This is a genomic window from Nonomuraea sp. NPDC002799 (assembly GCF_053592075.1).
Genome location: NZ_JBSFVA010000026.1, coordinates 55403 through 111006 on the forward strand (window position 1 = coordinate 55403; position 55604 = coordinate 111006).

A 55604-nucleotide genomic window follows, 5' to 3' on the forward strand; every position below is an offset into this window, starting at 1 on the left:
GATCGTGGTGAGCGCGCACGCGCTGCTGATCGCCCCCAGAATGGCGCCGGGAATCCCGGCGTTCCTGGTCGCGCTGGCCGTGATCGTGCCCATGGCGCTGGTGCTCGCGCGGTTGTTCGCGGCGGTGTTCGAGCTGCCGTTCACCAATAACAGGACGTTCGGCGCACTGCGTGCGGCGGCGGCCGGGAAATACGCCGCCATTCGCCGCGCTCGGCCGCCGGACGGACAGCCGAAATAGCGCGAAGGCGTTTCAGGAACAGTTTCGAATATCCACGGCGGCGCGGCCGGGCAGGCCCCGTGACCACCCGCCCAGCTCGGCTGACACACCGCCATGTTTGTGTAACAAATGGGGTCGGGTTTTGCGATTACCACTATGGGCCACACAAGCAGATGGAGTCGAAAATGCAGGAAGTTCAGCAGTTCACGTTCCGCCGTGACGAACTGTTCCCGCTCGCCGACAGCCTGGCGCCGAAGTTTCTGACCGCGTCGCCGTTCCGGCACGTGGTAATCGATGACTTCCTGCCGGAAAACGTTCTCGAACCCGTGCTCGGGGAGTTTCCGGAGCCGAAGGACGCGAGCTGGCAGCAGTTCGACAGCGCCAAAGAAGTGAAACTCGCCCTGCAGGACACCGAGCAGATGGGCCCGGCGACGCGGCACCTGCTGGCGGAGTTCAACGGGCAGGTCTTCATCGAGTTCCTGGAGCGGCTGACCGGCATCGAGCGGCTCGTGGCCGACCCGCATCTGGAGGGCGGCGGGCTGCACCAGATCAGGTCCGGCGGGTTCCTGAAGGTGCACGCCGACTTCAACCGGCACCGCCGGTTAGAGCTCGACCGCCGGCTCAACGGCCTGCTCTACCTCAACAAGGACTGGGACGAGAGCTACGGCGGCCACCTGCAACTGTGGAACCAGGACATGAGCACGTGCGAGCACGCGGTGCTGCCGGTGTTCAACCGCTTCGTGCTCTTCGCCACCACCGACGACGCCAACCACGGGCATCCCGACCCGCTGACCTGCCCGCCCGAGCGGGCCCGCCGGTCGATGGCGCTCTACTACTACTCCAACGGCCGGCCCGACGAGGAGATCGGCGACGAGCACACGACGCTGTTCAAGCAGCGTCCGGGGGAACGGTACAAGAGCAACCTGCGCCAGGTGCTCAAGCGGTGGACGCCGCCGGCGCTGGTCGAGCTGGCCGGGCGGCGCGGCAGATAGGCTCAGCGGCTCAGGCCGGCCAGGCGGGCGAGCTTTCGCCCGCCTCTGGCGGCCAGGCGGGTCTGGCGCGTGCGGTAGAGCTTGAAGACCGCCGCGCGGGCCCGGCGCCGCTGGCCGGCGGTGAGGTCGCTCTCGTCGAGGATGCCGAGCAGCGCGCGGGCCTGGATGAGCGTGGCGAAGTAGCCGCGCCAGGCGGGCAGCTCCAGCCGGCCGCTCATCTTCACCGGGCTCGCGTCGACCCAGGTGCGGTGCGAGAGCACCTCGGGCACGTGGGCCCAGGGTCCCGACAGGGCGTGCCGGGCGGCGGCGATCTCGTCCTCGCGCACCATGACCGGGCGGGGCACGCCGCGCGCGGCGGCCGTGCGGTGCACGCCGTACAGGGGATCCATGAGGATGTAGCTCTCGGTGAGCAGGCGTAACATCTCGGCGAAGCGCTCGGCGGGGTCGTCGGAGTTCAGCGCGGTGCCCTCGTAGTGGCCGGTCCTGGTGACGCCTTCGGCGGTGTACGAGGTCTGCGCGGTGACCAGCACGAGCCTGTCGTCCTTGGCGAACTCCACCAGGGAGCGGGAGACGCAGTGCGGCGCGAGCGTGTCGTCGTCGCCGATCCACCGGAAGAACTCCCCCCTGGCCAGCCGGAGCGCGGTGGTGAAGTTGGCGATGGGCCCGATGTTCTCCGGCTGCCGGTGGTAGATGATCTGGTCGTAGGTGGCCGCGAGGTCGCGGCAGACCTCCTCGGTGTCGTCCGTGGAGGCGTTGTCGCAGATGATCAGCTCCAGGTTCCCGTGGTCCTGGGCCAGCACCGACAGGACGGTCTTGGCCACGTGGCCGCCGCCGTTGTAGGTGGGCAGGCCGATCGAGACCAGCGCATCGGGGTTCAACGGGCTTCCTTTCTCCGCAGGAGGAGCTGCCTGGCCTGCGCACGCGGCACGACCAGCAGCAGATAGACGATCAGGCCGGCGCTGCCCGCGGCGAACAGCTGGAGCAGGGGCGGACCGGTCACCCCCTGGGCGGCCAGCTCCGTCACGAAGGCCGCGACGAGCGCGGCCAGCAGCGGCCGGACGAGGGTGGGCAGCACCGGGGCCAGCCGCACGCCGGCCCGGTGCAGGAAGTACGCCGCCACCGGCAGCGCCACGAGCAGGCCGGCCGCCATCTGGCCGATCGCGGCCCCGCGGATGCCCTGCAGGTGCGTGCCGACGATCAGCGCGGGGATGAGGGCGGCGCCGTAGCAGAGGTTCATCCACATGGTGGCCCTGGTGTCGCCCTTGCCGGACAGGATGTCGAGTGCCAGCGAGAGCAACATCCTGGTCACCATGACGAGTGCCAGCCAGCGCAGCACGCCGGCGGCCTGGTCCCACTTCTCGCCGTACAGGAACGACACGAGCGGGTGCGCCAGCACGGACATGACGACCGCGATCGGCAGGATGGCCGTCAGCAGCATGGGCGCCGCGCGGCGCACGCCCTCCGACAGCGCGTCGGAGGTGTGCTCGGCCAGCCGCGAGAAGCCGGGGATGGTGACGTTGCGCACGGCCTGGCCGATCAGGCCGGGCACCCAGCTCGACATGTTGAACGCCAGCAGGTAGAACCCCAGCCAGACATGTCCGAGGATGTCGCCCACCACGATGTAGCCGGCGTTGAGCAGGACCGTCTCCAGCCCGATCCCGGCCGCCGACGGCAACCCGAACTTCAGCAACTTGACGGCGATCGGCCGGTCCAGGCCGAGCCGCACCGGCAGCTTGGCGGCGAAGAAGATGAGCACGCCGGTCACCACGGACTGCGCGACCTGACCGAAGGCGAAGCTGAACGCGCCGGCGCCGTTCGCGGCCAGCAGGATCGCGACCACCGCGTTGACCGCGAAGCCGGCCCCGATGGCCATGGTCAGCTTGCCCTGCTCGAACCGGCGGATCAGGGTCGCCGCCCGCACCGCGGTGAAGCCCTCGACGAGGATCACCGCGGTCAGCAGCCGCACCACGGGCGCGGCCTGGGGCGTGCCGGCCAACTCGGCGAAGGCCGGCGCGCCCCACCAGAACACCAGGTACAGGCCCATGGCCGACAGGAACGAGAGCACCGTGGCCGTCGGCGCCATCTCCTCCAGCTTGCCGCGCCACTGGATGGTGGCGACCATGATGCCCAGATCCTTGACCGACATGACGAACGCCGTGGCCGCCAGCGCGACCGCGTAGACGCCGAAGTCGCCCGGCGCGAGCAACCGGGCCAGGATCAGCCCCATCGCGAACGAGCCGGCCTTCGTGACGAGGTTGCCCAGCAACCCCCAGCGCAACCCGCGCTCGGCTAACTTGCCGAGGGAGCCGATCTGCTGCTCGGCGTCGTGCACACGGTCCATTCCGTACCTTTCCTTAGGAGACGGACTCCTCGACGGAGCCGGGCTCCTCGACGCGCTCCAGCCAGATCTCCCGCCAGAACGGGACGAACTCGCGGGGGCAGTTGACGCTGTACGCCCCCTCGCAGAACACCGACTCCAGAGCGATACAGGGGTTCTTCATCTGCAGCAGCTCGCCTGTGCGCTCGTCCACGCAGCGCTCGACGCGGGCCACCACTCTGGCGGTCCTGCCGCAGTGCCGGGCCATCTCCTCCTCGAAGCCCAACCCTCTGTTGAGCCGGTCGTGGTTGAGGGTCGCGACGATCTCCTGCCGCGACTTGATCCGCACCAGCTCGCCGGGTTGCAAATCGAGCGTGCCCGTCGGGGTCTTGCCCGGCTTTCCGGCCGGCACCCAGCCCCACTTCAGCCCGTCCCTGATCCGCAACCATCGGGGCAGCACCCGTCGGCTGATCGACTGGTACCGGTTGAAGACGGCGAAGAGCAGGCCGCGCAGCGTCTTCAGCACGCCCGCGTTGCCGGTCCGCACGTCGGTGACGTACTGCCGGACGTCCTTCAGCGGCACGCAGGTCGGCGTCGCCCGGTGCAGCTCGGTGGCCTGGCAGGCGAAGCGCTCCTCGCCCTCGGGCCCCGGCGGCTTGCGGGCGTTGACCCGCAGCAGCGGCAGCAGCTCGCGGGCCGGCCCCGGCGGCGCCGGCACCTCGGTGATCTTCCTGAGCCAGGCGGTCTTCCAGTAGAGCGAGCAGGCCGTCTGGCATCCGCCGTGGGCGGAGCCGTCGCAGCGGGCCCCGGTCAGGTGCACCGCACGCTCCATGCGGCGCATGCGGCCGTGGCTGATCGTGTCGCACGCCTTGTGCGCCACCTTGTGCACCGTCATCCGCCGCCCGCAGAAGGACAACATCTCCGGCATGAACGGAAGCCCGTCAAGCTCGCCACGCTCGTCCAGCGTGGCCAGGATCTCGGCTTCTTCGCGCACTTCCACGACGTCTCCGACCCTGAGGTCCATCACGTCTTCTCCTTAACCAGTCCGGCGGACAGCAGTGCCTCCGCCGCCCCTCTCACAGCGGCGAAAGGCAGCTCGGATCGTCTGGCGATGTCAAGCAGGCTGTGCTCCCCGTCGGACAGGTTCAACACCCATAACATCGCCATCTGGGCCTCTTTCGTGTCACTCCTTCCGCCAAGAGATTCGTAGAGTCCGCGCCGGCCGAGCTGCGGCTCCCCGTACGGGCTGAGGTTGAGATAGGTGCGATTGCCGTCCAGCACGCCGACGACCTGGTGGAGGACGTCGAGCGTGTCCTCCAGGGCGGCCGGCGTGACGAATCCCGGGTTATCCCCCGACGTGTGATATTCCGGGTATCCCGCGTACGGCGTCCTCGTCAGGCTGCCGAACGGGAGGTTGAAGCCCGGCGAGCAGAACTGCCGCTCGTCGTAGCCGTAGGGCGAGAAATCCAGCACGCTGTGCGGCCGGTCGCGCAGCACGTACGTGACGGCGCGGTCGATCTCGGCGTCACCGCGCCTGCTCCGCTTGTATGTCATCGCGCCCGGATCCCCCGCGCACGCCAGCGTGAGCCCGGCCGCGACCAGGTGCACCCGCTCCCGGTTGAGCGCCAGCCAGGTGATCGCCCCGATCGTGCCCGGCATGAACAGGAACCGGTAGGTGTAGCGCGGCTCCCGCAACCGCCGCGCCAGCGCCACCGCCACCGCGACGCCCGCGAGGTTGTCGTTGGCCAGCGACGGATGGCACACGTGACACGAGATGACCACCTCGTCGGGCAGCCTGCCCGGCACGACGTGCTCGGCGATGGTCAGCGAACCGTCCGCCAGCGTGGCGTCGATCAGCACCTCGTACGGGCCCTCGCCGAGCCCGTCGAGGGTGTGCTGACTGAGGCAGAAGCCCCAGGTCCGCTCGTAGTAGCTGGTCCGGTAGGGGACGAGGTCCGGCTGATCGGGCAGCGTGTGCAGGTGCGGCCGCAACTCCTCCAGCGTGTACGTCCCCGACACCGGCACGCTGTAGCCCACCACGTGCAGGTTCGACGCCTGAAAGTCGATCACCCGCCGCCCGGAGGCGTCCTTGACGTAGGCGTCGCGGACGTTCCACTCCATCGGCACGTTCCAGTCGAGCGCCTCGGTCCCGGTCGGCACCTCGGTGACCGTCAGCGGCACGTGCTCGCCGACGATCTCCAGCGTCCGCCGCACACCGTCTCCGGTGATGCTCCGGCAGATCGGATAGAGCCGCTCGACGAGCGCGTGCATCTCAGCACCCCTCATGCGCGCAGATCGCCGCCGATCGTGCCGGCCTGCTGACGGTCGGCCAGCCGGGCCAGCCGGGTGAAGCGCCGCTCGAAGTCGTGCTTGGTCAGCCCATACGTGCGGTAGGCCGCGACCAGCTCGTCCGCGCCGGCCTTGACCGTCCACGCGGCGTCGTAGCCGGGCAGCGCCGCCCTGATCCGGGAGAAGTCCACCCGGTAGGAGCGCGGATCGCTGCCGGCCTCACCGGTGATCAGCAGCTCGGCCCCCGGCACCGCCGTGACGACCTCGTTCGCGATCTCGGCCACCGTCACGTTGTTGCGCTCGGCGCCCACGTTGAACGCCTGGTTGTGCACCGCCTCGCGCGGCGCCTCGATGGCCCGCAGGAACGCCTCGGCGATGTCCTCGGCGTGCACCAGCGGACGCCAGGGGGTGCCGTCGGACAGCACGAGCACCTGGCCGGAGAGCACGGCGTGCCCCGCCAGGTTGTTCAGCACGATGTCGGCCCGTAAGCGCGGGGAGAACCCGAACGCGGTCGCGTTGCGCATGAACACCGGCGAGAAGTCCCCGTCGGCCAGGCCCACGAGATCGTCCTCCACCCTGACCTTCGACTCCGCGTACGGGGTCACGGGCTTCAGCGGCGCGTCCTCGTCCACCAGGTCGTCGCCGCCGGAGGCGCCGTACACCGAGCAGGTGGAGGCGTAGACGAACCTGCGCACGCCGGCGTCCCTGGCGAGCCTGGCCAGGCGCACCGAGGCGTGGTGGTTGATGTCGTAGGTCAGGTCGGGGGCGAGCGACCCGAGCGGGTCGTTCGACAGGGCGGCCAGATGCGCGACGGCGTCCACGCCGCGCAGCAGCTCGGCCGGCACGTCCCGCAGGTCTGCCCGCTCGCCGGGCGGATCGTCCGGCATAGGGCCGAGCACGCAGTCGGCGAACAGGCCCGAGTCGAGGCCGATCACCTCGTGCCCGGCCGCGGCCAGCACGGGGGCCATCACGCTGCCCAGATAGCCCTGGTGCCCGGTCAGAAGGATTCGCATGTCAGCCTCCTAGATCAATGGTCAGCTTGCTCACGTGGAAGGCCTCGGCGTACCTGGCGCCACACTCGATGCCGCGGATGCGCGCGAGGCCGAGGAAGGCTTCCCGGTCGTACCAGGGGCGGTGCCGCTGCGAGGGGTAGTGCTCCTGCAGCAGCGCCACCTTGGCCTCGGCCACCTCGCCGGCCAGCGGCTGGTAGACCGAGGGACGGCCGAGGTCGCCGTCCCACTTGACGATCTCGTAGCCGAGCGTCAGGTGGTCGCGCCAGACCGTGGGCACGAGCCTGGCCAGGCCGTGGTGGTCCTGGTGGGCGTCGCCGGTCCACGGGGCGAGGATCAGGTCGGGCCGCGTCCTGGCCCGCAGGTCCTCCAGGGCGTTCTTGGCCTCGTCCCAGTGCGCGGGCAGCCGCCCGTCGGGCAGCTTGAGCACGGTGAGGTCCAGGTCGGCGCCGGGGCAGAACGCCGCCAGCGCCGCCAGCTCCTCCGCCTCGCGCTCGGTCCCGCCGCCCGACAACACCAGCGCGTGCACCTTCAGCCCGGGACACGCGCGGCAGATCGTGAGCAGGCTCGCGCCGGCCCCGATCGCGATGTCGTCGCAGTGCGCGCCGAGCGCGACCACCGCGTCCCGCCTGCCAGGCCGCAGCCCGATCACGCCTCCCACAGCGCCCAGGGCCGCTCGCCTCTCGACCAGGAACGATCCAGCTCCAGGCGCTGGTTGACGGTGTCGCTCGGCCGCCAGTAGCCGCGGTGCGGATAGGCCAGCAGCCGGCCCTGCTTGGCCAGCTCGGCGCAGCCGTCCGCGACCAGGTCGCCGTTCTCGGGGATGTGGTCGAAGACCTCCTGGCGCAACACGAAGAAGCCGCCGTTGACCCAGAGCGGCATCTCGCTGACCGGGGTGATGCCGCCGACGAGCCCGCCCTCGCTGACGTCGACGACGTGGAAGGTGTTGGTCGGCGGGACCACCATCATCGAGGCGCCGGCGCCGGAGGCGGCGAAACGGTCGATGATGTCGGGCAGCGGCGCGTCGGTGAGCACGTCGGCGTAGTTGGCCAGGAACATCTCGTCGTCGCCCAGGTACGGCCGGGCCCTGCGTAACCGCTCACCGATCGGGGAGTCCAGCCCGGTGTCGATCAGCGACACCTGCCAGTCCGAGATGTCGGCGGACAGCAGCTCGACTTCCCCGTCGCGCAGGACGAAGTCGTTCGACGCCGTCTCCTGGTAGGTCAGGAAGAAATCCTTGATGTGCTGCGCGCCGTACCCCAGGCACAGAACGAACTCCTTGTGCCCGAAGTGCGCGTAGTAGCGCATGACATGCCAGACCAGCGGGCGCGGGCCGACGAGCTGCATCGGCTTGGGCATGTCCCCGCCGGGCGCCTCACTGCGCATCCTGGTGCCGCGCCCGCCGCAGAACAGGACGACCTTCATGCGACGACCTCCAGACTCGGGATGGGGACGACCAGCCGGCCGCCCCACTCACGGACGTACGAGAGCTGCTCGACCAGCTCGTCACGGAGATTCCACGGCAGCAGCAGCACGTAGTCGGGCCGGTCCTCGGCGATGCGCTCGGGCGCGAAGATCGGGATCCGCGAGCCGGGCGCGAACCTGCCGTGCTTGTACGGATTACGATCCACCGTGTACGCCAGCAGGTCGGGCCTGATCCCGCAGTGGTTCAGCAGGGTGTTCCCCTTGCCCGGGGCGCCGTACCCGACCACGCTCTTCCCGGCGTCGGCCGCGTCGATGAGAAACCTCAGCAGGTCCCGCCGCACCTTGGCCACCCGCGCCGCGAAGTCCTGGTAGCCCGACAACTCGTGCAGCCCGGCCGCCTTCTCCCTGGCCAGCACGTCGAGGGCGCGCTGCGACAGCGGCGCCTCGCCCGGCTGCGCCCACAACCGGATCGACCCGCCGTGCGTCGGCAGCAGCTCGACGTCGACGAGATGCAGGCCGCCGCTCGCCAGCGCGCGCTGCGCCGAGGCCACCGTGTAGTACTGGAAGTGCTCGTGGTAGATCGTGTCGAACTGGTTGAGCTCCATCAGCGTCAGCAGGTGCTGCACCTCGATGGAGACCCGCCCGTCGTCGGCCACCAGCGCCCGCAGGCCCTGGGTGAAGCCGACGACGTCCGGGATGTGCGCGTACACGTTGTTGGCCACCACCAGGTCGGCGGGCCCGTGCTCGGCCCGCACCCGCCGCCCGGTCTGCGGAGAGAGAAACTCCGTGAGCGTCGGCACGCCCTTGTCGATGGCGGCCTTGCCGACGTTGGCGGACGGCTCGATGCCCAGGCAGCGCACCCCGCGCTCGACCACGTGCTGGAGCAGGTAGCCGTCGTTGCTGGCCACCTCCACCACGAACGAGCCGGGATCCAGCCCCGCGCCGTCCACGAACCGCCGCGCGTGCTCGACCCAGGAGGTCGAGTAGGAGGAGAAGTAGGCGTATTCGGTGAACGTCTCCTCCGGCGTGATCAGCGGCGGGAGCTGGGCCAGCCAGCAGTTCACGCAGACCCGCAGGTGCAGCGGATAGGTGGGCTCGGGCTCGTCGAGCTGCGCCGCGGTCAGGAACAGCTCGCACGGCGGGGTCGCGCCGAGGTCGACGACCCCGGCGAGCCCGTCGCTACCGCACAGTCGGCAGATGGTCATTCAGCTCACTCCAGCCAGGGCCGCGGCCTCGTACGCCAGCGCGAGATCTTCGGGCATCGGGGCAAGATCGTTACAGCGCACGAAGTCGCGCAGCGTCGTGCCCCGGCAGGCGGCGTCCACGTTCGCGGCCCCGCGGCGGGCGCGCACGTCGCCGATGTGCACGGTGCGGAAGTCGATGCTGAACCTGGTCCGGCCCGAGGTGTTCGGCACGGTCGAATGGAGCTGCGCGCCGGAGAACATGAGCGTCCCGCCGGCCTCCGGCACCACCCGGACCTGCGGCTCCAGCTCGATCGGCTCCTCCGGCCTGGGCTGCACGCGGGTGTCGCTGCGCACGTGGGCGGCCGCGCTCTGCCGGCTCGTCCGGCTCCACTCGGCGTAGTCGTAGACCTCGCTGCTGTTGCGCACCGGCTGGTCGAAGTAACGCGGATGGAAGGCCATGACGTTCTCCGGGACCACCTGGAAGATCGGGATCCACCAGTTGACCTGGTTGAACGGCGCCGAGTACCAGCAGTCGCGGTGCGGGTGGAAGGCGTAGGAGATGCCGTTGACCAGGTAGTCGTTGGAGGTGGACGTCCGCAGCCTCGGCACGTCGAAGTAGGTCTCACCGAGGTCGCAGCCGCGCTCCTCGACGACGGCCGGCAGCAGCTCCTTGCACCTGGGGTGGTGGATGAACCGGGGCTTGAGGTCGGCGAGCAACGTGGCGAACTCGTCGACGGGCATCTCGTGCTGCGCGGTCTCCGGGTCCAGCCCGCCGAACGCCTCGGCGATCAGCTCCCTGGCGAAGCCGATCAGCTCCGTCGTGGCCGGCGAGGCCGAATAGACGAACACCTCACCCTGGAAGAGCAGGTCGCGGCGCGTTTCGTCATCGACGCCGCTGTTGGAGAAGACGGCGGTCATCATCAAACATTCCCTCTCGGTTGGCTATTTATCGGATAAGTTCTGGCATGCTGCGATCATGGATGCCCTCTCGATCGCAGGCTCGTGGTTGTGCACACCACGCGTGCACGCCGATCCCCGTGGCAGCTTCCTGGAGGCCTTCCGCGCGGCCGAGCTGCCGCACAGGGTGGACATCGCCCAGGTCAACTGCTCCGTCTCGCGGGCCGGCGTGCTGCGCGGCGTGCACTTCGCCGCCGTCCCGCCCGGCCAGGCGAAGTACGTGATGTGCGTGTCCGGCAGCGTCATGGACGTGATCGTGGACGTCCGGGTCGGCTCCCCCACCTTCGGCCGCTGGGAGGCGGTGACACTGGACGACGAGACGAGGGGCGCCGTCCTCATCGCCGAAGGTCTCGGCCACGGGTTCATGGCGCTGAGCGAGCAGGCCACGGTCGTCTACCTGTGCTCGCAGCCGTACAACCCGGGCGGCGAGCACGGGATCCACCCGCTGGACCCGGCGCTCTCGATCGGCTGGCCGTCCGGCGTCGCGCCCCTGCTGTCGGAGAAGGACGCCAAGGCGCCGACCCTGGAGGAGGCGCACCTGGCCGGGCTGCTGCCGGACTACCGGACCTGCCAGGAGTTCTACGCCACGCTGCATTGAGGGCCCGCCTTCGTGCTCGTGGCCGTGCTCGTGCCCGTGCTCATGCCCGTGCTCATGACCGTGCTCATGACCGGCCAGGCCGCGTGCAGGGCCTCCTGCCAGTGCCTGATCGGCTCCCAGCGGGTGTGCGCGAGCACGCTGTTGGCGGGCCGGACGGCCGGGCGGCGCAGGGTGCTGCCGGGCACGGGACGCACCCGGCCGGCGTCCATCCCCAGCAGCGTGAAGATCTCCTTGGCGAACCCGCACCACGTCGTCTCACCCGAGCTGGTGCCGTGGTAGACACCGGGCGGCTGGTCCGACTGCGCCAGCCGGACCAGGAAGTCGGCCAGGTCGGCCGTCCACGTCGGCTGCCCGCGCTGGTCGTCCACCACGTCGAGGGCGGGCCGCTCCCCGGCCAGCCTGATCATGGTGCGCACGAAGTTGGCGCCGGACGCGCCGTACAACCAGGCGGTGCGCACCGCGTAGTGCCCGTGCTCCAGCGCCGCGCGCTCCCCCGCCAGCTTGGTCCTGCCATACGCGTTGACCGGCCCCGTGGGCGCGTCCTCCGGGTAAGGCCCCGCGCCGGTCCCGTCGAAGACGTAGTCGGTGGAGACGTGCAGCAGCCGCGCCCCGGCCAGGTCGCAGGCCTCGGCCAGCCAGTGCACCGCGTGCCCGTTGATCGCCAGTGCCTCGGCCTCGTGCGCCTCGGCGGCGTCCACGGCGGTCCAGCCCGCGCAGTTGATCACCACGCGGGGCCGGTAGGCGGAGACGAAGTCGCGTACCGCGCGTTTGTCGCACAAGTCCAGCTCTGACCGGCCGAGCGCGAGCACGGGCTCGCCGGTCAGCGCCGTCCGGTCGAGAACGTCGGCGGCCAGCATGCCGCCCGCCCCCGTGATGAGCCACCTCATGACCCCTCCTGGCATAACGGACGTGGTGCGCGGCTCATCTCGCCCACCAGTCCCGGTGCTCGGCGTACCAGCGGACGGTGTCCTTCAGTCCCTGCTCGAACGGGATCTCCGGCCGGTAGCCGAGCGCCCGCAGCTTGGCGTCGTCCAGCGAGTACCTGCGGTCGTGGCCCTTGCGGTCCTCGACGTACTCGACGTGGTCCCAGTCCCGGCCGCAGGCTTCGAGCAGGCGCGTGGTGAGCTCCTTGTTGGTCAGCTCGGCCGTGCCCGCGATGTGGTAGACCTCGCCGGGCTCGCCCTTCTCCGCGACCAGCCGGATGCCCGCGCAGTGGTCCTCGACGTGGATCCAGTCCCGCACGTTGCCCCCGTCGCCGTACAGCGGGACCTTCCGGCCGAGGAGCAGGTTCGTGATGAAGAGCGGGATGACCTTCTCGGGGTACTGCCGGGGCCCGTAGTTGTTGCCGCACCGGGTGATCGACACGTTGAGGCCGTGGGTGATCGCGTACGCGCGGGCGATCAGGTCGCCGCCCGCCTTCGAGGCCGCGTACGGCGAACGGGGCCGCAGCGGCGCGGCCTCGTCCCACGAGCCGATGTCGATCGAGCCGTAGACCTCGTCGGTGGACACCTGGACCACCTTCGGGATCTCCGCCTCCAGGCACGCCTGCAACAACGTCTGGACGCCGAGCACATTGCTGCGCATGAACTCGGCCGCGCCCTCGATCGACCGGTCGACGTGCGACTCGGCGGCGAAGTTGACCACGAGGTCGTGGCCGGGCACGACCGTGCGCAGCAGCTCGGCGTCACAGATGTCGCCGTGCGTGAACTCGTGCCGGACCCCGTCGAGGTTGGCGCGGTCGCCGGCGTAGGTCAGCTTGTCCAGCACGGTGACGTACGCGTCGTGCAGACCACGGACGAAGTGCGAGCCGATGAAGCCGGCGCCACCCGTCACCAGGATTCTTGTCATGAACTGATCTGTACCTTGCTGTGATCGCCCAGCACGAGGCGGTGGGCTTTGGGCGTGTTGGGCGCCGGGGTGACCTCGACGTCGTGGCCGATCAGCGACGACTCGATGCGGCCCACTCCGGCGATGGAGGCCCTCGGCAGCACGATCGAATACTCGATCTCGCTGTCGGTGACGGCGCAGGCGGCGCCGATGGAGGTGAAGGGACCGACGTAGCTGTCCTGAATGCGGGCGCCCGCGCCGATGATGGCCGGGCCGACGATCCTGGAGCGCTCGACCACGGCGCCGCGCTCGACGACGACCCGGCCGACGAGCTCGCTGGCCTCGTCCACCAGGCCCCCCACCCGGGGCTCGACCGACTCCAGGACCAGCCGGTTGACCTCCAGCATGTCGGTGACGTTGCCGGTGTCCTTCCAGTAGCCGGAGATCACCGAGGACTCGACGCGCAACCCCTCCTCGATCAGCCACTGGATCGCGTCGGTGATCTCCAGCTCGCCCCGCCCCGACGGCTTGAGCTCCGCCACCGCCGCGTGGATGGCCGGGCTGAACAGGTAGACCCCGACCAGGGCCAGGTCGCTCTTGGGCCGGTCCGGTTTCTCCTCCAGGCCGACGACGCGCCCCTTCGCGTCAAGCTCGGCGACCCCGAACTGGCGTGGATCGCCGACCTTGGTGAGCATGATCTGGGCGGCCGGCCGATCGCGGGCGAACCGGTCCACCAGGCCGCTGATGCCGCCGACGACGAAGTTGTCGCCCAGGTACATGACGAAGTCGTCGTCGCCCAGGTATTCGCGGGCGATCAGCACGCCATGAGCGAGACCGAGCGGCGCCTCCTGCCGCAGGTAGGTCACCTGCAGCCCGAACGCCGAGCCGTCTCCCACGGCGGACTCGATCTCCGCCTGGGTGTCCCCCACGACCAGCCCCAGCTCCCGGATCCCGGCCGCCGCGATCGCCTCCAAACCGTAGAACAGGACCGGTTTGTTGGCGACCGGCACCAGTTGTTTGGCCGACGTGTGCGTGATCGGCCGGAGCCGTGTGCCCGACCCCCCGGCGAGCACGAGTGCTTTCACCGCTAGTACGCCCCTTCTCCACGGGTGACTACGGACCAGGTCTTCCAGAGAATCTGCAGGTCGAGAATGAGCGACCAGTTCTCCACGTAACGCAGGTCGAGGCGGATGGACTCCTCCCACGTCAGATCGGAGCGGCCGCTGACCTGCCAGAGGCCGGTCATGCCCGGTTTGACCACCAGGCGGCGGCGGACGTCGGCGCCGTACTTGCCGACCTCTTCGGGCAGCGGCGGGCGCGGGCCGACCAAGGACATCTCGCCACGGACGACGTTCAGGAGCTGAGGCAGCTCGTCGAGCGAGTATTTCCGCAGGAGCGCGCCCACGCGGGTGATCCTTGGATCGTTCCTAATTTTGAAGAGCACGCCGTCGAACTCGTTCGCATCGAGCAGCGCGCCCTTGAGCCGCTCCGCGTCCACCACCATCGTCCGAAATTTCACGACACGGAATGCTCTGCCGCTTCTGCCGACCCTGGTCTGGTAGAACAGCGCCGGCCCCCTGCTGGTGAGGCGGATCACCACGGAGATGGCCAGCAGCGGAAAAGCCAGGAGCAGCAGCGCGGCCGCCGCGACCAGGCGGTCGAACACCGTCTTCACGAGCTGCTTGGTCCCGTCGAACTCGGGATGCTCCACGTGCAGGAGCGGCATGCCCGCGACCGGCTTGATGCTGATGCGCGGCCCCGCCACGTCCATGAGCGCGGGGGCCACGAAAAGATCGGTACGGGCCGTCTCCAGACTCCAGGCCAGCCGCCGCAGCGCGGCCCCGTCCAGCTCGGGACAGGCCAGCACGGCCACGGCGTCGGCCGCCTGGCGCTTGACCACGGTGGCCACGTCGCCGAACGACCCCAGCACGGGAATCCCGTCGAGATCGACGTCCATCGCGCTCTCCGGAAGGCAGGCTCCCACCACCTGCATTCCGTGGTACGGCTGACGCCTGAACTGCACCACCAGGTTGAGGATCGACTCCCGATGCCCTACCGCGATCACCTGCCGCATGTAGTCGCCCACCGCTCTCCTTCGGTGCAGCCGTTTGCGCATCTTGTAGCGGTAGTAGAGCGTGGCCGCCAGCGCCAGCGGCAACATCGCCATCACGAAACTCCGGGCGATCGCCGTCTGTGTGGCATAGGCCATGATGGCGACCGTGGCCATCAGGCCGACGCCGCCGTTGAAGACCGCTTTGAACTCCTCCGTTCCTTCGCCGTTGGCGCGCTGACGGTACGCGCCGCCCATCATCAACGCGATGGGCCAGGCGATGACGAGGCCGAATCCGAGCACGAACTCGACCAGTGGAATGAACGCGCCGGCGATCAACCTGATCCCCAGCACGCAGACACACGCGAACAGTGCGCCCATCGTGTCCCCGCATAACAGAAGCCGTAAGTACGCCCTCGTCCAGATGCTGGACGCACGACGTGGCACGGCCTCAAGGAGCACGACAGCGGACTCCCCTGTCCCCACCCTCATAGCACCACCCTGACAACTCTGTGCACCGCGATAACTTGACGTTCCTTGTGCCACATGGGTTGACAAGTCCCACGAAGAATCAAGGGCGGCGGCCCCCACTAAAGACTAAAGATCCAGTCCAGCTCGGGGAATAACGTCAAATGTCCACAACTGGACGATTGTCGGGCGCTGATGGGGGTTGACGGAACGATCCACAAGTGCCGCGCCCCGGAGAGAAAATGTGAGGTTTACGGCGAAGTTTCGCCAGGTTGCCGGTTTATGACGTTGCTAGTCATACTCCAGGTCCGGCAATGCGGACGGCGGATCGGGGCTGCGCCAGACGACCACAACCCCGTCGTGGGTGGAGTCGGCGGCCAGCGTCAGTCGATCGAGGTCGAAATCCGGCAGATAGCGCAGGCGGGCGAGGAAGGTGGCGTCGGTGGCGGAACGCGGGACCACGCAATTTTCGCCGTCGCGGTCGAGCAGAATATAGAGGACGTCTTCCCCTGATTCGGTGACAACACGGACCTCCACCACGTCCTCCCAGGCGAGGGCCTCGACGCTACCGTCCGCATAGTGACGAGTGACGCCCTCTTCCGTGACATACACGTAGGAGTCCGGCATCGCATTGCCGTGCATGGGCGCGATTCTTGCGAGTTCCGGGGCTGTCCCGCAAGGGTTCGCACACAATGGTGCACATCACCAGCTCAGCTTCGCCTCCCGCCCACCTGTGGAGCAACCTTCCGCCACCTCAAGCCTGGGCGTCGCCGCCCCAGGTGTGGCCGAGATGCGCCGCCACCGCCGCCCGCGCCGCGTCCTCCGGCCCATCGGCGATCGCGTCCAGCAACTCCCGGTGCTCGCGCACCAGCACGTCCCGGTCCGTGTAGACCTCCCGCAGCCGTACCAGCCCGAGCCGGGTCTCGGCCGCCAGGGTGCCGTAGAGCCGTTCGAGCCGGGGGCTGCCGACCGCCTCGATCAGCGCCTGGTGCAGCGCCATGTGCTCACCCACGGCCTCCGACCACGGCGCGTCGGCGGGCACGGCGGCCATCCGGTCCAGCGCGGCGTCCGCCCCGGGGGCCCGCCGCCCGGTCATGGCCCGCGCCATCAGGTCCTCCAAGGGCCGCCGGACGTACATGAGATCGGCGAGATCGGCGAGCGTCACCTCAGGGACATAAGCGCTGCGGTTGCGCTCCCGCCTGAGCAGCCCCTCGTGCACCAGCATCGCCAGGGCCTCCCGCACGGTCGGCCGGGCGACGCCGTACGACGCGGCGATCTCCTGCTCGGGCAGCGAGGTGCCCGGCTCGATCTCGCCGGAGAGCACCCGGCCGCGCAGGGCGTCGGCGAGCGCGCCGACGGTGGAGACGGGTCTGAGCGGCAACGTCACGGCTGTGACTCTAGTGCGATTTCCGGTGTCCGTTCCGGTACGGCCACCGCGACGAGGCTCAACGCCAGCATCACCAGCCCCGCGATCGAGATCGGGGACAACCGCTCTCCCAGCACCACCAGGCCGAGCAGCGCCGCGACACCCGGTTCGGTCAGGGCGAGCGTGGCGGCCGTGGCGACGGGGGTGGTGCGCAGGCCCCGGCCGTACAGGAAGTAGGACAGGGCGGTGGTGCCGAGCCCGAGGTAGAGGACGGCGAGCAACCCGCGCGGCTCGGCCAGCCAGCCGACCCCGCCCGCCAGCAGGACGGGCAGCATGATCAGCGCCGCTCCGCCGAACAGCACCCCCATCACCGCCTCCGACCTGGCCCCCTTGCCGATCGCCTCGGCCGCGGTGACGGCGTAGAAGGCGTACAGCACCCCGCCGGCCAGGGCGAACAGGATCCCCGACACCATCTGCCCGCCCGCCTGCGCCCCACCTCCGACGATCAGCGCCGCGCAGCCGCAGATGGCCGCCGTGGTGCCTGCCGCCCACCGCCCGCTCGGCCGGCGGCGGTGCAGCGACCAGGACAGCAGCCCGGTGAAGACGGGCCCGCTGCCGATCGCGACCACGGTGCCGATGGCCACGCCGGTACGGCTGATCGCGGCGAAGAAGCAGAGCTGGTAGGCGGCCACGGCGACGGCGGCCAGCAGCAGCGACGGCCTGACCGCCGACCTGACGCCCGCACCGGCGAAGAGTGCGAGCGCGGCGCCGCCGAGGACCAGCCGGGCGGCGGCCAGGGCCACGGAGTCGGCGGAGACGAGCAGCCCCGCCGTGCCGGCCGTGCCCCAGAGCGCGGACGCGCCGACGACGGCGAGCGGACCATTTCTCATAATGGACATTGTCTGACAACTAGACCGTGTCTGACAACTAGGCAATCTCATCCAGGAGCTGGTCGATCATCCGCGCGGCCGGAGCGGCCACCTCTCCGGCGTAGTCGTCCAGCACGGCGAGGCCGTCCTCGATGCTCGAGACGGTCTTGCGGGGCAGCTCAAGGAGCGTGTCGTCCTCGGCGGTGATCGCTCCCGTCACGTGGAAGGCGCCGGCGGACGCCGTGATCGACACCTCGAAGCGCACTTCTCTGCCGTCGGGGAGCATGAAGATGGAGCCCGTGCGCGCGCCGGCGGGCGGGAGGAAATAGGAGAAGCGCTCGCTTCGTACGAAGGGGTGACGTAACTCCGCGAGGATCTCCGACGCCCGGCTCAGGGCTGCCAGCAACCCGGCCGCGGCCAGGCTCTCGCTGTCCACCCCGAAAGGGTAGATCAGTCACCGGCCCACAGACCAGCGAACGTCTCAGTCGGTGGCCAACCGGCCACACCGCCCGCCGTCCCAGCCGGCCGTGACCGAGCACAGCGCCTGCCGGCTCAGTCGGTGGCCAGGCGCGCGTGCCGCTCCACGTCGTAGCGGACGCCGCCGTAGGACAGCTTCCCGCGCTCGATCCCCTCGGCCAGGAACCCGGCCTTGGTCGCCACCTTGCACGAAGCCGCATTGTTCGTACGATGCCCCAGCTCCAGCCGGTGCAGCCCGCGCTCCTCGAACGCCCACCGGGTCAGGCTCTCCGTCGCCGCCACGGCGACGCCCCGGCCCCGGGCCTCGGGCACCACCCAGTAGGACACCCACCCGTTGCCGTGCCCGTCGATCCGGGCCACCGCGACGTTGCCCACGACGACCTCGTCGACGGTCACGGCGAAGGCATGGCCGACACCCGCCCACGAGGCGATCCACCCCTCGGCGTCCTTCAGGGACACGATGGGCCACGACGCCTGCGTCCGCAGGTCCGGCGACCGGAACGCGTGCAGCACCATGGGCGCGTCGTCCTCGCGCCACTCCCTCAAGCGAATCTCCCGCACCACCACGCTGCCCGAGATTACCCGGGGCGCACCTGTTGCCCGATCGGGTGGGTCGCCTCGAAGTCGGCCACCATCTGCTTGGGCGCCGTCAGGCACCACGCCTCGGCGACCAGCTCGAACAGCTCATCGGCGTCGATCTTGTCGAGGTGCACCACCACCCACCCGAACCGCCCGGCCGTGAACTGCACCTCGAACACCTCGGGCCGCTCGGCCACCAGCGCGAGCTGCTCCTCGATCGTGGCCTTGAGCCCGACGGTCTCGGTGGCCTCCCACAGGTAGGCGAACCCCTTGTCGCCCACCTTGACCCCGATCCACTCGCCGCCTTGGCTCATCCGGACCCCGGGCAGCTCGTCCAGCAACTCCAGGAACTCTTCGACGCTCACACCCATGCCGCCTGTGTACCAGATCCGGCCGACACTTCCGAAGCGCTCCCAGGAGACGGAGGCGGAGCAGGCGCTCGGCCGGGTGCCGCGCGCGGGCGGGATCAGTCGTAATAGCGGACCTCCATGACGTTGTCATCGAGGTCGGGAAAGTAAATCGTCTCGGGAGCGATGCCCCGCGCGCCGAAGGAATTGGTGCCGGTGCCCGTGATCTCGACGCCGTGCTCTTTCAGCCGGAGCTTCAGCGCGTCGAAATCCGTCCGGCCCACGGCCAGGCAGAAATGGTTGAGCGGATGGCCGGCGCTGCCTTTGACCCCGGTGCCCTCGTCCACTCCTCTCATCGCCTCATACGTCATCAGGTCGACAATGGTGTCAGGACCGATCCGCACGCTCGGAAACGCCGCCTTCCCGTCACGAAACTCCTCCGCCCGTACTCCCGGCAGGCCGATGACCTCTTCGTAGAATTCCAGGGATGCGAGCTGGTCGGATACCCAGCAGACGAGATGGTCGAGCCGTACGTCCATGTAAGACCTCCACTAGAGTCCAATATCTGTCGCCCGAATCTCCCTGTCCACCGCCTGGGCGGCTGCGCCGACGAAACCGCCGTACCCTGATAATGGAATGGTCGGATGACAACGACGTAAACACGCATGATCTAATCGTGGTAGAATATGATGTGTTACCCGGCCCTCCGTAGAGGCGGCCGGGATTTTGTTTTCATGACGCTCACTCAGCATCGCACCCTCTCCGCGGCCGCGATCCCGATCTTCCTGTCCTCGATCGTCACCCAGGTGGCCGGCCTGGTCGGCACCGCGTTACTCGGCCGTCAAGCCACCGCCACGCTGGCCGCCTACGCCGTCTCGATGGCCGTGACGAACCCGGCGTTCGCGGCGGTGACCGGCGCGCTCCGGGGAATGGCGCCGTTCATCGCCCCTCATCGTGAGAGCCCGGCGCAGGCCGTTCCGATCCTGCGGGACGCCCGCTGGCTGAGCCTCGGCATCGGCGCGGTCGCGGCGAGCGCGGTCGCGTGCGTCCCCTGGATCGCCGCGCTGGGCGGCGCACCGCAGGAGGTCCTCGACGAGCTGGGCCTCTTCCCGCTCCTGCTGGTGGTGTACGTGCTCGTCTACGCCTCAGGCGGCGGCGCGAACGCCGTGCTGATCGCGCTCGGGCACAGCCGCCAGGTGCTCTGGGCCAGTGTGTCCAGCACGATCGTCCTCGTCGTGGCGCTCGTCCCGGCACTCGGACTGGCGGGCACGGGCATCGCCCTGGTGACCGGCAGCGTGGTCTCGCTCACCATCTCCAACCTCCGCGTACGCCGGCTGGCCGGCACTCCCATAGGACGCGGCCGTCCCCGCGTGGCCGAGATCATGAAGCTGGCGCGGGTCGGGCTCCCGCTGTCCGGGACGATCCTGATCAAGTTCGCCGTGCTCGGGGTGGTCACGTACGCGGCCGTGCGGACCGGCGCGCGAGGTGCGGCCGCCCACACGATCCTCTACGCGCTCCTGGGGCCGCTGATGTTCGCCTCGCTGGCCGTGGCGCAGTCCTCGGTGCCCGAGGTGGCCCGCGCCACGACCCCGCGGGAGGCCCGGCGGGTCATCCGGACGGCACTCACGCTCGGCCTGGCCGCCGTCGTGATCGGCGGCGCGCTGCTGTTCGTCGTCCGCCACTGGGCCGCCGCCCTGTTCACCCAGGACGCGGGCGTCCGCGAGGCCGTGCCGGCGGCGGTGCCGCTGGTGATCGCCCTGGGCGCGGCCGACGGCGCGCAGGCCATCATGGGCTTCGGGCTGGCCGGGCTCAAACGGTCGACGTGGAGCCTGGGCTCCGTCGCCCTGGGATACGGCGCTCTCGCGCTGGCCGCCGTGCCGGTGGCGCAGGCATGGGGGTTGGCCGGCCTCTGGGGTGCGCTGATCGCCAACTCGACGGCCCTGCTCCTGCTCCAGAGCATCGGCTTTCACCGCCATGTCGGCCGCCCGGCCGTTCGATAGGTCGCTCCACCGGCACCAGCGCACGCACCCCGCGACTTCTACGCGGGTTTGCGGTCGCTCACCGCGCTACCCTGCCGAAACCAGATCAGTTGCCGCCACCCCAGCACCCCGTACCAGATCATGATCGGAAAGTGGAGGGCGTACCCGAGCTGTTCCAGCTGCTCCGACGCGCCCTGCACCCCGGTCGTCCACGGCAGCACGATCGAGACCAGCCCGGAGAACGCGACGACCACCCCGGTACGGCGCAGCCCGGCCGACATCGGCATACCGGCCACGGCGGCGACGGTCGCGGCCACCCACAGGAGCCCGGCCAGGTTCACCGTCCACTTGGCGACAAGCAGAACCGCCCACGCGAGGCCGGTGCTCGCGGGGCCTGTGGTCGCGCTGCCGGCGGCCAGTTGGGTCACCGCCAGGTTTCCGGCGTCGTGGAGCAGGCCCGCGAGCCCGGCGCCCGTCAGCAACCCGCCGGACAGCACCACCAGATGCGGCCTGAGCACCTCACGGCCGCCGGTAGTGATCAGCACCAGCCCGGCGGCGGTCAGCGCCAGCCAGCCCAGCACGTCGAAGGCGAGCTCGGTCAGGTGCAGGACGACGTGCCCGCGCACCGCCACGAGCACGGCGGCGGGGTCGGAAGGATTCAGGGTAAGCCCCGATGGCACCGCGACGGCCGCACCGGCGATCATGGCTGTCAGCGAGGTCAGCAGGAGCACACCGGCAAGCCGGCTCCGCGCGTTCGAGTCGGTCATGGCGGTGACGGTAGAACCCTGCCGCAGCGGCAAAGTCAACGGGAGGACCGGCATGTGGCGGATCGGGCAGCTGGCGCGCATGGCGGGCGTCTCCGAACGCACCCTGCGCCACTACGACCAGATCGGGCTGCTCACGCCCGCCGCGGTGGACCGCACCTCCCGCTACCGCTGGTACGGCGTCGCCGAGCTGTCCCGCCTCGAACGCATCCGCGGCATGCGCCGCCTCGGCCTGCCGCTACGTCAGATCGCCGACCTGCTGGACGCCCCCGAACCCCAGCTCCGCCAGGCCGTGGCCGACCTTCTCGCGATCATCCGGCGCGACCTCGCCACCCTGGCCGCGACCGCCACGCATGCCGAAGACCACCTCGGCACGCCGACGTCCATCCTGCCGCGGCAGACCACGCTCGCCCCACGCCGCCTGCGCGTACGCCACTTCCACCTCGACCGTCCAACCCAGCTGGCCACCCTCTGCCCGGCACCGCCCGCGACCCTGCTGACCTGGCTGAACAGCTCCCCGACCGGCCCGTTCACCGTGGCCGTGAGCACGACCGGCACGACGGGCTCGACCGGCACGACCCTGCCAGCCCGAACCGTCGTCCGCACCCTCGTCCCACCCGCCGCCGGCGTGGTCCACGCCGGGCAAGAGCTGTTCGGCTGGCTGGAACGCCACCACCTGGACATCACCGGCCCTACCGTGGAAGACCACCACACAGATGCCACCGGCACCCACGCCATCACCCTGGAGATCCCCGTCCGCCCGCGCGGCACGAACCTCGCGGATCCGAGCCGTCTGCCAGGCGGTGCGTGACCTCAGCCGTACTTCTTCTCCGCCTGCTCAAAGTCGTACAGGTCCGGCAGCTGAGTCCACAGCCAGGGCTTGACGTCAGCCGGGTCGGCGATCGTCCGGCGGAGCCGCTCGAGTTCAGCGTCGGTCACCATCAGGCCCGGGAGGTCCTCCTTGATCTCCTTGGGCATCATGTCGAAGGCCTCGAAAAACTTCTCGTTCGCGTCCTTGAGGAAGTCCCGAGCTCGGCTGTTCGGGGTTCCCCCGAAATCCCAGAACTCATGCCGGTCGCTCCGATGCGGGTCCGCCATCTGCTCGAAGTTCTGGCGACACCAGGCGACGACCTCCAGGAACCTGACTCTCGCGGCGCTCATGCTGCCGACGATGGCGGCCAGGGCGGTCACGTTCGCGTAGATCTGCCGCAGAGCACTCTGCGCGACGTCGGCGGCCGCGCCTCTCCAGGGAGCGTCGCGCAGGTCCTGCGCCCGCAGCCGCAGCGTGTTCGCCAGCTCGACCAGGGAGTCGGCCATCGTCTGGTACGTCGTCCCATCGCCACTACCGTTGTCGGGAATGGAGTCGATGTCCTTCTTCGCCTCCTCCGCAGTAATCTGGCCGATACCGTAGTCACTCGACACGTAGGGCTCTAACATTCTGTAGCCGCCGGGGTAGAGCGGGCTCGGACCCATGAAGTCGCCGTTGAGCCCACTTCCCGGCAACATGTCGACGATCCGCTGATCACGCTCGGCGTCCGAGAGGTCGCCGAGCCGGGGATCGTCGCCAAGCCGGTAGTTGGTGGCCGCTCGGTCGATCAGAAGCCCGGCCATGCCGACCTCGGAGTGCAGGTCTCTCCAGAAGTCGTGAATCAGCTGATCGGCGTCGCCCATGAGGCGGCAGAGATCACTGGGCAGCTCCCACGTGGCGGCCGGGAGGACGTAACTATCGACCCAGACGTCGTCGTACTTGACGGCGTCAAAAGCCAGATTGAGGAGCTGGCGGGCTACGACGTGAACGCCCGCGCGGTCGATCTCGAACCCGTCACCCTGATGCTCGAAACCCAGTCCAGGCCAGGAACCCGGGATCGTCGGCGTCGTCCCCCATCGGGACCACTGGTCGGCGGGCTTCGGTTCCGGCTCGCGCATCAAGACTCCGATCATTGCGGAAATGCCTCACCCTACGAAGATCACTCGCGCATGCGCAACCGCGCTACCAGCTCCGACGCGCCGGCAGCCGTCAGTGGCCTGGCGGCCGGGACATGACCGTAGGGCGGCGCGGTGAGGCCAACGCGGCTGGACGGCAGCACCGCCCGGAGGATGGACGGCGGTGCACGACCTCAGCCGTACGTCTCCTCCGCCCGCTCATAGCCTTGCAGGACCGGCAGGTTGTTCTCCTGCCAGGTCGCGACATATTCTTCGTCCCATTTCGAGTTCTGGGGCCAGGTCGCCACGTGTACGGCCGACAGGCGAAGCTCAACGAGCTTCGCGTCGGTCACCATCAGGCCCGGGAGGTCCTCCTTGATCTGCTTGGGCAGCATGTCGCCGACCTCCTTGAACTTCTTGTTCGCCTCCTCGAGAAAGCTTCGAGCCCGGCTGTCCGCGGTGCCCCCGCCGTCCCAGAACTCATCCCAGCCGCCCCGCTCCGGGTCCGCCATCTGCTCGAAGTTCCGGCGACACCAGTCGGTGATTTCCAAGAACCTGGCTCTCGCGTGGAACAGGCTGCCGACGATGGCGGCCAGGGCGGTCGCGTTCGCGTAGATGCGCCGCAGTGCGCTCTGCGCGTTTTCGGCGGCCACGCCTTGCCATGGAGCGTCACACAGGTCCTGCGCCCGATAGCGCAGCGTGTGGGCCAGCTCGACCAGGGAGTCGGCCATCGGCTCGTAGATCCCCTGATATTCACTGATGTTGTGGGGAAAGTCGCTGATGTCGTCCAGCGCCTGCGCCGCAGTCATCGGGCCGACACTCTCGGCCGACTCGGAGAGCTTCAACGTCCTGCCGCCGCTGGGATAGAGCATGCTCGGAACCAGGAAGCTGCCACGGAGATCATTGCCCGGCAGCATGTCGACGAGCCGCTTGTCACGCTGGCCCGAGGAGAGGTCGCCGAGCCGGGGATCGTCGCCAAGTTTGTAGTTGGTGGCCGCTCGGTCGATGAGGAGCCCGGCCATGCCGACCTCGGAGTGCAGATCCCTCCAGAAGGTGTGCACCAGCTCATCGGCTTCGTCCATGAGGCGGTGGAGCTCGACAGGCAGCGGCCACTGAGTGTTCGGGAGAAAGCCGTCGGCGACATAGATGTCGTCGTAGTCGACGGCGTCGGCAGCCGTATGGAGGAGCTGGCCGGCTACGACCTGCACGCCCTTGCGGTCGATCTCGAACCCGTCACCCCGATGCACGTTATCGAGCCCAGGCCAGGAATTCGGGAGTGTCGGCGTCCTCTCCCATCGGGACCACTGGTCGCCAGGTGTCGGCCCAGGATCGCGCATCGAGACTCCGATCATTGCGGAAATGCCTCACCCTACGAAGATCACTCGTACCTGCGCAACCGCGCGATCAGCTCCGGCGTGACAGCAGCCGCCGGCGACTTGACGACCGTAAGCGCGTCGGCGCCCACCTGGCCGGCCGACGTCATCATGCGACTGGACGGCATCACCGCCCGGGTGTGAACGGCGGTGCATGACCTCAGCCGTACGTCTCCTCCGCCTGCCCATAGGCTTTCAGGACCGGCAGGTATTCCCGCTGCCAGGCCGCGTCATATGCCTTGAGCCACGGCGTGTTCTTGGGCCTGGTCACTATGGTCTTGGCCGCCGCGTACAGCTTGATGAGATCCACTTCGGTCACCATCAGGCCCGGGAGGTTCTGGACGATTCGCTTGGGCATCAAGTCGTAGACGCCGTAGAACTTCTCGTTCGCCTCTTCGAGCAGGCTCCGGGCGCGGCCGTCCAGTGTGTCCCCGGTAGCCGCGAGCATCATCGCGCCACCCTGCACCAACTGCTGGAAGTTCCAGCGACACCAGTCGATGACCTCCACGAACCTGACTGCCGCGCGGAACAGGCTGCCGACGGTGGCGGCCAGGGCGTTCGCGTTCGCGTAGATCTGCCGCAGAGCGTTCTGCGCGACGTCGGCGGCCGCACCTCGCCATGGAGCGTCGCGCAGGTCCTGCGCCCGGAGCAGGAGCGTTCTCGCCAGCTCGACCAGGGACTCGAACATCGGCTCGTAGATGTCCCGCTCACCACGACCGCTGTCGGGAAAGTAGGAAACTTCGTGTATCGCCTGCATTGCTGTCATCTGGCCGACCCCGTAGTCGACCGACGCGGGGAGTTGTATCGTCTCGCTGTTGTTGGGGTAGAGCCTGCTCGGCCCTTCGAAGCCGCTCCTGTCGGCACCGTCCGGCATCAGGTCGAGGATGCGCTGATCAAGCTGGGCGAGGGGGAGGTCGCCGAGCCGGGGATCGTCGCCGAGCTTGTAGTTGGCGGCCGCTCGGTCGATCAGGAGCCCGGCCATGCCGACCTCGGCGTACAGATCTCCCCAGAAGGTTTTGACCACCTCATCGGCCTTGCCCATGAGGCGGCTGAGCTCACGCGGCAGCGCCCACTGGGAGATCGCCGAGACGTATTCCTGGCTCCGTGGGTGGCTGTACTTGCCGGTGTCAACAGCCAGGTCGACGAGCCGGCCGGCGACGACCTGCGCGCCCTTGCGGTCGATCTCGAACCCGTCACCCCGATACTCGAACTTGTCACCCCGATACTCGATACCGGATCCAGGCCAGTGACTCGGGCCTGTCGGCGTCGTCTGCGTCAGGGCCCACGGGTCGGTGACTCTCGGCTCCGCCTCGCGCATCGCAACTCCGATCTTCAGGGAAATGCCTCACCCTACGAAGATCACTCGCACACGCGCAACCGTGTGATCAGCTCCGACGCGACAGCAGCCGCCGGTGGCCAGGGCGTGACGGCACCCGTTCTCAGGGCTGGAGATCGTTGGAGAGGTTGATCCGAATCTCCGTGTTGCGGTATCCGGCCCGCCCGAACGCGGCCACCATCGGCGTGTTACCCATGTCGGTGGTCGCTGTGACGCGCGGCTCCCCGTTGGCCGCGTGGATGCGGGTGATCTCGCCGAGCACCTCGTCCACCTGGCCACGCCCCCGGAACTCCGGAACCACCCCGAGATAACCGACATTCACGTTGTACGGCGTCGCCGACGGAATCGCCATCCCCGCCACCTCGCCCTCATGCGTGAAGGCGAGCCGCCACCACTCCCGCTTGCCAGGGGCATTGAGGTAGAAGTCCATCTCCTCGCGCGCGGTCGCGTCCACGCCCTTGGCCGCCAGATTCGCCCGCGTCTGGGCGTCCAGGCTGCCCTCGGCGATTCTGGCGAACACGGCCAGGAACTCCGCATCCGAGGCCTCCGCGAACCGCAACGCGCCGGTCGCCTGGGGCACCCCGTCGGCGGGCGTCCACTCGAACTGCAGCCGCTCCACCTCCCGGGTGAGACCCGCCGCGTGCGCCGCCGCCCGCCGCCATCCCACGGCCGCCGAGATCGCCGGATCGTCCCGCCGGCCGCCGGCCGCCTTGATCGCGTACTGCACCGGCTGCGGGAACCCGGCCAGCGCGGCCTTGATCAGTTCGGCGGCGACCTCGGACCGGTCACCCACGGCGGGATCCACGTCCAGGCAGTCGAGCGCGACCGGATGCGCGCTGTCCTTCGGCCCCCACCACAGCGCCCGTCCCACGACCCGATCGCCCGCCTCGGCGATCCACGTCCATTCCGGCCGGTACATGTTCTCGGCCAGTTCCGCGAGGTAGCGATCGGCGGCGATCCAGCCGACCGGCTCGGTCACCGTCCACGCGGTCACGCGGTCGAGGTCGGCGGGGACGATGGCGCGGTAGGAAATCACCGACACAGGCTAGCGCACCTTTTATCACCATATGAGGTGAATGTCCGACAGCGTCTTTGTGGGGGTCCTATCCGGGAGAACTAGTATTGTCCGTTTACACGCTCTCTTCATGGCTTCTCAGCAACGATCCGGCCGTGTCGGCTCCGTTGCCCGAGAACGCATCTCGTTGTTGGCCCGGCGACCGGAGGCACGCCGACGTGGCGCAATCACGCTCGGACATCCGAGGATGGTATTGGTGGGCGTTCGTCGCCACGCTCGTCCTCGTACCGATCTTCGGCGTCGCCATGGCCGTGTTCCTCATCTCCGAGGGGCGGGAGAACGCCGACCAATGGTCGAGCATTCTCAGCTTCGCCGTCAGCACCCTGGTCGCCGCCCTGGCGTTGATCGGCTGGTTGCGGCAACGGGCCAAGACCGAGGGTGACCTCGGCGAGCTGGACACCGCTGAGCCGGCAGCCGAGCTCGTGGCGGCGCGCGCCGCGCGACTGGGCGCCAAGGTCCGGCAGGTGTGGGAGGCGGAGGAGTTACGGCAACGCCTGCTCGACCCGGAACCACTCCCGGTCTCCTGGCGTACGGCCGGACCGCCGATCAGCGACCACTGGCGGGTGATCGGCGGCGACGACGATCCCATCGATCTCGACGGCAGTCTGGACGATCTCTACACGACCGTCCGCAGCAAACTCCCCACCACACGCCTGGTCGCACTCGGAGAACCGGGCGCCGGCAAGACCTCGCTGGTCATGCGTTTCGTTCTGGCCTGCCTGGCCGCCCGGGAACAGGCGGACGAACCCGTGCCCGTGATACTGAAACTGTCGACGTGGACACCGTCGAAACAGACGCTCAAGGGCTGGGTCTACAGCCGCCTGCGCGAAGACTACGACTTCGACGAGCCCCTGGCCCTGGAACACCTCCTCCTCGTCCTGGACGGTCTCGACGAGATGCCAGAACCCGACCGTGAAGAGGCGCTGGCCAGAATCAACGCCGCCTTCAGCGCCAGGTTCCCCGTCATCCTCACCAGCCGTACCAGCGAATATCTGGCCACCATCGAGTCCCGGCAAGCGGACGTCCTGACGGCAGCGGCCGCGATAGAGCTGAAGCCTCTCGATGCCGCCGCCGTCCGCGACTACCTGACCATCACCACGAAGCCCGCGCGGCTCCCGGAATGGCGCGACGTCTTCGCGGAGCTGGCCGCCGATCCGGGCGGAGAGCTCGCCCGCGGCCTGTCCACTCCCCTGGACGTCTCCTTGGCCCGCGTCGCCTACGCCGAACAAGCCGCGAACCCGGACCACCTGCTCACCTTCACCAGCAGGCGCGACCTGAAGGCCCATCTCCTCGCCCAACTCGTGCCCTCTCTCTATTCCGGCACGTCCGAACATCCCGGCCCCCGCTGGCACGCGGACGAAGTCCAGCGATGGCTGTCTTTCCTGGCCAGGAACTTCACGAGACGAGGCATCTCCCGCACCGATCTGAGCAGTGTGCTTCCGCCGCTGCTCCACCGCCTGATCATCGGCTTCCTCGCCGGGCTGGGCACGATGGCGGCGTTCAGTATGGCGGTGGCACTCCCTGCGAGCCTGGCCGTGGGCGCGGCCGTGACGGTGATCGTCTGGGCATACGCATTACTCACCGACCTGGATCCCGCTCGCGCCGAGCCGACCCGTATGCGCCTGCTGGGCTCGTGGGCCGCGACGCCGGCGCTGTTCGCCGCCGTCCTCCTGTATCTCACCGCGGAGGGCGGCCTGGCCACCGACCAGGCGATCAGCATCGCGCTGGTGATCTCGCTGTGGTTCCTCGTGGTCCTCTCCCGCGGCCTGGCCGCCCTTCATCTGGCGATACTCGACTTCGCGATCGTGTTCGCCCTCACCACGCAGCCGAATGTCTCGCCGCGCACGCTCGTCCTGACGGCGCTCGTGACGATCGTCCTCGTGTCGATCCTGTCAGCCGCCCGCTCGCGCCTCTTCCTCGCCCGCGCCTTCCTCTTCACGACCGGACGGCTGCCTTGGCGCATGGAGGCGTTGCTGGAGGACGGATACCGGCGGGGTGTGTTCCGCAAGGTCGGCGACCTCTATTACTTCCGCCACGACCTGCTGAGAACACAACTGGCCACAAGCCAGGCGACCTGAAGACACCAGGCTGCGGCGTCCAGCCGACCGCTTCCCTCGTGCAGTCGCGTCTCTGGCAGTGGCCTTGTCAACGGCACCGCGCGGCTGCCTGCCGCATCAAAGACGACGAACTCACAGACGCGCGGCGAGGCGTTCCCGGAGTGGCCCGTAGTCGTGCCAGGGGAACAGGGCCGGCAACACGTCGAGCATGCCTTCCACCCGCCTCCGCACGGACCCGAACTCCCCTTCTCCCAACGGCGCCTGAGTGAAGAGGGCCTGCCAGTCGAAGGCGCCCTTGGTCATCTGCAAGGTGTCCAAGTACTCGCGATAGCCGATGTCCAGCTTCCAGTCGCCGTAGTTCCGGCCGGCCCACCAGATCTCGGGCTCACCTCCGCCCGGAAGCAGCCGTAGCGCGGCGAACTGGCCCGTTCCGGTGTACGGATGGTCGTCGATGACGCGCAACTGCGCGGCCGGGAATTCCCCGTCCTCGTCACCCCAAGGTTCGATCTCATCGATCCCCGGAAGCTCTGCCCGCCCGATATGAGTGACATGAAACTCCCCGGCAACCTGCGTCGCCCCGGCCACGGTCCGCCACTGGCGGCCGAGCCCATGAAAACGCAGATGACACTGGTCCAGTCCGGCGGGCGCGGTCAGCTTCTGGGGGCCCACGAGGGCCTCCCACGCGGAGGCGGCAGCGTCGAGCCCGGCGTCGAGCTCACCCTCGTGACGCCGGAGAACCTCAATCCCCGGATGGTCGTCCAGACTCTCGCAGACCTTGCGCCATCCGGCCTCGTACGCCGTCAGTTCCGCCATCACGGACCGCCCCCATACTTGTTGATCAAATCTCGGCTGCGAGGGCGAGCAGCTTACTTCGTAGCCGACCTATCGTGATCACGATAGGGGTCCACGTACGGCTTCGTGGACTGCTGAACCGAGTCGAAGACTGGCCGCATGGCGGGCCCTGCCACGTAGTAGCGGCCCCTGGCCTGCCCCTGAGGTGCCAGCCATCCCAACCGGCACAACTCCCGAATGTCTCTGACGGCCTGCTGTGAGCTCAGTTCGGCGTCCTGTTGGTAAACAGCACGCCGGACACGCGAGTCCCAGAAAGCCGGCAGAAGCGCGAAGACGGTTCGCTCATCGAGCCGCGCATCAGCCATGGCGGCCGACAACTCGACCCAGGCGCGACTCAACAGGTCGACACGACGCTTCGCCTGTTGCGCATGAACGTGGTGAGCACGCAAGCAGAATCTGATCCACGGATGAGTGTCGCGTTCAGGGCTCCACTCAGGACCACCCACCTCTTCCAGAACCTGGTAATACGCGTATGTGTTCTGCCCTCTACCAAGCCATTCCTCGATGGAGGAGAACTCGGCCGGCATCAATGCCTCACGGGCGAACACCAGCGTGGACAGCGCTCGGGACATGCGGCCGTTGCCGTCGGCCCATGGGTGGATCTTCACCAGGTTCAGATGCGCCATCGACGCACGGACGTGTACGGGAGAGTTGAGATCTCCATCGTTCAGCCATGCGACCAGTTCGTCCATGAGGTCCGGCACTGACTCAGAGCCCGGTCCGGTGTACGCGGGGACAGCAGGGTCGTCGGGGCTCGTGACATGAACCGGGCCTTGCCGGAGCCGGCCCGGGCGCTTGTCCGAGTGGTGCTCTTGAATCATGAAGTGCAGTCCGTTGAGCAGGCCGAGGTCATAGCCGAACCGATCGCCGGCGTCAGACAAACCTTGGATGTACGTCATTGCCCGCTGGTAACCCTCTAGTTCCCTGCGCGTGCTTTCGCTGGACTCCAGGGGCTCTTCACCGGCCATGAGCGCCTCAACGTCGTCGACAGAAGCCGCGTAACCCTCGATCGTGTTAGAACCGACGATCGCCCTTGCGGTAAGGCTCCTACGCAACTGCTTCGTCCACCGCGTCTGCGGGCGAACGTGCAAGCGGAGGTCGTAGCGCATCTGCTCGATGCCCTCGAGCGTCCGAAGGTCGGCATCGTCCAGCTCTGGCGTGCGATACAACATGACTTGATGACACCATTATCATGTCATCAAGTCAAGTGGACGACGTGCTGTTCCGGCTTGAGCTATATGTTGCACTGGCGAGCGCGTCTGAGAACCAAGTCGTCTCCGCCGGCATCCAACTCTTCATGATCAGTGTGACGCTTTCCTTGCTACTGGCCCTGTCCCCGGTGATCGTGACCGAGATTCCGAAGAACTTCCTGCTCACCGAACGCGACGCGCGCAGGCCGCTGAGTCCCGACGATGCATCCGAACTGAGCTACCGAATCAGCGACAAGCGCACCAAGCCGTTGGAGCTGAACCCGTGCTGGCGCAAGCACGCCGTCGACCGCGACCGAGTGGCAGCCCGGACGATCACGTTCTGGACCAGCGCACCTAGCCACGAATCCGAACAGCTCGTCATCTACAAGAGCCCCCGTGCCGCCCATGTCGCACTCACCCGTCTGCGCGCCGAGGTCAAGCAGTGCGCTCGCAAGGGCGACCCGGCGTCACCCAAAGTCACGATCGAGTGGCGGACGAGCAAGGTCGAGGCGGGAAACGAGGCCATCGGCATGGGTTATGAGACCCGGCAGGTCGGCAACGTGAACCAGACGGTCACCGGTGTCGCCGCGCGCAGGGGCAGCGCACTGATGATCTACATGACCGACGAGGGAAACTACAACCCCGGCCAACTGACCAAGGACGCCAGGAAGATGGCCGCCAAGGTGTGCGAGTTGCCCGGCGTCTGCTAGCTCAGCCGCAGCGTGTCTCCACAGGTCTACGCCTCGCCGGACGTCAGGCGGGACGGGCAGGTCACGCCATCTCGCCGATGCCGCAGTACCCGTTGGGCACTTTGTACACGTACTGCTGGTGGTAGCGGTTCGCTCCAAGCAGCAGTTCACAACTCCTCGGAAGCCGGATCCGGCTACCGGTCAAGACAGCGACCCGAAATGGCGGCGGATATAAGAATCGAAGTTGGAACCAGAACAAGGCAGGCGCATGCCGGTCGCGACGAGGGAGTCCACGATATTTCCAGCGGCGACTCCGTTGAGCTTCCCCTGATCGCACGCTCGGGAGAGCAGCCAGATGGTGCCGTGAACTTCCAGGCCATGCGCCCGCCCCACGGCCACGGCTTCTCGATCATCCGTGATGGCGAATCCGGGCGTCAGTTCGGCCGCGGAGAATACACTGGCCTCGCCCAGATTCCGCTCGGAAGAACCGATGCGCCGGGTCCACTTGACGAAGCACTTGATCTCATCCATCGAGTCCAGCCTCGCCACGCCAAGCCACTCCGCCTCCAGAACCGCTCCAAGAGCCGAATACATCCGAGCACCGGTCCTCACCTCCTCCCTCACCACATGAGTGGTAAGGCATGTGTCATCCACAAGGAGGTCCCGCAGCACATCCAAGCGTTCCGCTCAAGCGAAATGATTGAGGCACATCGCATCGAAGACGAGGACACGGCCGGGCCCGGAGTCGCTCAAGGCTCCAGCTCCGCTTCATCCCGTACGGGCAGATCGGCTGCCACAAGTTGCCCTCGCATGAGCTCGACAGCGCGAGGCGTCGTCATGAGCGCCTTCTTATATGCCTCTACCACCGCATGCGCATAGCTTGGCGGTACCCGAACGTGTTCGAGGTCGGGCTGGGGTGCCCAGCCGACCGCTTCCATCAACTCCGCCCTCGTGGGATTGCGCTGTCGCATCTCTCTGGCAGTGACCTTGTCAACGGCACCCGCCGCGACTGCTTGCCGGATCGTCAAAGTCCATGAAGTCCGATACCGGGCGGCGAGAACGACCAAATCCTCTCTTCGCAGCGCCGCACCATCGGCTGCCGCAATCGCTCGTATCGGAAGGAGAAGCTCCGCCGCGAAGGCATCGACAATCACTTCTCTTCCATCACGGGAAACATGGACTCCCATGTCAGTGGAGTACTCGTCACCTATGATCAGATGTCCCAGCTCATGAGCAGCGGTTGCCCGGCGGCGGCCGGGTTCGCCCCGCTTGCTGACGACGGCGACGGCGAGGTCGTCTTCAATCAGCGATGCTCCCTCGCCTGGCACATCCACAACCGCGATCAGTTGTCCCAAACGCTCACACACCCTCATGAGCGAGTCGATCGGCTCGTTGTTCAAATCAACTTGCGCTCTCACCCACCAGGCCGCACGGCGGGCGCCGGGCACGTCCTGAATCGGCTCCTCGTACCGCTGGATGGCAGGCGCGGAGAGTGTCCCGATCTCAATGAGTTGTCTGACGTCGTTCAGCCATGCGGTCAGAGCCACTTCCAACGAGTAGGACTGCCGGGCTGCTTCGGTGTCCCCATCGTCCACCAATTCGGCACGCCTCGACACGACAAGAGGCGGCGGACTGAGAAAATAGGCCAGCGGAACATCCAGCGCTGCCGAGAGTTTCGAGAGTTCCAGCGCGTCTATCCGGCGAATTCCTCGCTCGATCTTCGCGATCATCGTCCGATCGAGATTCAGGACCGCAGCAAGCTGCTCTTGCGACATATCGGCCGCGATACGACACTCACGTACGCGCTCACCGACGTCTGCCCACTCCGTACGGTCGCTCATGTTGCGATAATCGCACACCTTGCCAGTCAACGCGAGGCGGTACAGCCGACCTCAGGCAATTGTTACCCCATTAGCCTTTTGCGGATTATGCCCCCCACCCTCGGGCTCTGCGATGTGACGAAGACGCGGCCAGGAAAGACCTACCCCAGTTCGGAGCGGTTCGCTCCGCCTCGACGCCGCTAGCGCGCCCGCGCCTGCACGCGGGTGGCTTGGCCGTACGCGTCGCGGAGAGGGCGGTCGTTCTGTACGGCGGCGCACAGCGCCGACCCCTTGGCCCTGCCCGTGCAGCTATCCCAGGTCAATCCACGTGGGGGTAGGCGCGCTCTAGGTAGTCGTTGAGCTGTCGCCATTGCGTGGGATGGATGTCCAGCGAATGAAGGTCACCAGGGTCCACCCAGCGGACGTCGCTGGCCTCATCATTGGCCCCCGGTTGGCCACCGATCGGGCGGGCGAGCAACATCACCTCGTACTCCTGCCGGATCTCACCGTCGGCGTAAGCCACGATGTGACCCGGGTCCGAGTAAATGCCCAGGATGCCCACCGGCTCGACGCGCACGCCGGTCTCCTCCTCGGTCTCCCGCACGGCGCACTGGGACGGCGTCTCCCCGATCTCCATCTTTCCCATGGGCAGCGCCCACTGACCGGTGTCACGTCGGCACTGCATCAGGATGCGCCCCACGTCATCCACCGTGACCGTCCCGCAGGCGGGAACCAGGCTGTTCGCCTTCGGCGCATCCGGGTCGTTCCAATACTCGACTCGTCCCATGAGCTGCCTTTCAGATATCCGCACCGGACCACGGCACTGCCCCGGCCCAGACGCGCTCGAACGATGACATGTAGTGGTCCGCTATCGTCCCGCCGTCGAGGCGGCGGAAGTGGAAGGTCGGGTTGGCCGACGCTGGTTCACCGTACGCGTGCGGGTTGACCAGGACGTCATCGTCGTAGCGGAACAGTGAAGCGTAAAGCGTGGTGGAGTGCAGTCGCATCTCACAGCCATCGAGATCGGGCAACGCCCGGTAGTAGGTCAGGGACGAGCGAATCTTGGCGACCAGCGTCCCACCGAGGCCCTCTTCGCGGTCGCGCGTCTCGACGGACTGAGCGTTGGGATCACCGAAGCACAGCCTGATCGCGACACCACGCTGCACCGTCTCCCTGAGCAACCGCGCGATCTTGGGCTGCGTCTGGGCATAGAAGGTCCCCGAGAAGACCAGCACATCCACATTCTCCTGAGCATCGCCGAGCAGTCTCAGCCACAACTCACGAGGCACGCTGGCGCGGTCGGGGAAGACCTCAACGAGCTCCGACCGGTTCGCCCTGCCTCGGCGTTCCTGACTGCTTTCCAGCACGTCAGGCCACAAGTACGTCTCGTCGGCAGTCAGCAATTTCGCAGCCGTCCACCGATGCCGGCGGTGTGGGACCCGACCGGTGTTGATCCACCGCTCGACCGTCTTGGGCTCGACACCGCACGTCTCAGCCAGGTCTTCCATGCCCACACCATGACGGAGCATTGCTGTACGTAGTCGCTCGTTCACGCAAACCAGTGGACGCGAACGTCCCGGGACGTTTCAAGTCCCTACAGTCCAAGCAGCAATTCACAATTCCTCGGGGAGCAGGGTCAACGAGCTCACATGCGCGGGCCGGACCACGGTGAAGTGACGGCGATCGAGCGTGGCGACCTCCGTGATGTCCAGTCGCTCGGCGATGGCGACCACGGAGGCGTCCACCGCTCCCAAAGGGAGGCTCGCGTACGTCTCGACCAGGCGGCCCATACAGGCCAGGTCCTCGGAGACCAGATCGACCAGCGCCAGTCCTGAGCCGAAGGACTGGAGAAACGCCGCTTCTGCCTTGCTGCCTTGTCGTCTCTCGACCAGCTGACACACCTCGGAGACGACAGTGGAAGGGACAAGCAGCGGACCTGGATGGGTCCGTAGAAGGCGGGCACAGGCATCGTGGTTCTTGTCTCGGTTGTTGAGAGCCGCGACCAACGGGCCCGTGTCAAGAACGATCACAAGGAGTGATTGTCCTCCGACCGGAGGATCTCCTCAGCCCGTTCCGCGAAATCCGGCTCTGCCGCCAACATGCCGATGAAGGGCAGATCACGAATCGTCTTCGGCTCGTCGAGCTGGTCCCGCACGAGACGGAGCAGCGGCGCGACCTTCTCCTCGGGCAGCTGATCCACCAGGTGGTGAAGTTCCTCGCGCATCACGCTCATGCCACTCAGTCTACGAGACACAGGTGTCCCAAGGCTGGGACACCTGTGTCTCGGCGGTTCAGGCCTCGCCGGACGTCAACCCCACGGGGCAGGCAACGCCTGTCCCGCCGATGCCGCAGTAACCGTTGGGCTCTTTGAACAAATACTGCTGGTGATACTCCTCCGCGTAGAAGAACGGTCCCGCGGGCGCGATCTCCGTTGTGATCTCGTCGTAGCCCGCCGCCCGCAACACCTTCTGGTACGCGTCCCGCGAAGTCTCAGCCGCCTTCTGCTGCTCGGGCGAGTGATAGTAGATCGCCGACCGGTACTGCGTCCCCACGTCGTTGCCCTGCCGCATGCCCTGCGTGGGATCGTGGTTCTCCCAGAAGACCTTCAGCAGCTCCTCGTACGACACCTCCGCCGGGTCGAAGACGACCCGGACGGCCTCCGTGTGCCCCGTACGGCCGCTGCAGACCTCCTCGTACGTCGGGTTGGGGGTGTAGCCGCCCTGATACCCGACCGCGGTCGTGTAGACCCCCGGCGTCTGCCAGAACTTGCGCTCCGCGCCCCAGAAGCAGCCGAGTCCGAAGTCGGCGGTCTCCAGCGCGGGCGACGAGTACGGCGGAGCCAGCGGAGCGTCCAGGACGGCGTGGCGCGCCGGCACGGGCACGGCCGCCTCGCGTCCCGGGAGAGCGTCCTCGGATCGGACCATCGATGTCTTGTCGCCGCCGAACAGCCAGCCCATCGTGCACCTCCATAGGTCTTCGTCCACCCTACCTACGGGCCCCAACGCTTAAGCAGGCCTACACATTTCCATATAGCAGACGAAATTTGTATTTAAAGGTGGTAATGCCTGAAAATGGGGTTTATGCCTGACCTCCGGCGCGGTGTGCTGTTCGGGATCGCCGCCTACACCATGTGGGGCTTGTTCCCCCTCTACTGGCCGCTGCTCAAACCCTCCGGAGCCTGGGAGATCCTCGCCCACCGGATGGTCTGGTCGCTGGTCGCGGTCGCCGCCGTGCTCGTCGTCCGCAGGCACTGGTCGTGGATCAAGGAGCTGGCCAGGCAGCCGAAGAAGCTCGCCCTGCTGACCATCGCCGCCGTCTTCGTCACCGTCAACTGGGGCACCTACATCTACGCGGTCAACACCGGCCACGTCGTCGAGAGCGCCCTGGGCTACTTCTTCAACCCGCTGGTGAGCGTGCTGTTCGGCGTGGTGCTGCTCCGGGAACGGCTGCGGCCGTTGCAGTGGGTGGCGGTCGGGTTCGGGGCGCTGGCGGTGCTCGTGCTGGCCGTCGACTACGGCCGCCCGCCGTGGATCGCGCTCGTCCTGGCCGTGTCCTTCGGTGTGTACGGGCTGGTCAAGAAGCAGGCGAACGTGGCCGCCACCGACAGTCTCGCCGTCGAGACCCTGGTGTTGCTGCTGCCCGCCCTCGGCTACCTGTTCTTCCTGCGGGGCACGGGCGCGAGCACGTTCGGCGACCATGGCGCCTGGCACGCGCTGCTGCTGGTGGGCGGCGGGTTCATCACGGCCGTGCCGCTGCTCTGCTTCGGCGCCGCCGCCATCAGGGTGCCGCTCAGCACCATGGGGCTGCTGCAGTACATCGCGCCGATCCTGCAGTTCGCCTGCGGCGTGCTGATCGTCAAGGAGACCATGCCGGCGAGCCGGTGGATCGGGTTCTCGATCGTCTGGGTGGCCCTGGCGATCTTCACGTACGACACGTTCCGGACGGCCCGTGCCGCCGCCCGGATCAAGAGATCAGCCCGAACGCTCGACCACGTAGTCACATAGCGCCAAAAATGCGGCCTTAGCGGGGATGTCAGGAAGGCCAGAAATGTCGGTACGAGCGCGCTCCACCCACGCCCCCAGCTCAGCCCGCGCCTGGGCCATCGCCGGATCCACGCGGAGCAGGATGAGCGTCTCCTCCACATCCTCCTCCGCCACCGGGCCCGCCAGCAACGAGGTCAGCCGCGTCGTCTCCCCCGACGCCAGCGCGTACAACACCGGCAGGGTCTTGACGCCCTCACGCAGGTCCGTCCCCGGGGTCTTGCCCGACTGCGCCCCCGTGGAGGCCACGTCCAGCAGGTCGTCCCCAAGCTGCCAGGCCACCCCGATGGCCTCGCACGCACGGCTCAGCCGCTCCTCCACGTCCGCCGCGGCCCCCGACAGCAGCGCCCCGAACCGGCCGGAGGCCGCGATCAGGGAGCCGGTCTTGTCGGCGAGGACGCTCAGGTAGTGGGAGACGGCGTCCTCTCCGTCACGCGGCCCGACGGTCTCGCGAATCTGCCCCTGGACCAGGCGGGAGAACGTCTGCGCCTGGATGCGGATCAACTCGGGACCGAGGTCGGCCAGCAGATCGGAAGCCTGGGCGAACAGGTAGTCGCCGGTGAGGATGGCCACGGTGTTGTCCCACCGGGCGTTGGCGGACGGCGAGCCCCGGCGTACCGGGGCCTCGTCCATGACGTCGTCGTGGTAGAGCGAGCCCAGGTGGGTGAGCTCGATCACCACCGCGCCGGGCACCACACCCGGCGCGGACGGGTCGCCGAACTGCGCGGCCAGCAGCACCATCAGCGTACGGAACCGCTTGCCACCGGCCTCGATGAGGTGCTTGGACGCCTCCGTGACGAAGGCGTCCTCGCTCTCCACCGACGAACGCAGAAGTTTCTCGACCGCGGCCAGTCCGTTGGCCACGTCCTGCGCCAACCGCTCGTCCTCAATGGGAAGGTCAACCACGGGAGGCGCAGACATACGAGATCCCCTTATCTGATGAACAGGCTGCGAGCAGCGTCGTTGGCAATGCCGAGCACGGACTCCGGGTAGAGCCCCACTCCTACGGTAACCAGCAACGAGACGGCGATGACGGCCACGGTCCCCGTGCTGGGCACCGCGATCGCCGGGCCGTCGGCCGCGGGCTCGCTGAAGAACATCAGCACGATCACGCGGACGTAGAAGAACGCCGCGACGGCCGAGGCCACGACACCCACGACGACCAGGCCGGCCATCCAGCCGCCCATCGAGTCGCCGGGCTGCGTGCCGCTGTTCAGAGCGGCGGCGAAGATGGCGTACTTGCCCATGAAGCCGCTGGTGAGCGGGATGCCGGCGAAGGCCAGCAGGAAGAAGGCGAACGTGCCCGCCAGCATCGGCGCGCGCTTGCCGAGCCCGGCCCAGCGCGACAGGTGCCCCGCCTCGCCGCCCGGGTCGCGGACGAGCGTGACGATCGCGAACGCGCCGACCGTCGTGATGCCGTAGACCGCCAGGTAGAACAGGATCGCCTTGAGGGAGACGGCGTTCTGCTCGGCGGAGCCGAACGTGGCCATCACGCCGACGAGCAGGAAGCCCGCGTGCGCGATGGAGGAGTAGGCGAGCATGCGCTTGATCTCGGTCTGCGTGATCGCCAGGATCGAGCCGACGATCATCGTCAGGGCGGCGACGCCCCAGATGATCGGCCGCCAGTTCCAGTCGAGGTTCCCCAGACCCACCCAGAACACCCGCAGCACCGCGCCCACGGCCGCGACGAGCGTGCCGGAGGCCATGAGGGCGGTGATCGGCGTCGGAGCGCCCTGGTAGACGTCCGGCTTCCAGGCCTGGAACGGCGCCGCGCCGATCTTGAAGAGCAGGCCCACGCCGAGCAGCGCGAGACCGATCATCAGCAGCGGGTCCAGCCGCGTGCTTCCGGCCAGGGCCTGGTTGATGCCCGGCAGCGAGACGGTGCCCGCGAAGCCGTAGATCATCGCGGTGCCGTACAGGAAGAACGCCGAGGAGAACGCGCCCAGCAGGAAGTACTTCATGGACGCCTCCTGCGACAGCAGGCGGCGCCGGCGGGCCAGGCCGCACAGCAGGTACAGCGGCAGCGACATGACCTCAAGGGCCACGAACATCATCAGCAGGTCGTGCGCGGCCGGGAACAACAACATGCCGCCCACCGCGAACAGCACCAGCGGGTACACCTCGGTGTGCCCGCCGCCCTGCGTCTCGGCCTCCTCCTCGTCGGCGCTGCCGGGCACGGCCGCGGCCGAGGCGACGAAGTGGCCCTCGTCGTTGATCAGCAGCACGCAGACGAACGACAGGATGAGGATGACGCCCCACAGGAACAGCGAGGGCCCGTCCACCGCGACCGCGCCCATGGCGGAGGCCGTCGTGGGCACCTGGCCGCGCAGGACCTGGACGATGACCAGGGCGAACGCGCCGAACAGGCTCAGCAGCGTGAGCGGTACGTGGATCGACTTGCGCAGGTAGCGCGGCGCGAACGCCTCGACGAGCACGCCGATGATGGCCGCGCCGAAGACCACCAGCAGCGGCGCCAGCGTGCCGTACTCGATCGCCGGCGCCGGAATGACGTCGTTCACTGACCCGCCCCCTTCTCAGCGATGGTGGAGGTGGGTACCTCCACGTTGGTCAGCGTCTGTTGCACTGACGGGTTGATCACGTCGAGCAGCGGCTTGGGGAAGAAGCCGAAGCCGATGATCAGGGCGACCAGCGGAGCCAGCACCCAGATCTCGCGCGCGTTCAGGTCCTTGAAGGCCTTGACCGGCTCGGCGGTCGGCCCGTTCAGCACCCGCTGCACCATCCACAGGATGTAGACGGCCGCCAGGACGACGGCCACCGCGGAGATGATCGCGGCCACCGACAGGGCGCCCGATCCGTGGGCCGTGCTGGAGTACGTCCCGATCATGACCATGAACTCGCTGACGAACGACGACAACCCCGGCAGCGACAGACCGGCCAGGCCGGCGACGAGGAAGAAGCCCGCGAGCAGCGGGGCCACCTTCTGCACGCCTCCGTAGTCGCCGATGAACGGCGAGCCGCGCCTGGCGATGAGGAACCCGGCGGCCAGGAACAGCGCCCCGGTCGCGAAGCCGTGGTTGACCATGTAGAGGGCCGCGCCGGACTGGCCGACGTCCGTCATCGCGAACACGCCGAGCACGATGAAGCCGAAGTGCGAGATCGACGTGTAGGCGATGAGCCGCTTCATGTCGGTCTGGCCGATGGCCACGATGGCGCCGTAGATGATGCTGATGACCGCCAGCACGACGATCGGCATCGTGAACGCCTTGGCCGCGTCGGGGAACAACTCCAGGCAGAAGCGGAGCATCCCGAACGTGCCCACCTTGTCCAGCACGCCGACCAGCAGCACGGCGGCCCCGGCCGGGGCCTGCGCGGCGGCGTCGGGCAGCCAGGTGTGCACCGGCCAGAGCGGCGCCTTGATCGCGAAGGCGATGAAGAATCCGGCGAACAACCACTTCTGCATGGCCGGGTCCTGGATGACCCCGACGAGCTCGGGGAACATGAACGTCTTACTGCCGGCCACCACGTAGAGCCCGATGACCGCGACCAGCATGAGCAGGCCGCCGAAGAGCGAGTACAGCAGGAACTTGACGGCCGCGTAGGACCGCTGGGCGCCGCCGTACGAGCCGATCATGAAGTACATCGGGATCAGCATGGCTTCGAAGAAGACGTAGAACAGGAAGATGTCGGTCGCCGCGAAGACGCCGATCATCATCGTCTCCAGCACCAGCAGCAGCGAGAAGTACGTCTTCACCGACCGCTTGGGCGTGATCAGCGTGCCGTCGGCGGTCTTGACCCCGTCGGCGTCGTGCCAGGAGGCCAGCACCACGATCGGCACCAGCACCACCGACAGCGCGATCAGCACCAGCGCGACGCCGTCCACGCCGACCCCGAACTTCACGCCGAAGCTCGGGATCCAGTCGTATTCGGCCCGGAACTGGAACCGGTCGCCGCCCGGCTTGAACCCGGCGGCCATGACGCCCGTCAGGACCAGCACGAGCAGCGAGACCACCAGCGTGACCTGCTTGGCCAGCTTGTCACTGCCCTTGGGAAGCAGGGCCACCACGATGGCGCCCACCACGGGCACCGCCATGATTATCGGAAGCCAGGGTGACATCAGATGTTCCCAACGAGGAGCAGGGCGCCGGTCAGGAGGGCGGCACCGATCAGGATGGACAGCGCGTACGTTCTGGCGAAGCCCGTCTGGATCCGCCGCAGGCGTCCTGAGCTGCCGCCGATGCCCGCCGCCAGACCGTTGACCAGCCCGTCGACGCCACGGTTGTCGAAGAACACCGCGATGCGGGTCAGCCACTGGCCGGGGCGCATGAAGAGCGACTCGTTGAGCGCGTCACCGTAGAGGTCGCGGCGGGCGAACGTGGTGACGAAGGAGCCGCGCGGCTGGACCGCGGGCACCTCGGCCCGGCCGTAGCGCATCCAGGCGATCGCCACGCCGACCGCGACGAGCGCGAGCGTGACGAGGCCGGGCGTGCTGGCGAACTCGAAGTGCGGCGCGGTGGCCTCCCCGCCCACGGCGGGGCGCAGGAAGTCGTACAGCGTGCCGGGCAGGATCAGGTAGGCGCCCAGGCCCAGCGCGCCGAGCGAGAGGATCATCAGCGGCACGGTCATGACCGCCGGCGACTCGTGCGGGTGCGCGTCCTCGGCCCAGCGCTTCTGGCCGAAGAAGGTCATGAAGACCATCCGCGACATGTAGAAGCCGGTGATGCCTGCGCCGAGCACGGCCAGCCAGCCCAGGACGGGCTGGTGGTGGACGGCGGTCTCGATGATGCCGTCCTTGGTGAAGTAGCCGGACAGCAGCGGGAAGCCGATGATCGCCAGGTAGCCGATGAAGAACGTGATGAAGGTGATCGGCATGTACTTGCGGAGTCCGCCGTACTTGCGCATGTTCACCTCGTCGTTCATGCCGTGCATGACCGAGCCGGCGCCGAGGAACATGTCGGCCTTGAAGAAGCCGTGCGTGATCAGGTGGCCGATCGCGAAGGCGTACCCCGCTGGGCCGAGGCCCGCGCCGAGCATCATGTAGCCGATCTGCGACATCGTCGAGCCGGCCAGGCCCTTCTTGATGTCGTCCTTCGCGCAACCGATGATCGCACCGGCGAGCAGCGTGGCCGCGCCGACGATGGTCACCGCGAGCGCGGCGCCCGAGCCCTCGGGGAAGAAGAACGCCCCGGAGCGGACCACCAGATAGACGCCGGCGGTCACCATGGTCGCCGCGTGGATCAGGGCCGACACGGGGGTCGGGCCCTCCATGGCGTCCAGGAGCCAGGACTGCAGCGGGAGCTGGGCGGACTTGCCGCACGCGCCGAGGAGCAGCAGCAGGCCGATGGCCAGCGTGGTGCCGCTCTCGACGCCGTCGATCTTCGGCGCGAGCTCGGCGAACGTGAGCGTCTTGTACGTGGTGAAGATGACGAACATGCCGACCAGCAGCCCGAAGTCACCGACGCGGTTGACGATGAACGCCTTCTTGGCCGCGACCGCCGCCGACGGCTTGAACTGCCAGAACCCGATCAGCAGGTACGAGGCCAGGCCCACGCCCTCCCAGCCGATGAACAGGCCGACGTAGTTGTCGGCCAGCACCAGCAGGAGCATCGCGGCGATGAACAGGTTGAGGTAGGCGAAGAACCGGCGGCGGTTCTCGTCGTGCGCCATGTAGCCGATCGAGTAGATGTGGATCAGCGAGCCCACACCGGTGATCAGCAGCACGAAGCTGATCGACAGCGGGTCGATCAGCAACCCCATGTCGAGCTTCAGATTGGGGATGAACTCATACAGGTGCACGGCCCGGCGGCGCTCCGCCTCACCGAACCCCAGGAGCTCGACGAACGCCAGCACCGCCACGACGAACGAGGCGAGGGACATGGCCACGCCCAGCAGATGGCCCCAGCGGTTGGTGATCCGGCCGAGCACCAGCAGGACCGCCGCCCCCACCAGGGGGAAGGCGATCAACAGCCAGGAGACTCCGATCACGCCGCCGGTGTGCTGGGCGATCTGAGCGATTTCAGATTCCACCAGTCACCTCTAGTACTTCAGCAGGTTGGCGTCGTCGACCGACGCGGACCTGCGGGTTCGGAATATCGTCACGATGATCGCCAGGCCGACCACGACCTCGGCCGCGGCCACCACCATCACGAAGAACGCGATGACCTGGCCCTCCAGGTTGCCGACCTGCCTGGAGAAGGTGACGAAGGCAAGGTTGCAGGCGTTGAGCATCAGCTCCACGCACATGAACACCACGATCGCGTTACGCCGGATCAACACGCCCAGGGCGCCGATGGCGAACAACAGGCCGGACAGTACGAGGTAATGCGTCGTCATTTGGTGACCTCGTTGTTTTCCTCGGCGTCGTCGTCGGCCGTGTGCCTGATGGCCTCGGCGAGCTTGGGATCGGCCGGCAGGTGACCGTGCTCGACGTCGTAGCGCGCGAGGTAGCGGTTGACCGAGGTCTCCGCGACCGACCCGTCGGGGAGCAGCGCCGGCATGTCGATGGCGTTGTTCCTGGCGTAGGTGCCGGGGCCGGGCAGCGGAGAGGGGTGGTCGCCGAGGAACCGGGCGCGGGCCAGGTCCTTCTGCGTGGCCTTCTCGGTGAGCTTCTCGCGGTGTGCCAGCACCATCGCGCCGAGCGCCGCCGTGATCAGCAGGGCCGAGGTGATCTCGAACGCGAAGACGTACTTGGTGAACAACAACAACGCGATCGAGCGGATGTAGCCGCCCTGTTGGGTGGCCGCCGCCAGCCCGGCCTCGTCGGCGAAGATCACGTTGCCGAAGGCGACCACGATCAGCACCAGGAAGCCGAGTGCCGCGATGGTGGCCCAGAAGCGCTGGCCCTTCAGCGTCTCGACGAAGGAGTCCGAGGAGTCGACGCCGACGAGCATGAGCACGAACAGGAACAGCATCATGATCGCGCCGGTGTAGACGATGATCTGCACCGCGGCCAGGAAGGGTGCGTCCTGCACGGCGTACAGGACGGCCAGGCAGAGCATCACGGTGCCGAGCATCAGCGCGGAGTACACGGCCTTGCGGTTGAAGACCATGCCGAGCGCGGCGCCGACGGACACGACGGCGAGCACCCAGAATGTGACGGTCTCACCCATTGGTCCGCCCCAGCCGGTAGTAGTCCTCTTCGGTCTCACCGAGCCGCATGGCGTGCGGCGGCTGCTCCATGCCCTGGGTCAGCGGGGCGAGAAGCATCTCCTTGGTGAAGATGAGGCTCTCGCGGGAGCTGTCGGCGAGCTCGTACTCGTTCGTCATGGTGAGCGCGCGGGTCGGGCAGGCCTCGATGCACAGGCCGCACAGGATGCACCGCAGATAGTTGATCTGGTAGGTGCGCCCGTAACGCTCACCCGGCGAGAAGCGCTCCTCGTCGGTGTTGTCCGCGCCTTCGACGTAGATCGCGTCGGCCGGACACGCCCAGGCGCACAACTCGCACCCGACGCACTTCTCCAGCCCGTCCGGCCAGCGGTTGAGCTGGTGACGCCCGTGGAACCGAGGAGCCGTCGGCCTCTTCTCCTCCGGGTAGTTCGTCGTGACGGGCTTCTTGAACATCGTGTGGAAGGTGACCCCGAAGCCCTTGACGGGGTTCAGCCAATCAGTTAGTCCCACTGGGAATCTCCTTGTGCTGCACCCCGTGGTAGTGCGGCAGATCGAGCGGCGGCACCGGGAAGCCGCCGGCCGTCGGCTCGTTGGACAGTTCCTCGAACTCGGCCTCGACCTGGGCCTTCCGCGCTTCCTTGCGTCGCTGGTTGACGGTGTCGAACCGCATCCAGATGGCCAGCGCGCCGACCACGATCACGATGCCGAGTACGATCCCGAGCGTCTTGTTGCCCTCGTTGACGACCACGTTGCGCACGGCCGCCACGAGCATGATCCAGGCGAGGTTGACCGGGATCAGCACCTTCCAGCCCAGTGACATGAGCTGGTCGTAGCGCACGCGCGGCAGCGAGGCCCGCACCCACACGACGAAGCTGAACGTCAGCACGAACTTGATGAAGAACCAGAGCACCGGCCACCAGCCCGTGTTGGCGCCGTCCCACAACGAGATGGGGAACGGCGCCCGCCAGCCGCCGAGGAACAGCGTCACCGCGATGCCGGCCGCGGTGAAGGTGTGCAGGTATTCACCCATCATGATCAGGGCGAACTTCAGCGACGAGGAGTACTCGGTCTGGAAGCCGCCGACCAGCTCGCCCTCGCCCTCGGGCAGGTCGAACGGGATGCGGGCGGCCTCGCCGAACATGCAGACCACGTAGATCAGGAACGACGGGATCAGCAGCACCGCGAACCAGACCTCGCCCTGCGCCTTGACGATCTCCGAGGTGGAGAGCGTGCCGGCGAACAGGAAGACGGCGACGAACGACAGGCCCATCGCGATCTCGTACGAGACCACCTGGGCCGCCGACCGCAGACCGCCGAGCAGCGCGTACGGCGAGCGCGACGACCATCCGGCCAGCACCACGCCGTAGACCGACACGGCGCCCATGGCGAGCATGAACAACACCGCGACGGGCAGGTCGACGAGCTGCAGCGGCGTCTGCACGCCGAACAGGTTGACCATCGGCGCGAACGGCACGATGGAGAAGGCCAGGAAGGCCGGGACCACCATGATGATGGGGGCGAGCAGATAGAGCAGCTTGTCCACGGTCCGCGGGACGAGGTCCTCCTTCAGCCCCATCTTCAGGCCGTCGGCCACGGACTGCAGGAGACCGAACTTACCGGCCCGGTTGGGCCCGTAGCGGTTCTGCATCCGCGAGATCAGCTTCCGCTCGAACCAGACGCCGAACAGCACGCCCAGCATCAGGAAGACGAAGAGCATCACGGCCTTGATGATGGTGATCCACACCGGGTCCTTGCCGAAGTCGGCGATGGTGGGATCGGCCGCGAGAACGTGGATCATGAGGCGCTCCCGATGGTGACGATGTCGCCGGCCACCGCGCGCAGGTCACGCGTGACCGAGCAGCCGCCGGAGTTCGCCGGCAGCCAGACCACCCGGTCGGGCAGGTCGGCGACGCGCACCGGCAGCGTCACGGTGTCGGAGCCGGGCGAGCCGACGACGAGCTTGTCGCCGTTCGCGATGCCCAGCTCGACGGCCGTGCTCTCGGAGACCAGGGCTTCGGCGGCGCGGGCGGTGCCCGCGAGGTACGGCTCGCCGTCCTGCAGCCTGCCCTGGTCGAGCAGCAGGTGCCACGTCGCCAGCAGTGCCTCGCCGGCCGCCGGAGCGGCCAGGACGCGGGTGGCGGCGTGCGGGGCCGTGACGCGGCTGCCGCGCCAGGAGCCCAGGCTGGACAGCTCGCGCCGGGCCGCCTTGGCGTCCGGCAGGCCCAGGTGCACGTCCATCCGGTCGGCCAGGTTGCCGATCACCGACAGGTCGCTCTGCAGGCCGGGCACCTTGAGCGGCGCGTCGAACGAGCGGCCCCTGCCCTCCCAGTTGACGAACGTGCCGGCCTTCTCCTGGACGGCGGCGACGGGCAGGACCACGTCGGCGCGGTCGGTGACGGCGCTGGCGCGGATCTCCAGGCTGACGATGAACGGCGTGTGCTCAAGCGCGTCGAGCGCCGCCGCCGGGTCGGGCAGGTCGTAGGGGTCGACGCCGGCCACGACCAGCGCGTCGAGCTCGCCCCTGCGGGCCGCCTCCAGGATGCCCGTGGTGTCGCGGCCCGGCGTGGCGGGCAGCGAGCTCACGTTCCAGACCCTGGCGACCTCGGCCCTGGCGCTCTCGTCGTCGACCGGACGGCCGATCGGCAGCAGGTTGGGCAGCGCGCCGGCCTCGATCGCGCCGCGCTCACCGGCCCGGCGCGGGATCCAGGCGAGCTTGGCGTCGGAGGCGGCGGCCAGCCGCACGAGGGCGGACAGCGCGCCGGGGACGGTGGCCAGGCGCTCGCCGGCGAGCACGATCGTGCCCGCGGCCAGCGTGCCGACCAGGTCGCCGATCGCGTCGGCCTCGGCGCCGGGGGCGGTGCGGACGAGCGTGCCGCCCATCTTCGCCAGGCCCGGCGTCGCGAACGGGGCGATCGAGGTGACCTTGAGCTTCTTCTTCATCCACGCCTTGCGCAGGCGCAGGAAGACGATCGGCGACTCCTCCTCGGGCTCGAACCCGACGAGCAGCACGTGCGGGGCGTTCTCAAGGTCGCCGTAGCTGATCTCGATGCCCCGGCCGGCCACCGCGTGGGCCAGGAACTGCGCCTCTTCGGCGGAGTGCGGCCTGGCGCGGAAGTCGACGTCGTTGCTGCCCAGGGCCAGCCGGGCGAACTTGGCGTAGGCGTAGGCGTCCTCGACCGTGACCCGGCCGCCGACCAGCACGCCGGCCTTGCCGCGGGCCTTGGCGAGCCCCTCGGCGGCCACCGTGAGCGCCTCCGGCCACGAGGTGGGCACGAGCACGCCCTCCTCGTTGCGGACCAGCGGCGTCCTGAGCCGGTCGGGCTGCGTGGCGTAGCTGAACGCCCAGCGGCCCTTGTCGCAGTTCCACTCCTCGTTCACCTGCGGGTCGTTGCCCGCCAGGCGGCGGGTGACCCGGCCGCGCCGGTGGTCGGTGCGCTGGGCGCAGCCGGAGGCGCAGTGCTCGCACGCGCTGGGCGTGGAGACCAGGTCGAACGGGCGGGCCCGGAACCGGTAGGCCGCGCCGGTGAGCGCGCCGACCGGGCAGATCTGCACCGTGTTGCCGGAGAAGTAGGAGTTGAACGGCTTGCCGTCCGCGACCCTGACCTGCTCCTTGGCGCCGCGCTCGAAGAACTCGATGAGCGGGTCGCCGGCGATCTGGTCGGAGAAGCGGATGCAGCGCGCGCACTGCACGCAGCGCTCGCGGTCGAGCAGCACCTGGGTGGAGAGCGGCAGCGGCTTGGGGAAGGTGCGCTTCTGCTCCTGGAACCTGGTCTCGCCCTGGCCGTTCGACATGGCCTGGTTCTGCAGGGGGCACTCGCCGCCCTTGTCGCAGACCGGGCAGTCGAGCGGGTGGTTCATCAGCAGCAGCTCCATGGCCCCGCGCTGCGCCTTCTCGGCGACCGGCGAGGTGAGCTGCGTCTGCACGACCATGCCCTCGGCGACGTCGATCGCGCAGGACGGCTGCGGCTTGGGGAAGCCGCGGCCGTTGCCGGCGTCGGGGATGTCGACCAGGCACTGGCGGCAGTTGGCCGCCGGGTCGAGCAGCGGGTGGTCACAGAACCTGGGGATCTGGATGCCCAGCAGCTCGGCGGCCCTGATGATCAGAGTGCCCTTGGGGACACTGACCTGGAACCCGTCGATGCTCAGGGTCACCAGGTTCGTCTCGGTCTCTACGACTGTCACTGCTCACCCCAGAGAGTGGACTTCTTCGGGTCGAACGGACAGCCGCCGATCTCGAAGTGCTTGAGGTACTCCTCGCGGAAGTACTTCACCGAGGAGTGGATGGGGCTCGTCGCGCCGTCGCCCAGCGCGCAGAAGGAGCGCCCGAGGATGTTGTCCGCGATGTCGGTGATCGTGGTCAGGTCTTCCTCGGTGCCCTGGCCCTTCTGCAGGCGCTTGAGCACCTGCTTGAGCCAGTAGGTGCCCTCGCGGCACGGCGTGCACTTGCCGCACGACTCGTGGGCGTAGAACTCCGTCCACCGCAACACGGTGCGGACCACGCAGGTGGTCTCGTCGAAGATCTGCAGCGCGCGGGTGCCGAGCATGGAGCCCTTCGCGCCGACCGCCTCGAAGTCGAGCGGCACGTCGAGGTGCTCGTCGGTGAAGATCGGCGTGGACGAGCCGCCCGGGGTCCAGAACTTGAGCTGGTGCCCCTCGCGGATGCCGCCGGCCATGTCGAGCAGTTCGCGCAGCGTGATGCCGAGCGGCGCCTCGTACTGGCCTGGCCTGGTCACGTGGCCGCTCAGGGAGAAGATGCCGAAGCCCTTGGACTTCTCGGTGCCCATCCCGGCGAACCAGTCGGCGCCGTTGGCGACGATCGAGGGAACACTGGCGATCGACTCCACGTTGTTCACGACAGTAGGCGAGGCGTACAGGCCCGCCACGGCCGGGAACGGGGGCTTGAGTCGCGGTTGACCTCTGAAGCCCTCCAGCGAGTCGAGCAGCGCCGTCTCCTCGCCGCAGATGTACGCGCCCGCGCCGCTGTGCACGACCAGTTCGAGGTCGTAGCCGGAGCCGAAGAGGTCGGTGCCGAGATAGCCCTTCTCGTACGCCTCGCGTACGGCCGCGTGCAGCCGCCGGATCACGTGCAGCACCTCGCCGCGCACGTAGATGAAGGCGTGGTTGGCCCGGATCGCGTAGGCCGTGATGATGATGCCCTCGACCAGCGCGTGCGGGTTGGCCATCATGAGCGGGATGTCCTTGCAGGTGCCCGGCTCCGACTCGTCGGCGTTGACGACGAGATAGTGCGGCTTGCCGTCACCCTGGGGGATGAACCCCCACTTCATGCCCGTCGGGAAGCCGGCGCCGCCGCGGCCGCGCAGGCCCGAGTCCTTGACGGCCTGGATGACGGCGTCGGGCTCCATGGCCAGCGCCTTCTTGGCCGCCTCATACTCGCCGTACCCGTCGAGGGTGAAGGAGTTGGGCTGGTCCCAGTTCGCGGTCAGGACCGGTGTCAAAGTCGTGCTCATGCCTCCGGGGCCTTCCATCCTCTGGCCTTGGCGACCTTCAGGCCCTCCAGCGAGGCGCCGGCGGCCGAGGGGCCGTCGCCCGCCAGCTCGTCGGGCAGCCCGGCGAGCACCCGCGAGGCCTCCTTGAAGGTGCAGAGCTTCTTCGGGCCGCGCGTGGGCCGCACGTCCTTGCCGTCACGCAGGTCGTCGACGAGCTGCTTGGCCGATGCGGGGGTCTGGTTGTCGAAGAACTCCCAGTTGACCATCATGACCGGGGCGAAGTCGCAGGCCGCGTTGCACTCCAGGCGCTCCAGCGAGATCTTGCCGTCCGAGGTCGCCTCTTCGTGACCGACGCCGACGTGCTCCGACAGCTCGTCCCAGATCTCGTCGCCGCCCATGACCGCGCAGAGCGCGTTGATGCACACGCCGACGTGAAAGTCGCCGGCGGGCTTGCGCTTGTACATGGTGTAGAAGGTCGCGACGCCCGTGACCTCGGCCTTGCTGATGCCCAGCAGCTCCGCGCAGAACTCCTGCCCGTCGTCGGAGACGTAACCGTCCTCGGACTGCACGAGGTGGAGCAGCGGAAGCAGGGCGGACCGTGTCTTCGGGTACCGCCCGATGATCTCCTTGGCGTCCTGTTCCAGACGCTCGCGGACATCCGGTGAGTAAGTCACCGGTCCACACCTCCCATGACGGGGTCGATAGAAGCCACAGCGGCGATCACGTCGGCGATCTGGCCGCCCTCCGCCATCGCGGGGAAGCCCTGCAGGTTGCAGAAGGACGGCTCGCGGAAGTGCACGCGGTAGGGCCGGGTGCCGCCGTCGCTCACCACGTGGGCGCCGAGCTCGCCCTTGGGCGACTCGATGGCGGCGTACGCCTGCCCGGCCGGCACCCTGAAGCCCTCGGTCACCAGCTTGAAGTGGTGGATGAGGGCCTCCATCGAGGTGCCCATGATGTGCGCGATGTGGTCGGGCGAGTTGCCGAAGCCGTCGGGGCCGAGCGCGAGCTGCGCGGGCCAGCCGATCTTCTTGTCCTCGATCATCACCGGGTCGCCCTTGAGCGGTCCTGCGATGCGGTCGAGAGCCTGCTCAATGATCTTGAGCGACTCCTCCATCTCCCTCATGCGCACGAGGTAGCGGGAGTAGACGTCGGAACCGCGCTCGGTCGGCACGTCGAACTCGTAGGTCTCGTAGCCGCAGTAGGGCTGCGACTTGCGCAGGTCCCAGGGCAGCCCGGCGGCGCGCAGGATCGGGCCGGTGATGCCCAGCGCCATGCAGCCGGTCAGGTCGAGGTAGGCCACGTCCTTGGTGCGGCGCACGTAGACCGGGTTCTCGTCGAGGAGCTTGCGGATGTCCTTGATCCGCTTGGGCATCTCCTTGAGGAACTCGCCGACCTTGTCGACCGCGCCAGCGGGCAGGTCGACGCTCACGCCGCCCGGCCTGATGTAGGCGTGGTTCATGCGCAGACCCGTGATGTACTCGAACAGGTCCATGATCATTTCACGATCGCGGTACCCGAACAGGAACGGCGTGGTCGCGCCCAGCTCCATGCCGAAGGTGCCCATCGCGACCAGGTGCGAGGCGATGCGGTTGAGCTCCATCATCATCACGCGGATGGCCTGCGCCCGGTCCGGGATGCGGTCCTCGACACCGAGCAGCTTCTCGACGCCCATGCAGTAGGCGGTCTCGTTGAAGATCGGCGAGAGGTAGTCCATGCGGGTCACGAACGTGGTCCCCTGGGTCCACGTCCGGTATTCCATGTTCTTCTCGATGCCGGTGTGCAGGTAGCCGATGACGCCGCGCGCCTCGGTCACCGTCTCGCCGTCGAGCGTCAGGACCAGGCGGAGCACGCCGTGCGTGGACGGGTGCTGCGGGCCCATGTTGATGACCAGGCGCTCGTCCTCGGAGTCGCGCACACCGGTGACGACCTCGTCCCAGTCGGTGCCGGAGACCGAGTAGACCTTGCCCTCGGTCGCCTCTTCATAAGCGGTGCTCATGAGTAGCTCCTCCTCTGGTCAGGCGAGGGGATGGTGGCTCCCCGGTATTCGACCGGGATGCCGCCGAGCGGGTAGTCCTTGCGCTGCGGGTGGCCGTCCCAGTCATCCGGCATCATGATCCTCGTCAGGCCGGGGTGGCCGTCGAAGACGATGCCGAAGAAGTCGTAGGCCTCGCGTTCATGCCAGTCGTGACCAGGGTAAACGCCCACCGTGGATGGAAGGTGCGGGTCGGCGTCCGGAGCGCTCGCCTCGACGCGCACGCGCCGGTTGTGGGTGATCGAGCACAGGTGGATGACCGCGTGCAGCTCCTCACCCGCCAGGTGCGGGTAGTGCACGCCGGAGACGCCCAGCGAGAGCTCGAAGCGCAGCGCGGGATCGTCACGCAGCTTCTGGCAGACCTCGACCAGCCGCTCGCGCCTGACGTGCAGGGTCAGCTCGCCGCGGTCCACGACCACGCGCTCGATGGCGTCGTCGAGGGCCAGGGCGTCGACGAGCTCGTCGAAGTAGCTCCCGTACGGGCGGGGCGTCGAGAGCTGCGGCGCCCGGCGGACGACGAGGCCGCCGTAGCCGGAGGTGTCGCCGGAGTCGGCGGAGCCGAACATGCCGTGCCGGGCGACGGGTGACTCGGGCACCGCGGGAAGGGCGGCCTCGGGGGTCTCGCCGCTGTCCGGAGCTCCGGGAAGATTGTCGGGCGAGGTCACTGCGCGGCCCCCTGGTCGATCAGCGGCAGCGTGCGCAGCGCCCGCAGTTCGAGGTCCTCGATCTGCTGGGCGCGGTGAGCGCCGAACTTCGTGTTCTGGATCTTGTCGTGCAGCTTCACGATCGCGTCGATGAGCATCTCCGGCCGCGGCGGGCAGCCCGGCAGGTAGATGTCGACGGGCACTACGTGGTCGACGCCCTGCACGATCGCGTAGTTGTTGAACATGCCGCCGCTGGAGGCGCACACGCCCATGGAGATGACCCACTTGGGCTCGGCCATCTGGTCGTAGATCTGCCGCAGGACGGGAGCCATCTTCTGCGAGACGCGCCCGGCGACGATCATGAGGTCGGCCTGGCGGGGAGACGCCGAAGCGCGCTCCATACCGAAGCGCGCCAGGTCGTAGTGGGGGCCACCGGTGGCCATCAGCTCGATGGCGCAACATGCGAGGCCGAACGTGGCCGGCCATACGGAGTTCTTGCGCGCCCATCCGGCGGCCGCTTCGACCGTGCTCAGGATGAACCCGCTGGGGAGTTTCTCTTCAAGTCCCATTTTTCAGTCCCAGTCCAGACCCTTGCGGCGCCACACGTACGCGTAGGCGACGAGCACGGTGACGATGAACAGCAGCATCTCCACGAGCGCGAACAGGCCGAGGCCCGGGAAGAGCACCGCGCCGGCGTCGTTCCGCAGCGGCGCGAACGAGACCGCCCACGGATAGAGGAAGATGATCTCGATGTCGAAGACGATGAAGAGCATCGCGGTGATCATGTATTTGAGCGGGAACCGTCCGCCACCGACGGGCTGGGGCGTCGGCTCGATGCCGCATTCATAGGCGTCGAGCTTGGCGCGGTTCCAGCGCTTGGGACCGGTGAAGGGAGCGATGACGACCGAGAAGATCGCGAAGCCCCCGGCGAGAACGGCGAGCACCAGGATGGGCACGTAAAGGTCCATCGCTACGCCTCCTCCTGAGTCGCCGCGCGCGCGGGCGCGCAGCCGGATCTGTTGATTACGACGAGATTCATGCTGGTGGGGCGACCTTCGAGAGTGCGTTGATGATCATGTCCGACGCATCGCCTCGCCGGTCGGTGAGATTACCAAGGAGTTTGAGCGCGAAGCGCATCAGCCTCGGGTGCGGGAGCCCGTGCCTGGTGCCGAAGCGCATCACGCCCGGCCTCCCGATGGCCTCGACGAACAGCCTGCCGAGGGTGAAATAGCCACCATAGGCGTCTTTCAACACCTTGGAGTAGGTCCGCAGAGCCCGCTCCTGCTGCGCGGGAGTGGTGCCCCGGAGGGCCTTCGCGATGATCTCGGCGGCGATCTCGCCGGTCTCCATGGCGTAGGCGATGCCCTCGCCGTTGAACGGGTTGATCGACCCGCCGGAGTCTCCCACGAGCATCAGGCCGCGTGTGTAGTGGGGCTGCCTGTTGAAGGCCATCGGGAGCGCGGCGCCGCGAATGGGGGCCGTCATGTTCTCCTCGGTGAAGCCCCACTCGGCCGGCATCGACCGGCACCAGCGCCTCAGCAGGTCGCGGTAGTCGATGTTGCCGAACTGCGAGCTGGTGTTGAGCAGCCCCAGGCCGACGTTGGCGGTGCCGTCGCCCACGCCGAACACCCAGCCGTAGCCGGGCAGCAGCGTGTCGCCGTCCCAGAGCTCCAGCCACGTCTCCAGGTAGTCGTCGTCGTGGCGCGGGCTCTCGAAGTAGGTCCGCACGGCCACGCCCATCGGCCGGTCTTCCCGCTTGTGCAGGCCCATGCCGAGGGCCAGGCGGGTGCTGTTGCCGTCGGCGGCCACCACCACGCGGCTGCGGAACTCGCGGCCGTCCTTGGTCGTCACGCCGACGATGTGACCGCTGCGGTCGTCGAGCACGGGCCCGGTGACGGTGACGCCCTCCATGAGGCGCACGCCGCTCTTGACCGCGTTGGCCGCGACGATCTGGTCGAAGTCCTGGCGGGTGCGGACCAGCCCGAAGTCCGGGAACCGCTCCAGTTGCGGCCAGTCGAGCTCGAACCTCAGACCGCCGCCCACGACGCGCAGGCCCTTGTTCCTGACCCAGCCGGGAGCGTCGACGTCGATGCCCATGTTGAGCAGTTGTTTGACCGCACGCGGGGTCAGGCCGTCGCCGCACACCTTCTCGCGGGGGAACCTGGTCTTCTCCAGGAGGAGCACGTCGAGCCCGGCCCCGGCGAGGTAAAAGGCGGTAGCGGAACCGGCGGGCCCGGCGCCGACGACGATGACGTCGGCGTCAGACTGCATGGCTGTTGGCACCGTCACTGGACTGTCCTGTCCCTCGAAGGCATCGGGGTGTGGCGCCTTCGTTCCTTTGTGAAC

58 protein-coding genes (1 of these 58 cut by a window edge) are annotated in these 55604 nt (G+C 68.1%); 8 read left to right on the plus strand and 50 right to left on the minus strand.

Going from position 1 to position 55604, the window contains the following annotated elements; translation table 11 throughout:
* Window positions 1–238, plus strand: the 3' portion of a protein-coding gene (locus ACWD0F_RS35610) for an acyltransferase family protein (RefSeq protein ID WP_449883805.1). Its footprint begins 929 nt before the window's first position; 238 of the gene's 1167 nt are visible here — the last part of the coding sequence; the start codon falls outside the window, past its left edge; its stop codon occupies window positions 236–238.
* A gap of 164 nt (window positions 239–402) precedes the next feature.
* Window positions 403–1209: a 2OG-Fe(II) oxygenase gene (locus tag ACWD0F_RS35615; protein ID WP_449883807.1), complete on the plus strand. Its 807-nt coding sequence runs from the start codon at window positions 403–405 to the stop codon at window positions 1207–1209.
* A gap of 2 nt (window positions 1210–1211) precedes the next feature.
* Here ACWD0F_RS35615 and ACWD0F_RS35620 read toward each other — a convergent pair whose 3' ends face one another.
* Genes ACWD0F_RS35620 through ACWD0F_RS35660 form a run of 9 tightly spaced genes read right to left on the minus strand, consistent with a single transcriptional unit; the run spans window position 1212 to window position 10355 of the window.
* Window positions 1212–2087, minus strand: coding sequence for a glycosyltransferase family A protein (locus tag ACWD0F_RS35620; RefSeq protein WP_449883809.1), 876 nt, complete (start codon window positions 2085–2087; stop codon window positions 1212–1214).
* Window positions 2084–3550: an oligosaccharide flippase family protein gene (locus tag ACWD0F_RS35625; protein ID WP_449883812.1), complete on the minus strand. Its 1467-nt coding sequence runs from the start codon at window positions 3548–3550 to the stop codon at window positions 2084–2086. The genes ACWD0F_RS35620 and ACWD0F_RS35625 overlap by 4 nt, the downstream gene beginning before the upstream one ends.
* 13 nt (window positions 3551–3563) lie before the next feature.
* Window positions 3564–4550 carry a hypothetical protein gene (locus tag ACWD0F_RS35630; protein WP_449884058.1) on the minus strand — a complete coding sequence of 329 codons (987 nt, stop codon included), beginning with the start codon at window positions 4548–4550 and terminating at the stop codon, window positions 3564–3566.
* Complete coding sequence (locus ACWD0F_RS35635; RefSeq protein WP_449883815.1) at window positions 4550–5797, minus strand: DUF4910 domain-containing protein; 1248 nt, start codon at window positions 5795–5797, stop codon at window positions 4550–4552. Before ACWD0F_RS35635 ends, ACWD0F_RS35630 begins: the two co-directional genes overlap by 1 nt.
* Before the next feature lie 11 nt (window positions 5798–5808).
* Window positions 5809–6828 carry an NAD-dependent epimerase/dehydratase family protein gene (locus ACWD0F_RS35640; protein WP_449883817.1) on the minus strand — a complete coding sequence of 340 codons (1020 nt, stop codon included), beginning with the start codon at window positions 6826–6828 and terminating at the stop codon, window positions 5809–5811.
* A gap of 1 nt (window position 6829) precedes the next feature.
* On the minus strand, window positions 6830–7486 hold the full coding sequence (locus ACWD0F_RS35645; RefSeq protein WP_449883820.1) for a PIG-L deacetylase family protein: 657 nt from the start codon (window positions 7484–7486) through the stop codon (window positions 6830–6832).
* Window positions 7474–8250: a glucose-1-phosphate cytidylyltransferase gene (locus tag ACWD0F_RS35650; protein WP_449883822.1), complete on the minus strand. Its 777-nt coding sequence runs from the start codon at window positions 8248–8250 to the stop codon at window positions 7474–7476. Before ACWD0F_RS35650 ends, ACWD0F_RS35645 begins: the two co-directional genes overlap by 13 nt.
* Window positions 8247–9455, minus strand: a complete 1209-nt coding sequence (locus tag ACWD0F_RS35655) for a methyltransferase domain-containing protein (RefSeq protein ID WP_449883824.1) — start codon at window positions 9453–9455, stop codon at window positions 8247–8249. The genes ACWD0F_RS35650 and ACWD0F_RS35655 overlap by 4 nt, the downstream gene beginning before the upstream one ends.
* Window positions 9456–10355 (minus strand): hypothetical protein, encoded by a 900-nt coding sequence (locus tag ACWD0F_RS35660; RefSeq protein ID WP_449883827.1) that lies wholly within the window; start codon window positions 10353–10355, stop codon window positions 9456–9458. It abuts the gene before it with no gap.
* Window positions 10356–10410: 55 nt separating this feature from the next.
* On the opposite strand from ACWD0F_RS35660, the gene ACWD0F_RS35665 reads away from it, so the two are divergent.
* Window positions 10411–10989, plus strand: a complete 579-nt coding sequence (locus tag ACWD0F_RS35665) for a dTDP-4-dehydrorhamnose 3,5-epimerase family protein (RefSeq protein ID WP_449883829.1) — start codon at window positions 10411–10413, stop codon at window positions 10987–10989.
* Here the strand turns inward: ACWD0F_RS35665 and rfbD are convergent.
* The 11 genes from rfbD to ACWD0F_RS35720 all read right to left on the minus strand — a co-directional run bounded on the left by rfbD (window position 10971) and on the right by ACWD0F_RS35720 (window position 19511).
* A complete protein-coding gene (gene rfbD, locus ACWD0F_RS35670; RefSeq protein WP_449883832.1) occupies window positions 10971–11876 on the minus strand; it encodes a dTDP-4-dehydrorhamnose reductase in 906 nt (301 codons plus the stop codon). The two genes, ACWD0F_RS35665 and rfbD, sit on opposite strands and share 19 nt — an antisense overlap.
* A gap of 34 nt (window positions 11877–11910) precedes the next feature.
* A complete protein-coding gene (rfbB, locus tag ACWD0F_RS35675) occupies window positions 11911–12837 on the minus strand; it encodes a dTDP-glucose 4,6-dehydratase (RefSeq protein ID WP_449883835.1) in 927 nt (308 codons plus the stop codon).
* A complete protein-coding gene (locus ACWD0F_RS35680) occupies window positions 12834–13901 on the minus strand; it encodes a glucose-1-phosphate thymidylyltransferase (RefSeq protein ID WP_449883838.1) in 1068 nt (355 codons plus the stop codon). The genes rfbB and ACWD0F_RS35680 overlap by 4 nt, the downstream gene beginning before the upstream one ends.
* A 2-nt stretch (window positions 13902–13903) precedes the next feature.
* Window positions 13904–15358: a sugar transferase gene (locus ACWD0F_RS35685; RefSeq protein WP_449883840.1), complete on the minus strand. Its 1455-nt coding sequence runs from the start codon at window positions 15356–15358 to the stop codon at window positions 13904–13906.
* Window positions 15359–15625: 267 nt separating this feature from the next.
* Window positions 15626–15976 carry a hypothetical protein gene (locus ACWD0F_RS35690; protein ID WP_449883843.1) on the minus strand — a complete coding sequence of 117 codons (351 nt, stop codon included), beginning with the start codon at window positions 15974–15976 and terminating at the stop codon, window positions 15626–15628.
* Window positions 15977–16088: 112 nt separating this feature from the next.
* A complete protein-coding gene (locus ACWD0F_RS35695) occupies window positions 16089–16721 on the minus strand; it encodes a GntR family transcriptional regulator (RefSeq protein ID WP_449883846.1) in 633 nt (210 codons plus the stop codon).
* Window positions 16718–17590: a DMT family transporter gene (locus ACWD0F_RS35700; protein ID WP_449883849.1), complete on the minus strand. Its 873-nt coding sequence runs from the start codon at window positions 17588–17590 to the stop codon at window positions 16718–16720. Before ACWD0F_RS35700 ends, ACWD0F_RS35695 begins: the two co-directional genes overlap by 4 nt.
* Before the next feature lie 37 nt (window positions 17591–17627).
* Window positions 17628–18005, minus strand: a complete 378-nt coding sequence (locus ACWD0F_RS35705) for a hypothetical protein (RefSeq protein ID WP_449883852.1) — start codon at window positions 18003–18005, stop codon at window positions 17628–17630.
* Window positions 18006–18121: 116 nt separating this feature from the next.
* On the minus strand, window positions 18122–18592 hold the full coding sequence (locus ACWD0F_RS35710; protein WP_449883854.1) for a GNAT family N-acetyltransferase: 471 nt from the start codon (window positions 18590–18592) through the stop codon (window positions 18122–18124).
* 32 nt (window positions 18593–18624) lie between these two features.
* A complete protein-coding gene (locus ACWD0F_RS35715) occupies window positions 18625–18996 on the minus strand; it encodes an MmcQ/YjbR family DNA-binding protein (RefSeq protein ID WP_449883857.1) in 372 nt (123 codons plus the stop codon).
* 95 nt (window positions 18997–19091) lie between these two features.
* On the minus strand, window positions 19092–19511 hold the full coding sequence (locus ACWD0F_RS35720) for a VOC family protein (protein WP_449883859.1): 420 nt from the start codon (window positions 19509–19511) through the stop codon (window positions 19092–19094).
* A 195-nt stretch (window positions 19512–19706) separates the two neighbouring features.
* Between ACWD0F_RS35720 and ACWD0F_RS35725 the strand changes: the two genes are divergently transcribed.
* Window positions 19707–20972, plus strand: coding sequence for an MATE family efflux transporter (locus tag ACWD0F_RS35725; RefSeq protein ID WP_449883862.1), 1266 nt, complete (start codon window positions 19707–19709; stop codon window positions 20970–20972).
* Between the two features lie 38 nt (window positions 20973–21010).
* Here the strand turns inward: ACWD0F_RS35725 and ACWD0F_RS35730 are convergent, their stop codons facing one another.
* Entirely contained in the window at window positions 21011–21718 is a 708-nt protein-coding gene (locus ACWD0F_RS35730) for a hypothetical protein (protein ID WP_449883864.1), read from the minus strand.
* A gap of 52 nt (window positions 21719–21770) precedes the next feature.
* On the opposite strand from ACWD0F_RS35730, the gene ACWD0F_RS35735 reads away from it, so the two are divergent.
* A complete protein-coding gene (locus ACWD0F_RS35735; protein WP_449883867.1) occupies window positions 21771–22526 on the plus strand; it encodes a MerR family transcriptional regulator in 756 nt (251 codons plus the stop codon).
* A 2-nt stretch (window positions 22527–22528) separates the two neighbouring features.
* Here the strand turns inward: ACWD0F_RS35735 and ACWD0F_RS35740 are convergent, their stop codons facing one another.
* From ACWD0F_RS35740 to ACWD0F_RS35755, 4 genes are all read right to left on the minus strand, one after another.
* Window positions 22529–23641, minus strand: a complete 1113-nt coding sequence (locus ACWD0F_RS35740) for a hypothetical protein (protein WP_449883869.1) — start codon at window positions 23639–23641, stop codon at window positions 22529–22531.
* A 191-nt stretch (window positions 23642–23832) separates the two neighbouring features.
* Entirely contained in the window at window positions 23833–24885 is a 1053-nt protein-coding gene (locus ACWD0F_RS35745) for a hypothetical protein (protein ID WP_449883871.1), read from the minus strand.
* Window positions 24886–25171: 286 nt separating this feature from the next.
* Window positions 25172–26329, minus strand: coding sequence for a hypothetical protein (locus ACWD0F_RS35750; protein ID WP_449883873.1), 1158 nt, complete (start codon window positions 26327–26329; stop codon window positions 25172–25174).
* A 121-nt stretch (window positions 26330–26450) separates the two neighbouring features.
* On the minus strand, window positions 26451–27383 hold the full coding sequence (locus ACWD0F_RS35755) for a GNAT family N-acetyltransferase (RefSeq protein ID WP_449883876.1): 933 nt from the start codon (window positions 27381–27383) through the stop codon (window positions 26451–26453).
* A gap of 197 nt (window positions 27384–27580) precedes the next feature.
* Here ACWD0F_RS35755 and ACWD0F_RS35760 point away from each other — a divergent pair, with 197 nt between their 5' ends.
* A complete protein-coding gene (locus tag ACWD0F_RS35760; protein ID WP_449883879.1) occupies window positions 27581–29500 on the plus strand; it encodes an NACHT domain-containing protein in 1920 nt (639 codons plus the stop codon).
* Between the two features lie 111 nt (window positions 29501–29611).
* Here the strand turns inward: ACWD0F_RS35760 and ACWD0F_RS35765 are convergent, their stop codons facing one another.
* Window positions 29612–30292, minus strand: a complete 681-nt coding sequence (locus ACWD0F_RS35765) for a hypothetical protein (RefSeq protein ID WP_449883881.1) — start codon at window positions 30290–30292, stop codon at window positions 29612–29614.
* Window positions 30293–30345: 53 nt separating this feature from the next.
* A complete protein-coding gene (locus ACWD0F_RS35770) occupies window positions 30346–31503 on the minus strand; it encodes a Fic family protein (protein WP_449883884.1) in 1158 nt (385 codons plus the stop codon).
* A 35-nt stretch (window positions 31504–31538) separates the two neighbouring features.
* Here ACWD0F_RS35770 and ACWD0F_RS35775 point away from each other — a divergent pair, with 35 nt between their 5' ends.
* Window positions 31539–32231 carry a hypothetical protein gene (locus tag ACWD0F_RS35775; RefSeq protein ID WP_449883887.1) on the plus strand — a complete coding sequence of 231 codons (693 nt, stop codon included), beginning with the start codon at window positions 31539–31541 and terminating at the stop codon, window positions 32229–32231.
* A 180-nt stretch (window positions 32232–32411) separates the two neighbouring features.
* Here the strand turns inward: ACWD0F_RS35775 and ACWD0F_RS35780 are convergent, their stop codons facing one another.
* From ACWD0F_RS35780 to msrA, 7 genes are all read right to left on the minus strand, one after another.
* Window positions 32412–32741 (minus strand): hypothetical protein, encoded by a 330-nt coding sequence (locus ACWD0F_RS35780; protein WP_449883890.1) that lies wholly within the window; start codon window positions 32739–32741, stop codon window positions 32412–32414.
* Between the two features lie 218 nt (window positions 32742–32959).
* Window positions 32960–34051: a helix-turn-helix domain-containing protein gene (locus ACWD0F_RS35785; RefSeq protein ID WP_449883892.1), complete on the minus strand. Its 1092-nt coding sequence runs from the start codon at window positions 34049–34051 to the stop codon at window positions 32960–32962.
* Between the two features lie 298 nt (window positions 34052–34349).
* Window positions 34350–34817: an NUDIX hydrolase gene (locus tag ACWD0F_RS35790; protein WP_449883894.1), complete on the minus strand. Its 468-nt coding sequence runs from the start codon at window positions 34815–34817 to the stop codon at window positions 34350–34352.
* A gap of 10 nt (window positions 34818–34827) precedes the next feature.
* Window positions 34828–35538 carry an XRE family transcriptional regulator gene (locus tag ACWD0F_RS35795; protein WP_449883897.1) on the minus strand — a complete coding sequence of 237 codons (711 nt, stop codon included), beginning with the start codon at window positions 35536–35538 and terminating at the stop codon, window positions 34828–34830.
* Window positions 35539–35643: 105 nt separating this feature from the next.
* Window positions 35644–36060, minus strand: a complete 417-nt coding sequence (locus tag ACWD0F_RS35800) for a type II toxin-antitoxin system VapC family toxin (RefSeq protein WP_449883898.1) — start codon at window positions 36058–36060, stop codon at window positions 35644–35646.
* Entirely contained in the window at window positions 36057–36263 is a 207-nt protein-coding gene (locus ACWD0F_RS35805) for a hypothetical protein (RefSeq protein ID WP_449883900.1), read from the minus strand. The genes ACWD0F_RS35800 and ACWD0F_RS35805 overlap by 4 nt, the downstream gene beginning before the upstream one ends.
* 58 nt (window positions 36264–36321) lie before the next feature.
* A complete protein-coding gene (gene msrA / locus ACWD0F_RS35810; RefSeq protein ID WP_449883903.1) occupies window positions 36322–36987 on the minus strand; it encodes a peptide-methionine (S)-S-oxide reductase MsrA in 666 nt (221 codons plus the stop codon).
* Window positions 36988–37110: 123 nt separating this feature from the next.
* On the opposite strand from msrA, the gene rarD reads away from it, so the two are divergent.
* Window positions 37111–38034 (plus strand): EamA family transporter RarD, encoded by a 924-nt coding sequence (gene rarD / locus ACWD0F_RS35815; protein WP_449883906.1) that lies wholly within the window; start codon window positions 37111–37113, stop codon window positions 38032–38034.
* Here the strand turns inward: rarD and ACWD0F_RS35820 are convergent.
* The 16 genes from ACWD0F_RS35820 to ACWD0F_RS35895 form a co-directional block, all read right to left on the minus strand.
* Complete coding sequence (locus ACWD0F_RS35820; RefSeq protein WP_449883908.1) at window positions 38002–38991, minus strand: polyprenyl synthetase family protein; 990 nt, start codon at window positions 38989–38991, stop codon at window positions 38002–38004. The genes rarD and ACWD0F_RS35820 overlap by 33 nt on opposite strands.
* Window positions 38992–39002: 11 nt before the next feature.
* Window positions 39003–40589: an NADH-quinone oxidoreductase subunit NuoN gene (nuoN, locus tag ACWD0F_RS35825; RefSeq protein WP_449883911.1), complete on the minus strand. Its 1587-nt coding sequence runs from the start codon at window positions 40587–40589 to the stop codon at window positions 39003–39005.
* On the minus strand, window positions 40586–42145 hold the full coding sequence (locus tag ACWD0F_RS35830) for an NADH-quinone oxidoreductase subunit M (protein WP_449883914.1): 1560 nt from the start codon (window positions 42143–42145) through the stop codon (window positions 40586–40588). Before ACWD0F_RS35830 ends, nuoN begins: the two co-directional genes overlap by 4 nt.
* Window positions 42145–44055, minus strand: coding sequence for an NADH-quinone oxidoreductase subunit L (gene nuoL, locus ACWD0F_RS35835; RefSeq protein ID WP_449883917.1), 1911 nt, complete (start codon window positions 44053–44055; stop codon window positions 42145–42147). The genes ACWD0F_RS35830 and nuoL overlap by 1 nt, the downstream gene beginning before the upstream one ends.
* 9 nt (window positions 44056–44064) lie before the next feature.
* Window positions 44065–44361, minus strand: coding sequence for an NADH-quinone oxidoreductase subunit NuoK (nuoK, locus tag ACWD0F_RS35840; RefSeq protein WP_090931987.1), 297 nt, complete (start codon window positions 44359–44361; stop codon window positions 44065–44067).
* Window positions 44358–45137: an NADH-quinone oxidoreductase subunit J gene (locus ACWD0F_RS35845; protein WP_449883920.1), complete on the minus strand. Its 780-nt coding sequence runs from the start codon at window positions 45135–45137 to the stop codon at window positions 44358–44360. The genes nuoK and ACWD0F_RS35845 overlap by 4 nt, the downstream gene beginning before the upstream one ends.
* Window positions 45130–45645, minus strand: coding sequence for an NADH-quinone oxidoreductase subunit NuoI (gene nuoI / locus ACWD0F_RS35850; RefSeq protein ID WP_449883923.1), 516 nt, complete (start codon window positions 45643–45645; stop codon window positions 45130–45132). The genes ACWD0F_RS35845 and nuoI overlap by 8 nt, the downstream gene beginning before the upstream one ends.
* The gene (nuoH, locus tag ACWD0F_RS35855) at window positions 45632–46933 is read right to left on the minus strand and encodes an NADH-quinone oxidoreductase subunit NuoH (protein ID WP_449883926.1); all 1302 of its coding nucleotides are present in this window, start codon (window positions 46931–46933) and stop codon (window positions 45632–45634) included. The genes nuoI and nuoH overlap by 14 nt, the downstream gene beginning before the upstream one ends.
* Entirely contained in the window at window positions 46930–49317 is a 2388-nt protein-coding gene (locus ACWD0F_RS35860) for an NADH-quinone oxidoreductase subunit G (RefSeq protein WP_449883929.1), read from the minus strand. The genes nuoH and ACWD0F_RS35860 overlap by 4 nt, the downstream gene beginning before the upstream one ends.
* Complete coding sequence (nuoF, locus tag ACWD0F_RS35865) at window positions 49314–50603, minus strand: NADH-quinone oxidoreductase subunit NuoF (RefSeq protein WP_449883932.1); 1290 nt, start codon at window positions 50601–50603, stop codon at window positions 49314–49316. Before nuoF ends, ACWD0F_RS35860 begins: the two co-directional genes overlap by 4 nt.
* A complete protein-coding gene (gene nuoE, locus ACWD0F_RS35870) occupies window positions 50600–51256 on the minus strand; it encodes an NADH-quinone oxidoreductase subunit NuoE (protein WP_449883935.1) in 657 nt (218 codons plus the stop codon). The genes nuoF and nuoE overlap by 4 nt, the downstream gene beginning before the upstream one ends.
* On the minus strand, window positions 51253–52578 hold the full coding sequence (locus ACWD0F_RS35875; RefSeq protein ID WP_449883938.1) for an NADH-quinone oxidoreductase subunit D: 1326 nt from the start codon (window positions 52576–52578) through the stop codon (window positions 51253–51255). Before ACWD0F_RS35875 ends, nuoE begins: the two co-directional genes overlap by 4 nt.
* Complete coding sequence (locus ACWD0F_RS35880) at window positions 52575–53279, minus strand: NADH-quinone oxidoreductase subunit C (protein ID WP_449883941.1); 705 nt, start codon at window positions 53277–53279, stop codon at window positions 52575–52577. Before ACWD0F_RS35880 ends, ACWD0F_RS35875 begins: the two co-directional genes overlap by 4 nt.
* Entirely contained in the window at window positions 53276–53827 is a 552-nt protein-coding gene (locus ACWD0F_RS35885) for a NuoB/complex I 20 kDa subunit family protein (protein WP_449883944.1), read from the minus strand. Before ACWD0F_RS35885 ends, ACWD0F_RS35880 begins: the two co-directional genes overlap by 4 nt.
* Window positions 53828–53830: 3 nt before the next feature.
* Window positions 53831–54226, minus strand: a complete 396-nt coding sequence (locus tag ACWD0F_RS35890) for an NADH-quinone oxidoreductase subunit A (protein ID WP_449883946.1) — start codon at window positions 54224–54226, stop codon at window positions 53831–53833.
* A 67-nt stretch (window positions 54227–54293) separates the two neighbouring features.
* On the minus strand, window positions 54294–55529 hold the full coding sequence (locus ACWD0F_RS35895) for a geranylgeranyl reductase family protein (RefSeq protein WP_449883948.1): 1236 nt from the start codon (window positions 55527–55529) through the stop codon (window positions 54294–54296).
* Window positions 55530–55604 lie beyond the last annotated feature (75 nt).

What these genes read in the sequence shown, in the direction of transcription:
- ACWD0F_RS35615 (WP_449883807.1), top strand. Translation starts at nt 403, where the DNA reads ATGCAGGAAGTTCAGCAGTTCACGTTCCGCCGTGACGAACTGTTCCCG.
- ACWD0F_RS35625 (WP_449883812.1), bottom strand. Translation starts at nt 3,550, where the DNA reads ATGGACCGTGTGCACGACGCCGAGCAGCAGATCGGCTCCCTCGGCAAG.
- ACWD0F_RS35630 (WP_449884058.1), bottom strand. Translation starts at nt 4,550, where the DNA reads ATGGACCTCAGGGTCGGAGACGTCGTGGAAGTGCGCGAAGAAGCCGAG.
- ACWD0F_RS35635 (WP_449883815.1), bottom strand. Translation starts at nt 5,797, where the DNA reads ATGCACGCGCTCGTCGAGCGGCTCTATCCGATCTGCCGGAGCATCACC.
- ACWD0F_RS35640 (WP_449883817.1), bottom strand. Translation starts at nt 6,828, where the DNA reads ATGCGAATCCTTCTGACCGGGCACCAGGGCTATCTGGGCAGCGTGATG.
- ACWD0F_RS35650 (WP_449883822.1), bottom strand. Translation starts at nt 8,250, where the DNA reads ATGAAGGTCGTCCTGTTCTGCGGCGGGCGCGGCACCAGGATGCGCAGT.
- ACWD0F_RS35655 (WP_449883824.1), bottom strand. Translation starts at nt 9,455, where the DNA reads ATGACCATCTGCCGACTGTGCGGTAGCGACGGGCTCGCCGGGGTCGTC.
- ACWD0F_RS35660 (WP_449883827.1), bottom strand. Translation starts at nt 10,355, where the DNA reads ATGATGACCGCCGTCTTCTCCAACAGCGGCGTCGATGACGAAACGCGC.
- ACWD0F_RS35665 (WP_449883829.1), top strand. Translation starts at nt 10,411, where the DNA reads ATGGATGCCCTCTCGATCGCAGGCTCGTGGTTGTGCACACCACGCGTG.
- rfbD (WP_449883832.1), bottom strand. Translation starts at nt 11,876, where the DNA reads ATGAGGTGGCTCATCACGGGGGCGGGCGGCATGCTGGCCGCCGACGTT.
- rfbB (WP_449883835.1), bottom strand. Translation starts at nt 12,837, where the DNA reads ATGACAAGAATCCTGGTGACGGGTGGCGCCGGCTTCATCGGCTCGCAC.
- ACWD0F_RS35685 (WP_449883840.1), bottom strand. Translation starts at nt 15,358, where the DNA reads ATGAGGGTGGGGACAGGGGAGTCCGCTGTCGTGCTCCTTGAGGCCGTG.
- ACWD0F_RS35690 (WP_449883843.1), bottom strand. Translation starts at nt 15,976, where the DNA reads ATGCACGGCAATGCGATGCCGGACTCCTACGTGTATGTCACGGAAGAG.
- ACWD0F_RS35700 (WP_449883849.1), bottom strand. Translation starts at nt 17,590, where the DNA reads ATGAGAAATGGTCCGCTCGCCGTCGTCGGCGCGTCCGCGCTCTGGGGC.
- ACWD0F_RS35715 (WP_449883857.1), bottom strand. Translation starts at nt 18,996, where the DNA reads ATGGGTGTGAGCGTCGAAGAGTTCCTGGAGTTGCTGGACGAGCTGCCC.
- ACWD0F_RS35720 (WP_449883859.1), bottom strand. Translation starts at nt 19,511, where the DNA reads ATGGACGTACGGCTCGACCATCTCGTCTGCTGGGTATCCGACCAGCTC.
- ACWD0F_RS35725 (WP_449883862.1), top strand. Translation starts at nt 19,707, where the DNA reads ATGACGCTCACTCAGCATCGCACCCTCTCCGCGGCCGCGATCCCGATC.
- ACWD0F_RS35730 (WP_449883864.1), bottom strand. Translation starts at nt 21,718, where the DNA reads ATGACCGACTCGAACGCGCGGAGCCGGCTTGCCGGTGTGCTCCTGCTG.
- ACWD0F_RS35735 (WP_449883867.1), top strand. Translation starts at nt 21,771, where the DNA reads ATGTGGCGGATCGGGCAGCTGGCGCGCATGGCGGGCGTCTCCGAACGC.
- ACWD0F_RS35740 (WP_449883869.1), bottom strand. Translation starts at nt 23,641, where the DNA reads ATGCGCGAGCCGGAACCGAAGCCCGCCGACCAGTGGTCCCGATGGGGG.
- ACWD0F_RS35750 (WP_449883873.1), bottom strand. Translation starts at nt 26,329, where the DNA reads ATGCGCGAGGCGGAGCCGAGAGTCACCGACCCGTGGGCCCTGACGCAG.
- ACWD0F_RS35765 (WP_449883881.1), bottom strand. Translation starts at nt 30,292, where the DNA reads ATGGCGGAACTGACGGCGTACGAGGCCGGATGGCGCAAGGTCTGCGAG.
- ACWD0F_RS35770 (WP_449883884.1), bottom strand. Translation starts at nt 31,503, where the DNA reads ATGTTGTATCGCACGCCAGAGCTGGACGATGCCGACCTTCGGACGCTC.
- ACWD0F_RS35780 (WP_449883890.1), bottom strand. Translation starts at nt 32,741, where the DNA reads ATGGATGAGATCAAGTGCTTCGTCAAGTGGACCCGGCGCATCGGTTCT.
- ACWD0F_RS35785 (WP_449883892.1), bottom strand. Translation starts at nt 34,051, where the DNA reads ATGAGCGACCGTACGGAGTGGGCAGACGTCGGTGAGCGCGTACGTGAG.
- ACWD0F_RS35790 (WP_449883894.1), bottom strand. Translation starts at nt 34,817, where the DNA reads ATGGGACGAGTCGAGTATTGGAACGACCCGGATGCGCCGAAGGCGAAC.
- ACWD0F_RS35795 (WP_449883897.1), bottom strand. Translation starts at nt 35,538, where the DNA reads ATGGAAGACCTGGCTGAGACGTGCGGTGTCGAGCCCAAGACGGTCGAG.
- ACWD0F_RS35805 (WP_449883900.1), bottom strand. Translation starts at nt 36,263, where the DNA reads ATGAGCGTGATGCGCGAGGAACTTCACCACCTGGTGGATCAGCTGCCC.
- msrA (WP_449883903.1), bottom strand. Translation starts at nt 36,987, where the DNA reads ATGGGCTGGCTGTTCGGCGGCGACAAGACATCGATGGTCCGATCCGAG.
- rarD (WP_449883906.1), top strand. Translation starts at nt 37,111, where the DNA reads ATGCCTGACCTCCGGCGCGGTGTGCTGTTCGGGATCGCCGCCTACACC.
- ACWD0F_RS35820 (WP_449883908.1), bottom strand. Translation starts at nt 38,991, where the DNA reads ATGTCTGCGCCTCCCGTGGTTGACCTTCCCATTGAGGACGAGCGGTTG.
- ACWD0F_RS35830 (WP_449883914.1), bottom strand. Translation starts at nt 42,145, where the DNA reads ATGTCACCCTGGCTTCCGATAATCATGGCGGTGCCCGTGGTGGGCGCC.
- nuoK (WP_090931987.1), bottom strand. Translation starts at nt 44,361, where the DNA reads ATGACGACGCATTACCTCGTACTGTCCGGCCTGTTGTTCGCCATCGGC.
- ACWD0F_RS35845 (WP_449883920.1), bottom strand. Translation starts at nt 45,137, where the DNA reads ATGGGTGAGACCGTCACATTCTGGGTGCTCGCCGTCGTGTCCGTCGGC.
- nuoH (WP_449883926.1), bottom strand. Translation starts at nt 46,933, where the DNA reads ATGATCCACGTTCTCGCGGCCGATCCCACCATCGCCGACTTCGGCAAG.
- nuoF (WP_449883932.1), bottom strand. Translation starts at nt 50,603, where the DNA reads ATGAGCACGACTTTGACACCGGTCCTGACCGCGAACTGGGACCAGCCC.
- ACWD0F_RS35875 (WP_449883938.1), bottom strand. Translation starts at nt 52,578, where the DNA reads ATGAGCACCGCTTATGAAGAGGCGACCGAGGGCAAGGTCTACTCGGTC.
- ACWD0F_RS35885 (WP_449883944.1), bottom strand. Translation starts at nt 53,827, where the DNA reads ATGGGACTTGAAGAGAAACTCCCCAGCGGGTTCATCCTGAGCACGGTC.
- ACWD0F_RS35890 (WP_449883946.1), bottom strand. Translation starts at nt 54,226, where the DNA reads ATGGACCTTTACGTGCCCATCCTGGTGCTCGCCGTTCTCGCCGGGGGC.
- ACWD0F_RS35895 (WP_449883948.1), bottom strand. Translation starts at nt 55,529, where the DNA reads ATGCAGTCTGACGCCGACGTCATCGTCGTCGGCGCCGGGCCCGCCGGT.